Annotated in this window: 50 protein-coding genes, 1 tRNA gene, 1 other RNA gene and 1 pseudogene (1 of these 53 only partly in view); 24 read left to right on the top strand and 29 right to left on the bottom strand. The window is 66.5% G+C overall.

All coding sequences use genetic code 11. The features are described 5' to 3' along the window. Positions 1–479 carry the 5' portion of a hypothetical protein gene (locus AC1DZT_RS16135; protein WP_478007665.1) on the bottom strand. The gene continues 292 nt to the left of window position 1, outside the view, so only the first 479 of its 771 coding nucleotides appear in the window; the start codon lies at positions 477–479; the stop codon falls past the left edge of the window. Then, on the bottom strand, positions 476–1,429 hold the full coding sequence (locus AC1DZT_RS16130; protein ID WP_478007664.1) for a ligase-associated DNA damage response exonuclease: 954 nt from the start codon (positions 1,427–1,429) through the stop codon (positions 476–478). The genes AC1DZT_RS16135 and AC1DZT_RS16130 overlap by 4 nt, the downstream gene beginning before the upstream one ends. Positions 1,430–1,635: 206 nt before the next feature. On the opposite strand from AC1DZT_RS16130, the gene AC1DZT_RS16125 reads away from it, so the two are divergent. From AC1DZT_RS16125 to AC1DZT_RS16110, 4 genes are read left to right on the top strand one after another with little or no spacing between them, the layout of a single operon-like run. Further along, positions 1,636–3,048: a circularly permuted type 2 ATP-grasp protein gene (locus tag AC1DZT_RS16125; protein WP_478007663.1), complete on the top strand. Its 1,413-nt coding sequence runs from the start codon at positions 1,636–1,638 to the stop codon at positions 3,046–3,048. Between the two features lie 3 nt (positions 3,049–3,051). Beyond that, positions 3,052–3,999: an alpha-E domain-containing protein gene (locus AC1DZT_RS16120; protein WP_478007662.1), complete on the top strand. Its 948-nt coding sequence runs from the start codon at positions 3,052–3,054 to the stop codon at positions 3,997–3,999. Then, positions 3,999–4,808, top strand: coding sequence for a transglutaminase family protein (locus AC1DZT_RS16115; RefSeq protein WP_478007661.1), 810 nt, complete (start codon positions 3,999–4,001; stop codon positions 4,806–4,808). The genes AC1DZT_RS16120 and AC1DZT_RS16115 overlap by 1 nt, the downstream gene beginning before the upstream one ends. A 29-nt stretch (positions 4,809–4,837) precedes the next feature. Next, positions 4,838–5,563: a proteasome-type protease gene (locus AC1DZT_RS16110; RefSeq protein ID WP_478007660.1), complete on the top strand. Its 726-nt coding sequence runs from the start codon at positions 4,838–4,840 to the stop codon at positions 5,561–5,563. A 5-nt stretch (positions 5,564–5,568) separates the two neighbouring features. Here AC1DZT_RS16110 and AC1DZT_RS16105 read toward each other — a convergent pair whose 3' ends face one another. After that, entirely contained in the window at positions 5,569–6,498 is a 930-nt protein-coding gene (locus AC1DZT_RS16105) for an alpha/beta fold hydrolase (RefSeq protein WP_478007659.1), read from the bottom strand. Continuing rightward, a complete protein-coding gene (locus AC1DZT_RS16100; protein WP_478007658.1) occupies positions 6,495–6,791 on the bottom strand; it encodes an SCP2 sterol-binding domain-containing protein in 297 nt (98 codons plus the stop codon). Before AC1DZT_RS16100 ends, AC1DZT_RS16105 begins: the two co-directional genes overlap by 4 nt. Before the next feature lie 128 nt (positions 6,792–6,919). Here AC1DZT_RS16100 and AC1DZT_RS16095 point away from each other — a divergent pair, with 128 nt between their 5' ends. From AC1DZT_RS16095 to cobT, 6 genes are all read left to right on the top strand, one after another. After that, on the top strand, positions 6,920–7,414 hold the full coding sequence (locus tag AC1DZT_RS16095) for a tetratricopeptide repeat protein (RefSeq protein ID WP_478007657.1): 495 nt from the start codon (positions 6,920–6,922) through the stop codon (positions 7,412–7,414). Continuing rightward, the gene (locus AC1DZT_RS16090; RefSeq protein ID WP_478007656.1) at positions 7,415–10,450 is read left to right on the top strand and encodes a helicase-related protein; all 3,036 of its coding nucleotides are present in this window, start codon (positions 7,415–7,417) and stop codon (positions 10,448–10,450) included. Positions 10,451–10,495: 45 nt separating this feature from the next. Further along, a complete protein-coding gene (locus tag AC1DZT_RS16085; protein WP_478007855.1) occupies positions 10,496–10,780 on the top strand; it encodes an RNA-binding S4 domain-containing protein in 285 nt (94 codons plus the stop codon). Between the two features lie 52 nt (positions 10,781–10,832). Next, positions 10,833–11,171, top strand: a complete 339-nt coding sequence (fdxA, locus tag AC1DZT_RS16080; protein ID WP_478000076.1) for a ferredoxin FdxA — start codon at positions 10,833–10,835, stop codon at positions 11,169–11,171. Positions 11,172–11,481: 310 nt separating this feature from the next. Next, entirely contained in the window at positions 11,482–11,991 is a 510-nt protein-coding gene (locus AC1DZT_RS16075; RefSeq protein WP_478000075.1) for a CarD family transcriptional regulator, read from the top strand. Between the two features lie 135 nt (positions 11,992–12,126). After that, positions 12,127–13,149, top strand: a complete 1,023-nt coding sequence (gene cobT, locus AC1DZT_RS16070; protein ID WP_478007854.1) for a nicotinate-nucleotide--dimethylbenzimidazole phosphoribosyltransferase — start codon at positions 12,127–12,129, stop codon at positions 13,147–13,149. Positions 13,150–13,161: 12 nt separating this feature from the next. Here the strand turns inward: cobT and AC1DZT_RS16065 are convergent, their stop codons facing one another. Together AC1DZT_RS16065 and AC1DZT_RS16060 are read right to left on the bottom strand one after the other, a co-directional pair. Further along, positions 13,162–15,066: a cation:proton antiporter domain-containing protein gene (locus AC1DZT_RS16065; RefSeq protein WP_478007655.1), complete on the bottom strand. Its 1,905-nt coding sequence runs from the start codon at positions 15,064–15,066 to the stop codon at positions 13,162–13,164. A gap of 183 nt (positions 15,067–15,249) precedes the next feature. After that, on the bottom strand, positions 15,250–18,531 hold the full coding sequence (locus AC1DZT_RS16060; RefSeq protein WP_478007654.1) for a hypothetical protein: 3,282 nt from the start codon (positions 18,529–18,531) through the stop codon (positions 15,250–15,252). 166 nt (positions 18,532–18,697) lie between these two features. Here AC1DZT_RS16060 and AC1DZT_RS16055 point away from each other — a divergent pair, with 166 nt between their 5' ends. Continuing rightward, a complete protein-coding gene (locus tag AC1DZT_RS16055) occupies positions 18,698–19,387 on the top strand; it encodes an SIMPL domain-containing protein (RefSeq protein ID WP_478007653.1) in 690 nt (229 codons plus the stop codon). Positions 19,388–19,424: 37 nt separating this feature from the next. On the opposite strand, the gene AC1DZT_RS16050 is transcribed toward AC1DZT_RS16055, so the two are convergent. From AC1DZT_RS16050 to AC1DZT_RS16040, 3 genes are all read right to left on the bottom strand, one after another. Next, positions 19,425–20,708, bottom strand: coding sequence for an O-acetylhomoserine aminocarboxypropyltransferase/cysteine synthase family protein (locus tag AC1DZT_RS16050; RefSeq protein WP_478007652.1), 1,284 nt, complete (start codon positions 20,706–20,708; stop codon positions 19,425–19,427). A gap of 185 nt (positions 20,709–20,893) precedes the next feature. Next, the gene (locus AC1DZT_RS16045) at positions 20,894–22,303 is read right to left on the bottom strand and encodes a DUF5939 domain-containing protein (RefSeq protein ID WP_478007651.1); all 1,410 of its coding nucleotides are present in this window, start codon (positions 22,301–22,303) and stop codon (positions 20,894–20,896) included. A gap of 109 nt (positions 22,304–22,412) precedes the next feature. Continuing rightward, positions 22,413–22,856 carry an Lrp/AsnC family transcriptional regulator gene (locus AC1DZT_RS16040; RefSeq protein ID WP_478007650.1) on the bottom strand — a complete coding sequence of 148 codons (444 nt, stop codon included), beginning with the start codon at positions 22,854–22,856 and terminating at the stop codon, positions 22,413–22,415. 81 nt (positions 22,857–22,937) lie between these two features. Here AC1DZT_RS16040 and AC1DZT_RS16035 point away from each other — a divergent pair, with 81 nt between their 5' ends. Continuing rightward, entirely contained in the window at positions 22,938–23,531 is a 594-nt protein-coding gene (locus AC1DZT_RS16035) for a LysE family translocator (protein ID WP_478007649.1), read from the top strand. Here the strand turns inward: AC1DZT_RS16035 and AC1DZT_RS16030 are convergent. The 4 genes from AC1DZT_RS16030 to AC1DZT_RS16015 all read right to left on the bottom strand — a co-directional run bounded on the left by AC1DZT_RS16030 (position 23,528) and on the right by AC1DZT_RS16015 (position 26,824). Next, the gene (locus AC1DZT_RS16030; protein ID WP_478007648.1) at positions 23,528–24,742 is read right to left on the bottom strand and encodes an alpha-D-ribose 1-methylphosphonate 5-triphosphate diphosphatase; all 1,215 of its coding nucleotides are present in this window, start codon (positions 24,740–24,742) and stop codon (positions 23,528–23,530) included. The genes AC1DZT_RS16035 and AC1DZT_RS16030 overlap by 4 nt on opposite strands. 63 nt (positions 24,743–24,805) lie before the next feature. After that, positions 24,806–25,801, bottom strand: coding sequence for a hypothetical protein (locus AC1DZT_RS16025; protein ID WP_478007647.1), 996 nt, complete (start codon positions 25,799–25,801; stop codon positions 24,806–24,808). A 72-nt stretch (positions 25,802–25,873) separates the two neighbouring features. Beyond that, positions 25,874–26,671 carry a dimethylarginine dimethylaminohydrolase family protein gene (locus tag AC1DZT_RS16020; RefSeq protein ID WP_478007646.1) on the bottom strand — a complete coding sequence of 266 codons (798 nt, stop codon included), beginning with the start codon at positions 26,669–26,671 and terminating at the stop codon, positions 25,874–25,876. A gap of 69 nt (positions 26,672–26,740) precedes the next feature. Continuing rightward, a tRNA-Tyr gene (locus tag AC1DZT_RS16015) sits at positions 26,741–26,824 on the bottom strand. A 115-nt stretch (positions 26,825–26,939) separates the two neighbouring features. On the opposite strand from AC1DZT_RS16015, the gene rlmB reads away from it, so the two are divergent. From rlmB to AC1DZT_RS15990, 5 genes and pseudogenes are all read left to right on the top strand, one after another. Beyond that, entirely contained in the window at positions 26,940–27,734 is a 795-nt protein-coding gene (rlmB, locus tag AC1DZT_RS16010) for a 23S rRNA (guanosine(2251)-2'-O)-methyltransferase RlmB (RefSeq protein ID WP_478007645.1), read from the top strand. Between the two features lie 223 nt (positions 27,735–27,957). Next, positions 27,958–28,164: pseudogene (locus AC1DZT_RS16005) on the top strand (CoA-binding protein); the annotation flags it as partial. Between the two features lie 322 nt (positions 28,165–28,486). After that, the gene (gene purQ, locus AC1DZT_RS16000; RefSeq protein ID WP_478007644.1) at positions 28,487–29,155 is read left to right on the top strand and encodes a phosphoribosylformylglycinamidine synthase subunit PurQ; all 669 of its coding nucleotides are present in this window, start codon (positions 28,487–28,489) and stop codon (positions 29,153–29,155) included. A gap of 56 nt (positions 29,156–29,211) precedes the next feature. Next, on the top strand, positions 29,212–31,026 hold the full coding sequence (locus AC1DZT_RS15995; RefSeq protein ID WP_478007643.1) for a sensor histidine kinase: 1,815 nt from the start codon (positions 29,212–29,214) through the stop codon (positions 31,024–31,026). Between the two features lie 7 nt (positions 31,027–31,033). Continuing rightward, complete coding sequence (locus tag AC1DZT_RS15990) at positions 31,034–32,362, top strand: sigma-54-dependent transcriptional regulator (RefSeq protein ID WP_478000060.1); 1,329 nt, start codon at positions 31,034–31,036, stop codon at positions 32,360–32,362. Positions 32,363–32,397: 35 nt separating this feature from the next. Here AC1DZT_RS15990 and AC1DZT_RS15985 read toward each other — a convergent pair whose 3' ends face one another. The 3 genes from AC1DZT_RS15985 to AC1DZT_RS15975 are packed head-to-tail and all read right to left on the bottom strand — an operon-like array spanning position 32,398 to position 35,747. Continuing rightward, positions 32,398–33,741: a cytochrome P450 gene (locus AC1DZT_RS15985; protein ID WP_478007642.1), complete on the bottom strand. Its 1,344-nt coding sequence runs from the start codon at positions 33,739–33,741 to the stop codon at positions 32,398–32,400. After that, positions 33,738–34,958 (bottom strand): hypothetical protein, encoded by a 1,221-nt coding sequence (locus AC1DZT_RS15980; RefSeq protein ID WP_478007641.1) that lies wholly within the window; start codon positions 34,956–34,958, stop codon positions 33,738–33,740. The genes AC1DZT_RS15985 and AC1DZT_RS15980 overlap by 4 nt, the downstream gene beginning before the upstream one ends. Before the next feature lie 48 nt (positions 34,959–35,006). After that, a complete protein-coding gene (locus tag AC1DZT_RS15975) occupies positions 35,007–35,747 on the bottom strand; it encodes a cytochrome c biogenesis CcdA family protein (protein WP_478007640.1) in 741 nt (246 codons plus the stop codon). A 110-nt stretch (positions 35,748–35,857) separates the two neighbouring features. Between AC1DZT_RS15975 and AC1DZT_RS15970 the strand changes: the two genes are divergently transcribed. Beyond that, entirely contained in the window at positions 35,858–36,085 is a 228-nt protein-coding gene (locus AC1DZT_RS15970; protein ID WP_478007639.1) for a sulfurtransferase TusA family protein, read from the top strand. A 51-nt stretch (positions 36,086–36,136) separates the two neighbouring features. Here AC1DZT_RS15970 and AC1DZT_RS15965 read toward each other — a convergent pair whose 3' ends face one another. The 10 genes from AC1DZT_RS15965 to ssrA all read right to left on the bottom strand — a co-directional run bounded on the left by AC1DZT_RS15965 (position 36,137) and on the right by ssrA (position 45,530). Further along, a complete protein-coding gene (locus AC1DZT_RS15965; protein ID WP_478007638.1) occupies positions 36,137–39,076 on the bottom strand; it encodes an Rne/Rng family ribonuclease in 2,940 nt (979 codons plus the stop codon). Between the two features lie 430 nt (positions 39,077–39,506). Further along, a complete protein-coding gene (locus AC1DZT_RS15960; RefSeq protein WP_478007637.1) occupies positions 39,507–39,743 on the bottom strand; it encodes a ribbon-helix-helix domain-containing protein in 237 nt (78 codons plus the stop codon). Positions 39,744–39,842: 99 nt separating this feature from the next. Then, the gene (locus AC1DZT_RS15955) at positions 39,843–40,106 is read right to left on the bottom strand and encodes an N-(5'-phosphoribosyl)anthranilate isomerase (protein ID WP_478007636.1); all 264 of its coding nucleotides are present in this window, start codon (positions 40,104–40,106) and stop codon (positions 39,843–39,845) included. 35 nt (positions 40,107–40,141) lie between these two features. Further along, positions 40,142–40,330, bottom strand: coding sequence for a DUF4169 family protein (locus AC1DZT_RS15950; protein ID WP_478007635.1), 189 nt, complete (start codon positions 40,328–40,330; stop codon positions 40,142–40,144). Position 40,331: 1 nt separating this feature from the next. Then, entirely contained in the window at positions 40,332–41,726 is a 1,395-nt protein-coding gene (fumC, locus tag AC1DZT_RS15945) for a class II fumarate hydratase (protein WP_478007634.1), read from the bottom strand. Positions 41,727–41,810: 84 nt separating this feature from the next. Beyond that, positions 41,811–42,365: a class I SAM-dependent methyltransferase gene (locus tag AC1DZT_RS15940; RefSeq protein WP_478007633.1), complete on the bottom strand. Its 555-nt coding sequence runs from the start codon at positions 42,363–42,365 to the stop codon at positions 41,811–41,813. A gap of 3 nt (positions 42,366–42,368) precedes the next feature. Further along, positions 42,369–42,821 (bottom strand): SspB family protein, encoded by a 453-nt coding sequence (locus AC1DZT_RS15935; protein ID WP_478007632.1) that lies wholly within the window; start codon positions 42,819–42,821, stop codon positions 42,369–42,371. A 63-nt stretch (positions 42,822–42,884) separates the two neighbouring features. Further along, complete coding sequence (chrA, locus tag AC1DZT_RS15930) at positions 42,885–44,141, bottom strand: chromate efflux transporter (RefSeq protein WP_478007631.1); 1,257 nt, start codon at positions 44,139–44,141, stop codon at positions 42,885–42,887. Then, positions 44,138–44,938 carry a chromate resistance protein ChrB domain-containing protein gene (locus AC1DZT_RS15925; RefSeq protein WP_478007630.1) on the bottom strand — a complete coding sequence of 267 codons (801 nt, stop codon included), beginning with the start codon at positions 44,936–44,938 and terminating at the stop codon, positions 44,138–44,140. The genes chrA and AC1DZT_RS15925 overlap by 4 nt, the downstream gene beginning before the upstream one ends. 235 nt (positions 44,939–45,173) lie before the next feature. Continuing rightward, positions 45,174–45,530: a transfer-messenger RNA gene (ssrA, locus tag AC1DZT_RS15920) on the bottom strand. A 69-nt stretch (positions 45,531–45,599) separates the two neighbouring features. Here ssrA and AC1DZT_RS15915 point away from each other — a divergent pair. Beyond that, on the top strand, positions 45,600–46,160 hold the full coding sequence (locus tag AC1DZT_RS15915) for an NAD(P)H oxidoreductase (protein WP_478007629.1): 561 nt from the start codon (positions 45,600–45,602) through the stop codon (positions 46,158–46,160). A gap of 90 nt (positions 46,161–46,250) precedes the next feature. On the opposite strand, the gene AC1DZT_RS15910 is transcribed toward AC1DZT_RS15915, so the two are convergent. Then, positions 46,251–47,312, bottom strand: a complete 1,062-nt coding sequence (locus AC1DZT_RS15910) for an ABC transporter substrate-binding protein (RefSeq protein WP_478007628.1) — start codon at positions 47,310–47,312, stop codon at positions 46,251–46,253. Positions 47,313–47,694: 382 nt separating this feature from the next. On the opposite strand from AC1DZT_RS15910, the gene AC1DZT_RS15905 reads away from it, so the two are divergent. The 5 genes from AC1DZT_RS15905 to AC1DZT_RS15885 all read left to right on the top strand — a co-directional run bounded on the left by AC1DZT_RS15905 (position 47,695) and on the right by AC1DZT_RS15885 (position 53,334). Then, entirely contained in the window at positions 47,695–48,927 is a 1,233-nt protein-coding gene (locus tag AC1DZT_RS15905; RefSeq protein ID WP_478007627.1) for an aminotransferase class V-fold PLP-dependent enzyme, read from the top strand. A 63-nt stretch (positions 48,928–48,990) separates the two neighbouring features. Further along, positions 48,991–50,403: a cryptochrome/photolyase family protein gene (locus tag AC1DZT_RS15900; RefSeq protein WP_478007626.1), complete on the top strand. Its 1,413-nt coding sequence runs from the start codon at positions 48,991–48,993 to the stop codon at positions 50,401–50,403. Positions 50,404–50,456: 53 nt separating this feature from the next. Further along, complete coding sequence (locus AC1DZT_RS15895) at positions 50,457–51,668, top strand: class I SAM-dependent methyltransferase (RefSeq protein WP_478007625.1); 1,212 nt, start codon at positions 50,457–50,459, stop codon at positions 51,666–51,668. A gap of 68 nt (positions 51,669–51,736) precedes the next feature. Beyond that, positions 51,737–52,180, top strand: a complete 444-nt coding sequence (locus AC1DZT_RS15890) for a TrgA family protein (RefSeq protein ID WP_478007624.1) — start codon at positions 51,737–51,739, stop codon at positions 52,178–52,180. Between the two features lie 2 nt (positions 52,181–52,182). After that, complete coding sequence (locus AC1DZT_RS15885; protein ID WP_478007623.1) at positions 52,183–53,334, top strand: NUDIX domain-containing protein; 1,152 nt, start codon at positions 52,183–52,185, stop codon at positions 53,332–53,334. 62 nt (positions 53,335–53,396) lie between these two features. Here the strand turns inward: AC1DZT_RS15885 and AC1DZT_RS15880 are convergent, their stop codons facing one another. Together AC1DZT_RS15880 and AC1DZT_RS15875 are read right to left on the bottom strand one after the other, a co-directional pair. Beyond that, entirely contained in the window at positions 53,397–54,581 is a 1,185-nt protein-coding gene (locus AC1DZT_RS15880) for a Gfo/Idh/MocA family protein (RefSeq protein WP_478007622.1), read from the bottom strand. 3 nt (positions 54,582–54,584) lie between these two features. Next, the gene (locus AC1DZT_RS15875) at positions 54,585–55,640 is read right to left on the bottom strand and encodes a sugar phosphate isomerase/epimerase family protein (RefSeq protein WP_478007621.1); all 1,056 of its coding nucleotides are present in this window, start codon (positions 55,638–55,640) and stop codon (positions 54,585–54,587) included. Between the last annotated feature and the right edge of the window lie 361 nt (positions 55,641–56,001).

Genomic DNA, 56,001 nt, shown 5'->3' with positions numbered 1-56,001 from the left:
ACGGGGGCGGCGGGGTCGATCATTGTCAGGATGGCGAGGCAGGTGCCGGGGGATTGCGGTTCATTCTGCGCCGGGGTGAGTTTGCTGCGGAAGGTGCCGGTGGCGAGGCGGTTGAGGATCAGCCGCGCCGGTGGCGGCAGGCTGCGGGCGAGGGAAAGGTAGGGGCCGGGGCCGGTAAGCTGCGCCAGCGCCTCGGCCATGCTGGGCGGCGTGCCGGTGGCGGGCGGCAGGAGGAGGGCTGCGAGTTCGGAAAGGTCGGGGCAGGCGTTCAGGCAATGCTCCACCAGGAAGGGCGGGGTATTGGTCGCCTCGGCCACCCAGGCGAGGAGCGTGGCGGGTGAGGCGATGCGTTTGGGGCGTGTACCGGAGAGGAGGGCGCGGGCGGTTTGCGCCTCGCCCTCGCCGACCTCGGCGGCGTAGGCGGCAAAGCGCGCTTCCGTCGGGGCGCCTTGGGCGAGGAGGGTTGCGAAGCGGATCATGCGATCGGGCGGGAGAGGAGGCCGCGGGCGGCGAGGTGCTGGCTGAAGGCCGCGGTATAGCCGTGCATTGTCAGGACCTGCGCGGCGCCGGTGGCCGCCACAGCCGCATTGAGGCCGGGCCAGTCAGCGTGATCGGAGAGGGTGAAGGCGGCGGCGCTTCCCTTGCGGCGGGCTGCAAGGGTCATCCAGCCCGAGGCGGCGGCGGTCTCATGCGGGCCGAGGCCGAGCGCCCAGTCGCTGGCCATGGCGTTCGGCGTGGCGATGACCAGGGCGCCGGGCGGGGGCTTTTGATCGGTCAGGGGCAGGGTCGGCGGCAGGGGATAGCCCTGGGCGCGCAGGATTTCGGTCACGGATTCGACCACCGGATGGGTGCAGATCGGGCCAAGCCCGGAAAGCCCCGCCATCAGCCGCTGAGCCTTGCCGAAGGAATAGGCGAGGAGGACGGAAGCCCGGCCCTCGGACGCATTCCTTTGCCACCATTGGGTTATTTCGGCCAGAACCTCCCCCTCGGGGCGCCATTGGAAGATCGGCAGGCCGAAGGTGCATTCGCTGAGGAAAGTGTCGCAACGCAGAGGCTCGAAAGGTTCGCAGAGCGCATCGGCCTCGGTCTTGTAATCGCCGGAGACGACCCAGACCTCGCCTGCGTGCGCGACGCGGATCTGGGCAGAGCCGGGGACATGGCCGGCGGGATGGAAGCTGACCGTCACCTCGCCGATCTGGCGGCGCGCGCCGTAGGCCAGACCCTCGGCGTTGATCTTGCCGAGACGATGGCGAATCACGGGAAGGGCGCGATCGGTGCAGAGATAGGCGCCCATGCCGCGGGCCGCATGGTCGGAATGGCCATGGGTGACAAGGGCGCGCGGCACCCGTCCCATCGGGTCGATGTGGAAATCCCCGGCCGGGCAGTAAAGCCCCTGTCGGGTCGGAATGATCAGCGGGCTGGGCGACATTGCGGCAGTATAGATCGCATTTGTCCGGCATTTCACCCGCTTTCGCGCGGCCTTTGCGGCGGGGCCGCGCCGGGGCGGAAAGATTTCAGGTGCCAAGTGCATATCTTTTGGGCAGTGTTGAAAGAAAACGCTGTTTTACCGCGCCTTCCCCTTCCCGCTGGCGCAACGGGTGGGTTTACTGGCCTCACACAGGAAAGGTCGCCAACATGACCAAAAGCTTCAACGAGATGTATCTCGAAAACGCCGTGCGCCCGCCTTATGCCCAGCTTGAGGCCTGGATGCGCACCATGCCCGCCGAATTGCGCATCCAGAAACAGGCCGAGGCCGAGGCGCTGTTCCGCCGGATCGGCATCACCTTCGCCGTCTATGGCGAGGGCGGTGACCCGGACCGGCTGATCCCCTTCGACATGTTCCCGCGCGTCTTCACCCATAACGAATGGGCGCGGCTGGAGCGGGGCATCAAGCAGCGGGCCAGGGCGCTCAACGCCTTTCTGGTCGATGTCTATGGCCGGGGCGAGATCATCCGCGCCGGGCGGATTCCGGGCAATCTGGTCTATCAGAACGCGGCTTACGAACGCGCCGTCGTCGGCTTCGTGCCGCCCAAGGGGGTCTATTCCCATATCGTCGGCATCGACATCGTCCGCACCGGGCCGAATGATTTCTTCGTGCTGGAGGACAATTGCCGCACGCCTTCCGGTGTCAGCTACATGCTGGAAAGCCGCGAGATGATGATGCGGATGTTCCCCGACCTCTTCCGCGAAAACCGGATCGAGCCGGTGGACCGCTATCACGAGCTTCTCCGCCGCACCCTGACCTCGGTCGCGCCGATGAAATGCCAGGGCGATCCGACCGTGGTGATCCTGACGCCGGGCCATTACAACAGCGCCTATTACGAACACAGCTTCCTCGCCGATCTGATGGGGGTCGAACTGGTCGAGGGGCAGGATCTTTTCGTCGAGGGCGAGTTCGTCTACATGCGCACGACCGAAGGGCCGAAACGCGTCGATGTGATCTATCGCAGGCTGGACGATGCCTTCATCGACCCTCTGTGCTTCCGCCCGGATTCGATGCTGGGGGTCGCGGGGCTGATGGATGTCTACCGCTCGGGCGGGGTCAGCATCTGTTCGGCGCCGGGGGCCGGGGTGGCCGATGACAAGGCGGTCTATACCTATGTGCCGGAAATGGTGCGCTTCTATCTCGGCGAAGAGCCGATCCTGAACAACGTGCCGACCTGGCAATGCGCCAAATCCGACGATTGCAAATATGTGCTGGAACACCTGCCGGAGCTGGTGGTGAAAGAGGTCCATGGCTCGGGCGGCTACGGGATGCTGGTCGGGCCGAAGTCGACCAAGGCCGAGGTCGAGATGTTCCGCGCCAAGATCGAGAAGGACCCGTCCAACTATATCGCCCAGCCGACGCTGGCGCTTTCGGCCACGCCGACCTTTGTCGAAGAGGGTGTGGCGCCGCGCCATGTAGACCTGCGGCCCTATTGTCTGGTAGGCGAGAGGATAGAGCTGGTGCCGGGCGGCCTCACGCGGGTGGCCCTGACGGAAGGGTCGCTGGTGGTGAACTCCTCGCAAGGCGGCGGCGTCAAGGATACCTGGGTTTTGGCGGAGTAAGTCATGCTATCAAGAACCGCCGACAACCTTTACTGGATCGCCCGCTACATGGAACGCGCCGAAACGGCGGCGCGGCTGCTGGAGGTGGGGGCGCGGATCTCGCTTCTGCCCTCGGCGCAGGGCTATCGCAACGAATGGGATTCGATCCTGCAATCGACCAGCACGCAGGACGCCTTCGCCCGCAAATATGACGAGGCGGTGCAGCGCAACATCGAAAGCTTTCTGTTCTTCGACCGCGACAACCCCTCTTCGGTGGCAGCCTGCATCACCCAGGCGCGCGAGAATGGAAGGATCGTGCGCACCGCGCTGACCGGCCAGGTCTGGGATGCGCTCAACACCGCCTTTCAGGAACTCCGCCAGATCGAGCGCACCCCGCGCAGCCAGCTGGAACTGTCGCGCCTGACCGACTGGACGATGAAACATGCCGCCATGGTGCGGGGCGCCATCGATGCGACGCTGCTGCGCAACGATGGTTATGATTTCCTGACGCTCGGCTATGCGCTGGAGCGGGGCGATGCCACGGCGCGGCTGATGGATGTGAAATACTACGTCCTTCTGCCGCGGATGGGTGTCGGCTCGGGTGTCGACAATGACCAATGGTCGATGATGCTGCGCGCCCTGTCGCTGAACCGGGCCTTCCACTGGGCTTACGGCGGCGAGGTCACGGCGCAGAAGATCGCGCATTTCCTGATCCTGAACCCGCATTGCCCGCGCGCTTTGATCACCTGCGTGACGGATGTGAACCAGCATCTCGGCCGGATCGCCAAGATCTATGGCAAATCGACCGAGGTGCAGGACAAGGCCTCGGCCCTGCAGGCCGAACTGGACAATCTGACCCCCGAGGCGATCTTCGAGGAAGGCCTGCACGAATTTCTCGGCCGGTTCATCATCAACACCGCCGAGATCGCCGGGATGGTCCACAACACCTATCTTTCGGGAGACATGCGCTGATGCTGCTGCTCATCGACCATGTGACGCTTTACCGCTACGACAGCCCGGTGCGCGGCGTGGTGCAAAGCCACCGTCTGTTGCCGAGCGCGCACGAGGGCCTGCAGGTGCTGGACTGGGAGGTCACCGTTTCGGGCGGGGTCAAGGGCGGCGGCTTTCGCGACGGCGCCGGCGACTGGGTCCAGGGCTGGAGCGTCAAGGGCCCGGTCAGCGAGATCGAGGTGCGGGTGCGGGGCAGGGTCGCGACCTCGGACACCGCGGGCGTGCTGCGCGGCCTGCGCGAGCTGACCGCCCCCGAATGCTATCTGGGCGAGACGACCGCCACCGAACTGACCGGCGGGCTGATCACGCTGGCCACCGTGGCCGAGGGGATCGACAACCGGCTGGCCATGGCGCATGCCCTGTCGCGCGCCGTGTCCGAGGCGATCACCTATCGCCCCGGCGCCACCGATGCCCGCACCACCGCCGCCGAGGCGCTGGAAAAGGGCGAGGGCGTCTGCCAGGACCATACCCATGCGCTGTGCACCATCGCCCGGGCCAACGGGATTCCGGCGCGCTATGTCTCGGGCTATCTGCTGGCCGACGCAGAGGGCGAGCCGCACGAGGCCGCACACGCCTGGGCTGAACTGCATGTGCCGGGGCTGGGCTGGGTGGGATTCGACCCGTCCAACGAGTGTTGCCCCGATGACCGCTACGTCCGGTTGGGTTCGGGCCTCGACGCCCGCGAAGCCGCCCCAATTCGCGGCTCTGCCCGCTCCAGCGGGGCAGAAAGCCTTGATGTGACGGTTGCGGTTCTGGCAACGCAGCAATAGGGTCTTCCCATCGAACCGGGGAAGTAAGAATGACCTATTGCGTGGGGCTGCTGCTGAACGAAGGCATCGTGATGCTGTCCGATACCCGCACCAATGCGGGGCTCGACAATATCTCGACCTATCGCAAGATGTTCTTCTTCGAGGAGCCGGGCGAGCGGATCATCTGCATCATGACGGCGGGGTCGCTCTCGGTCACCCAGACCACGATCGCCCGGCTGCAGGACGCGGTCGAAGACCCGGATTCGACGGAAGAAACCTCGATCCTCAAGGCGCCGACCATGCTGAAGGCCGCCACGATCATCGGCAACATGCTGGCCGAGGTGCGTGGCGAGATCGACGAGAAGCTGAACGCGATGAAGCAGGGCGCCAGTGCCAGCATGATCGTGGCTGGGCAAAGGAAGGATGGCCCGATGCGGCTGTTCCTGATCTATCCCGAGGGCAATTTCATTCAGGCGACCGAGGACACGCCCTTCCTGCAGATCGGCGAGCATAAATACGGCAAGCCGATCCTCGACCGGGTGGTCAAGATGACGACCTCGCTGGCCGATGCGCAGAAGGCGGTGCTGTTGTCGATGGATTCCACCCTGCGCTCCAACCTTTCGGTCGGGATGCCGCTGGATCTGTGCGTGATCCGGAAAGATGCGCTCACTGTCACAAGCCGCCGCCGGATCGAGGCGGGCGACGAGGCGTTTCGCGAGATGAGCGAGGCCTGGAGCCGCGCCCTGCGCGACGGCTTCACCCAGATCAACATCTGAAGGCTTCAGTTAGCGGCGAAAAGCGCCACGGCTTCGGCAAGGAAGCCGTCGCGCAGGGCGGGCCGCTCCATCAGAACTTCGTGTTCGGCGCCCTGCACCAGCATGAGCCGCCCCTTCGGCCAGCTTTGCATCCTGCGGTGGATCGGCCCGGGGTCGACCACACGCTCCTGACTGCCGAGGGCGCAGAGGCAGCCCAGATCCGGCGCCGGCAGAAGGCCGAGCGTGTGGCATTCGACCAGGGCCGCGCGCAGCCAGCCAAGGCTTGGCCCGCCCAGCGACAGTTCGGGATGGGCCAGGGCCTGCTGCTTCATGTAATCCCACATCACCGCATCGGTGGTCAGCGTGTTGCCGGTGAAGGGCACATCGGTGACATAGGTCTTGCGCCCGGTGCCGGGGGTGTAGAGGTGGTCAAAGCGCAGGTGCCGCGACAGGGCCGACAGGACCTCGGCCAGGGGTTTCTGCCAGGCGGGGATCAGGATGCCCCACATCGGCGCGGTGAAGGCCGCGGCACGGAAGGGCAGGTTGCGCATCAGCCCGCGCAAGCCGATGCAGCCGCCCATCGAATGGGCAAGCATATGCCAGGGCTCGGGCAGGCCGCGCCTGCGGGCAAAGGCCAGAAGCGCGTCGAGATCGCGCTGATATTCAGCGAAATCAGCGACATGGCCGACCATCCTGTCCGGCAGGGGCCGGTCCGCCATGCCCTGGCCACGCCAGTCGATCGACAGGGTGGCATAGCCCGCCCTTGCCAGAACCTCGGCCGTGCGCCCGTATTTCTCGACATATTCGGTCCGACCGGGCAAGAGAAAGACCGTGCCCTTGCTGGCGCTCGCCTGCCAGAGCCCGGCGCGCAGACGGGTGCCGTCGGCGGCGGTCAGCCAATGGGCCTCGGCCTCCTGCGGCCCTTCGGCGAGGGCGTTGTACAGTGGCGCGCTCAACTCAGGACCTGACCCAGCTTCATCGCCAGACCCATCGCGCCGTCCACGCTCAGCTTGCCCGACATGAAGGCGCTGGTGGCCGAAAGATCGCCGGCGATCAGGGCCTGGAAGACTTCGGTCGTGGCGGTCAGGGTGACATCGGCCGGTTCATCCCCCGCCCGCGCGCCGTTCTGGTCGAACATGATCGACCCTTCGCCGATCAGCACGAATTTCGCCACACCATCGAAGCCCGCGGCCTTTTCCGCCGCCTTGGCCGAAAGCATTTCCACCGCCGCGTCGATCACTTTGCTCATTCCTGTCTCCTTCGTGAGGTGGGGGCTCTGGCATTTCCGGCGCCATGCGTTACCTTGGGGTTATGAAAGCCCTGCGACGCCTTGCCAATGGTCTCTGCGCGACGGTCCTGCTGATTGTAGCAGGGCTGATGCCGGCTGTTGCCGATTCCAAGCGGCTGGACGACCTCTTTGCCCAGTTGCAGACGGCGACTGATGAAGAAGCAGGCCAGATCACCCAGGAGATCTGGCTGGAATGGTCGAAATCCGGCTCGGCCTCGATGGACCTTCTGTTGCGCCGGGGCGAGGGGGCGATGGCCGATGGCGATGCCAAGACCGCGATCGACCATCTGACCGCTCTGATCGACCACGCGCCCGATTTTGCCGAGGCCTACAACCAGCGCGCCATCGCCTATTACCAGATCGGCCAGTTCGGCCTTGCCGTTTCGGACATCGCCAAGACCCTGTCGCTGAACCCGCGGCATTTTGGTGCGCTGGCCGGGCTCGGGATGATCTTTGAACAGTTGAACGAGCCTGACAAGGCATTGGAAGTCTACCGCGAGGCCCTGAAACTGAACCCCCACATGATCGATGTGGAGAAATCGGTGAAACGGCTGGACGCCAAGCTCGGTGGTCAGGAGCTGTAAGTGCAAGAGCCTTCACGGGTGACGGCGGTCCTTGGGCCGACCAACACCGGCAAGACCCATTATGCCATCGAAAAGATGCTGTCGCACCGCACCGGGGTGATCGGCCTGCCGCTGCGTCTTCTGGCGCGCGAGGTCTATGACCGCGTGGTGGCGCTGCGCGGCCCTTCGGTGGTGGCGCTGATCACCGGCGAAGAGCGGATCATCCCCGACCGCCCGCATTACTGGGTGGCCACGACCGAGGCGATGCCCTTGGAGATCGGCGCCGATATCGTCGTGGTCGACGAGATCCAGCTTTGCGCCGACCCCGAGCGCGGCCATGTCTTCACCAACCGGCTGCTCCATGCCCGCGGGCTGATCGAGACGCTGTTTCTCGGCTCGGACACGATGCGCCCGGCGATTGCCGGCCTGATCCCCGGCGTGCAGTTTGAAAAGAAGCAGCGGTTTTCGACGCTGACCTTCGCAGGTTCGAAAAAGATAAGCCGGATGCCGGAAAGGTCGGCCATCGTCGGCTTTTCTGTTGAAAATGTCTATGCCATTGCAGAGCTGATCCGCCGCACCAAGGGCGGGTGTGCGGTGGTGATGGGGGCTTTGTCCCCGCGCACCCGCAATGCGCAGGTGGCGATGTACCAGAATGGCGATGTCGATTATCTGGTGGCGACCGATGCCATCGGCATGGGGCTGAACCTTGACATCAAGCATGTGGCCTTTGCCTCGACCTCGAAATTCGACGGGCGGCGGATGCGGATGCTCAACACGCAAGAGATCGGCCAGATCGCCGGCCGCGCCGGGCGCCATACCGAAAACGGCACCTTCGGCGTGACCGGCGAGGCGCGGCCCTTCGACGAGGAAGAGATCGAGGCGATCGAGGCGCACAAGTTCGATCCGGTCCGCAAGCTGATGTGGCGCAATGCCGACCTCGACTTCGGCTCGGCCGAAAGGCTGATCCGGTCGCTGGAACAGCCCACCTTCAACCCCTGGCTTTCCCGCGCGCGGGATGCCGATGACGTGCTGGCGCTCAAATACCTTTCGGGCCTGCCCGAGGTGGTGGCAAAGCTGACCAGCCCGCAAAGGGTGCGGCTTTTGTGGGATGTCTGCCGGGTGCCCGATTTCCGCAACGCCTCGGACAACGAACATCTGACTCTGCTCGCCCGAATCTTCGACTTTCTGACCGGGCGGGGCCTCAGCCAGACGCGCATCCCCGCCGATTGGCTGAAGAAGGCCATCGAACGAATCGACAAACCGGGCGGCGATATTGATACAATCTCCAAACGCTTGGCCTATATCCGCACCTGGACCTATGTTGCGCAGCGCAAAGGCTGGGTTGAAGACGAAAGCCATTGGCGAGACGAGACGCGTGCAGTAGAAGACCGCCTGTCGGATGCCCTGCATCTGGCTTTGACGCAAAGATTTGTTGACCGGCGCACGTCCGTGCTGTTGCGGCGGTTGAAGCAGAAGGAGACCCTCGTGGCCGAGGTGAATGACAAGGGTGAAGTCACGGTGAGTGGCGAATTCGTGGGCAAGCTGGACGGGTTCCGGTTCCGGCAAGACGCGACCAAGTCACCGGAAGAGGCGCAGACCCTGCGCACGGCAGCCCTTGCGGCATTGAAGCCCGAATTCCATCTGCGTGCAGACCGCTTCTACAACGCCCCCGATACCGAGATGGATTACACCACTCAGGGCGGGCTGATGTGGGGCAATTCTGCCGTGGGCAAGCTGGTCAAGGGCGCCGAGGCGCTCCGCCCGCAGGTCGAGGTTTTCGTGGACGAGGAAGCCGGCCCCGATGTGGCCGACAAGGTGCGCCGCCGCGCCCAGCATTTCATCGACCGCAAGATTGCCGCCCTCTTCGAACCCCTCGCGGCGATGAGCCGGGACGAGGCGCTGACCGGGCTCGCCCGCGGCTTCGCCTTCCGTCTGGTCGAGGCGATGGGCGTGATCCCGCGCGAAGAAGTGGCCAATGACGTCAAGGCGCTGGATCAGGACGCCCGTGCCGCCCTGCGCAAGCATGGCGTGCGCTTCGGTCAGTTCACCATTTTCCTGCCGCTTCTGCTGAAGCCCGCCGCCACGCGCCTGCGTCTGGTGCTGTGGAGCCTGTGGAGCGGTTTGCAGGACTTCCCCGAAAGCCCGCCTCCGGGGCTGGTGACCATCCCCAACCTGGCCGAAGTGCCGCGCAGCCATTACACGCTGTCGGGCTATCACCCCTCGGGCGTCCGCGCGATCCGCATCGACATGCTGGAACGTCTGGCCGACATCCTGCGCACCAAGGACAGCCGCGTCGGCTTCGAGGCGACGCCGGACATGCTGTCGATCACCGGCATGACGCTGGAACAGTTCGTCGATCTGATGGGCGGTCTGGGCTACAAGGGTGAGAAGGGCGAACGCGTCAAGGTCAAGGCCGCCGCCCCGGTGGTCGAGGTCAAGGCGGAAGAGCCGGTCTCGCTGAACCCGGTGCCCGAAGAGGTCTCGCTGATCAACCCGGTGCCGGAAGAGCCCGTGGTGGCGGCCGAAGCGGCCGAGGGCGAGGCTGCGGCCGAACCCGTGGCCGAGGCGGCGCCCGAGATGGAAAGCTTCGTCACCTTCACCTGGGCCCCGAAACCGCGCCCGCGCCCGGAACGTGCCGAGCGTCCGTCGCGCCCGGCCCGCCCCGAGCAAGCGGGCGAGCCGCGTGGCGAGCGCGCCCCGCGCTCGGGCGGCCCGCGCAACGACCGCAATCAGGAGCGTGGCCCGCGCCGCGATGCCGCCCCCGCCGCACCTGCGGCCGAGGGTGAGGCTCCCGCAGCCCCCACCGAAGCCAAGCCGCGCCGCGAAGGTGGCGACCGCGGTGGCTACAAGGGCAAGCCGCGTGAAGGGCAGGGCGAGCGTGGGCAGGGGGATCGTCCTCAGGGCGACCGCAAGCCGCGTCCGAAGGATGGCAAGTTCGATGCCAAATCCGATGCCAAGCCGCAGCGCAGCTTCGAAGCCCGGCCGCCGCGTGCCGAAAAGCCGGTGGACCCCGACAATCCCTTCGCTGTTCTGGCAGCGCTCAAGCTGAACAAGTGATTGGCGGGGCCCGGGGCAAAATCTCGGAACTTTGACAGCCCGAAACTGCGGCTGGACAAATATCTGTGGCAGGCGCGCTTCTTCAAGGGGCGCGACCTTGCCGCCGAGGTGGTGACCAGCGGCCATCTGCGCCTGAACGGGCAAAGATGCCTCAAACCGGGCCATGCGGTCGGCCCGGGCGATGTGCTGACCTTTCCGCAGGGCAACCGGATCCGGGTGATCCGCATCCTCGCCTTGGGCGAAAGGCGGGGGCCGGCGCCCGAAGCGCAGGCACTCTATGCCGACCTTGACGCGCAACTGCCGCCGGACGAAGCTTCGTCTCTTGAATGATCCGCAAGGCTCGTCTAGGCATGCGACGCGGAATTCGAAGGATGGAACGGCCATGACCTATGTGGTGATCGACAACTGCATTGCCTGCAAATACACCGACTGCGTCGAAGTCTGTCCGGTGGACTGCTTCTACGAAGGCGAGAACATGCTGGTCATTCATCCCGATGAATGCATCGATTGCGGCGTCTGCGAGCCGGAATGCCCCGCCGATGCGATCCGCCCGGATACCGAACCGGACCTTGACCATTGGGTCACCTTCAACCGCAAATATGCCGAGATGTGGCCGGTGATCGTGACCAAGAAGGACCCGCTGCCCGAATCCGCCGAACGCGATGGCGAGAAGGACAAGCTGAAGAAGTACTTCTCCGAACTCGCCGGCCCCGGCGGCTGAACGGCTTCGGCGGGTTTACGCCCTTTGGCGTAGCCGATTCGCTCACATTGCTGTGGGTGTTGAAACTTGGTGTGAAAGAATCCTTGGGGAACAAGCCCCAAGCCTGTGTTAGCGCATGATGCGGTTCTTGGAATTTCGCATTTTTTGTGTTATACAGGCGTCACAATCAATGAAGGATGCCTGATCTGTCTCAGAGCTGCTCGCCTGGGACCTGATTTTCCGACGACTGTGAGCCCTGAAAACGGCGTGGCAAAGGCCCCGCACGGTGAATTTTCGTCTGTCCGGGCCATGCCCCATAGGAAGTGACTGAATGACCAAGATGAAGAAGCCTGACTTTCACCCGAATGATTTCGTGGTGTACCCGGCGCATGGCGTCGGCAAGATCATGTCCATCGAAGAGCAGGAGATCGCCGGTCTCCGCCTGGAGCTTTTCGTCATCTCCTTTGAAAAGGACAAGATGACCCTGCGGGTTCCGACCCATAAGGCGACCGAGATCGGCATGCGTTCGCTCTCCACCCCCGATGTGGTGACCAAGGCTTTGGACACCCTCAAGGGCAAGGCCCGCGTCAAGCGCGCGATGTGGTCGCGCCGGGCGCAGGAATATGAACAGAAGATCAACTCGGGCGATCTGATGGCGATTGCCGAGGTCGTGCGCGACCTCCACCGCTCGGACGATCAGCGCGAGCAGTCCTATTCCGAACGCCAGCTTTACGAAGCGGCGCTGGAGCGTCTGACCCGCGAAGTCGCCGCCGTGGCCGGCGTCGATGAAGCCGGCGCGCAAAAGAAAGTCGGCGAAGTGCTGGTTGGTCGCGCCGCCTGATACGGCGCCGACACTGGCCAAGGCATGAAGGGCGGTCCTGCGGGGCCGCCCTTTTCGCATGTCGGGAACGGGCGGCAAAGGGTCCGCTGTGTCTGGCCATTTGCCCACCATCGGATTACCCCTTTGCCACCTGTCATGGAGGCTCAAGTGACCGATACGCCCGCCACACTCGCTGATTTCCGCCAGATCCTCGCCACGCTGCCCGCCGCCGATGCGGATGCCACCGCCGCCGCCGCGGCGCGCAATGGCCAGCTGACCAAGCCGCCCGGATCGCTGGGCCGGTTGGAGGAGGTCGCTGTCTGGCTCGCCGGCTGGCAGGGCACCGATCGCCCGCGTGTCGCCAGCCCGCAGGTTGCGATCTTTGCCGGCAATCACGGCGTCGTGGCGCAGGGGGTTTCGGCCTTTCCGCCCGAGGTGACGGTGCAGATGGTGGCGAATTTCACCCATGGCGGGGCAGCGATCAACCAGCTGTCGCGCACCTTCGGGGCCGAACTGACCGTGACCGCGCTGGAGCTTGACCGCCCGACCGCCGATTTCACCCAAGGCGATGCGATGAGCGAGGCCGATCTGGTCGCAGCCCTTCTGGCCGGCTGGAACGCAGTCAACCCCAAGGCCGACCTTCTGGCCCCGGGTGAGATGGGGATCGGCAACACGACCTCAGCCGCAGCCATCGCCTGCGCCCTCTTCGGCGGCGCGGCGGAGGATTGGGTCGGGCGCGGCACCGGCGTCGATGATGCGGGCCTCGCGCGCAAGGCTTCGGCCGTCAGGGCAGGGGTGGCGCGCCTGACCTCGCGCGAGCCGCTGGCGGTGCTGGCGGCACTGGGTGGGCGCGAGGTGGCGGCGATGACGGGGGCCATGCTGCGGGCCCGTGTGCTGCGCGTGCCGGTCATTCTTGACGGCTTCATCGCCTGCGCGGCGGCATCGGTGCTGCACAAGGCGGTGCCGGGCGCGCTCGACCATTGCATCGCGGGCCATGCCAGCGCCGAAGCGGCCCATAGCCGCCTGTTGGAGGCCCTGGGCAAGGCGCCCCTCCTGTCGCTGGGCCTGCGTCTGGGCGAGGGCTCTGGCGCGGCGCTGGCCATCGGGATCGTGCAGGCTGCGGCCAATTGCCATTCCGGCATGGCGACCTTTGCCGAGGCGGGCGTGGCCGGGGGCTGACCCCCCCGGTCTTCAGTCGCTCACATCCATCGGGCGCAGATCGTAGATCTCCTGGATCAGCGCGGTTTCGAGATCCCGGTCCAGCTTCTTGGCGCGTTCGATATAGGCCGGGTTCTGGTCCACCGGCTGCCCCGGCACCCAAAGCTGGGCCAGATCGCGCATCGCAGCGCGGTCGAGCCGGAAATAGGCCTTGGACAGGTTCGAGGCCTCGTATTCCGAAAACCCCATGTTTTCCAGCACATAGCGACCAGCCCTGAGAGAGCTGTCGAAGGTCTCGCGCACGATGTCCGAGGCGCCGGCCTTGAAGAGCTCGTAGACATGGATCCGGTCATAGGCACGCACCACGATATGGATATCGGGCCGGCGCGAGCGGGCATAGCGGACGATCTGCGTGGCGCGGGCCGGTTCGTCCACCGCCACGACCAGAACCTGCGCCGTGGCCAGACCCGCCGCCTCCAAGAGTTCGGGGCGCGAAGGGTCGCCGAAATAGCCCTTGATGCCAAAGCGGCGCATCGTCTCGATCAAGGAGAGGTTGTCGTCCAGCACCACGGTCGGCAGGCCGGAATGGCGCACCAGCCGGTTGACCACCTGACCGAAGCGGCCGATGCCGCAGATGATGACGGCGCCCTTCTCCTCGATCGTGTCGGCGGGGCGCTCGGTCTGCTGGCGGCCGCTGAAGCGGCGCGACAGGGCCTCGTAGACCAGGAACAGCACCGGCGTCAGCAGCATCGACAGCGAGATCACCAGCTGCGCCATCTGGCCCGCCACCACCGGCATCGCCCCTTCGGAGCGCGCGATCGAGATGATGAGGAAGCCGAACTCGCCCCCCTGCGCGAGGCCGAGGGTGAAGAGGGCCCGGTCGCGCAGACGCAGGCGGAAGAACGTGCCGATGACAAACAGCACCACCGCCTTGATCAGGATCAGCCCCACGACGAGGCAGATCACCTTCACCGGCTCGCGCAGGATCAAGGCAAAGTTGATGCCGACGCCGACCGTCATGAAGAAAATCCCCATCAGCAGGCCCTTGAAGGGCTGCAGATCGGCCTCGAGCTGGTGGCGGAACTCCGAGTTGGCCAGAACCACCCCGGCGACGAAGGTGCCAAGCGCCGGCGACAGGCCGACCAGCATCATCAGGAAGGCGATGCCGAGGACGAGGAGGAGGGAGATGAAGGTCGACATCTCGGGCAGGCGGGCGGCGTGGACGAAGCGGAAGATCGGCCGGGTCAGGTAATGCCCGGTCAGAATGATCGCCGCGACGATGGCCAGGGTCAGCAGGGTGGTCTGCCAGGCGGGCAGGGTCTGGATCAGGTTGAGCAGGGGCTCGGCCACATCGGTGCCGTGGCTCTCCTCCACGACGACCGGATTGGTCACGCCGAAGGTCTGCGCGGTGATGCCCTGCACCGCCTCCATCGCCAGAAGCGGCATGACCGACAGGATCGGCACCACGGCGAGGTCCTGGGTCAGAAGCACGGCAAAGCTCGCCCGTCCGCCGCCGGTCCGCATCAGGTTCTTTTCCGCCAGCGTCTGCAGCACGATCGCGGTCGAGGACATGGCCCCGATCATCCCCATGATCAGCGCGACCTGGGTCTGCGTGCCCGAAGCGTAAAGCGCTCCCGCCACCGCCGCCATGGTCAGGGTGACCTGCAGGCCGCCCATGCCCAGAAGCTTCATCCGCATGTCCCAAAGCGCCTTCGGCTCCAGCTCCAGCCCGATCAGGAACAGCATCAGGACGACGCCGAATTCGGCGAAATGCTGCAGGTCGGTGGTGCCCGCCCCGGCCAGTCCCATCACCGGCCCCATCAGGATGCCGGCGGCCAGATAGCCCAGCACCGAACCGAGGCCCAATCGCACGGAGAGCGGCACCACCAGAACGGCGGCGCCAAGGTAAATCGAGGCTTGCAGCAGAAAGCTTTCCATCCGGGTCCTTCGTCAGGCAATCAGGGTCTTACAGTCCGTCACGGCATCAAAAATCCGGTGCGGCCCGGAAAAGGGGCCGACCGGATCACGCTTTGCTTAAGCAGGTGCGCCGCAGGATAGAAAGTCCTGATGACAGTTGAAACTGTCCCGTCACAGAAATTTGTGGTTTTTCGCGAGAGACGCTCAGCCCGAAGGCAGAGAGAGCGTCACCATCCGCCCACCACGCTGATATTGCACGCTGCTGTCGGTGATGGCCGCGATCCGCCCGCCGTCGAGATTGTCACCGACCTTGACGCGTTTGACCGCGCCATTGGCCTGACGGACCATCGCGAAACGGGTCGAGGGCGTGCCGAAGACCGCAAGCAGCGCAATCTGCGAGGTGTTGAGCCCGCGTTTCACGGTGGCCTGCTTGGCGACCGAGGCATTGGTCGGCAGGCTCGGCGCCGGGGATTCCAGATCGGGCTCATCCAGCGGCTCTGCCGTGGTGTTGGAGGCGATCTGGACATTGGCGGCGGGCTGCTGCTTGGACGAAGGTTGCTGCTTGGAGCTGACCTGCGGCTGCGCGGCCTGGTTCAGCGCGGCCTGCACCGCGTCATCGACCACCGATTGCTGCATCCCCGAGGGGCGGGCCTGCGGCTTGGGCGAGGTCAGGAGCGTGGCGCCATTGGCAGCCAGCGAGGCCGAGGCCGCCGTGGCATCGGCGCCGGTGTCGGGCGCCAGGACGGCGGGCTTGGCGCTGGCCAGACCGGCGGGACGGGCCTGCGGACGGAAGCCCGCGAGGCGGCTGTCGACGACCGGCGCATCGGGGGTGACCTGGCTCAGCGCGCCTTGCTGGTCGCTCGGCACCGAAAGGGCGGCGGGGCGCTCCTTCGGGTGCTTGCCGGCGAGCGTCGGGTCCTGCGCCAGGGCTTCGGGCGCGGCAGCAGCCGGGGCCACGAGGGCGGGGGTGACGGGGGCGGGCAAGGTCGGCGCAGGCACGGCGGCAGTCGAAGCGCTGGCCACGGCGCCTGTGGGCGCAGGCGAGGCGCTGGCCGTGGAAGCCGTCGCCGGGTCTGCCGCGGCATCGGTCGCGGCAGTCGGTGTGGTCAGGACAGAGAGGGCTGCCGGGCGGTCGGGCGGCAATTGCTTGGGCTTGCCCGCAACAAGCAGAACGCCCTCAGGCGTCATGATGCCTTCGGGCGTTGGGACGATGCGACCCTCGGCATCGAACTTGTAAACCGTGCCGAAGGGCGGCGGCGGTGGTTCGGCGGCGGGGCTTGCATCGGCACCCGCCGCAGGGCTGGGCGGCGCCAGGGCCCCGCTGACCCGCGGCGGCGCGTCGATGCCGGCGAGGATGATCCCGTCTTTCCCGGCCTGATCCGCCGCAGAAGGCTGCGCTGCGCCGGCAGCCGAACCGGCAACCGCGCCACTCTCGGGCGCAGAGGCGGCAGAGGCCAGACCCTCGGGCGGTGCCACCGGCGCATTCATCGCCGAAGCCTCGGTCGAAACCGCCGCGTCAGGCGTTGCCTGAGCCGCTGGCGCTGGGGCCTCAGCCGCTGGCGCCGGGCTGGAAGGTTGCGAGGGGGTCACCCCGGGCAGCAGGGCCGCCGTCTCTTCGGGCTGGGCGGCGGGTTGCGCGGCGCTGTCGCTGGACGCGGTCGCAGCCTCGGGCGCCGGGGCGGTGGTCTCGGTCGAAGCGGTGGCGGTGGGGTCCGTCGCGGCAGTTTCGGTCGCGGCGGGCGCGGTGAGGGCGGCGGCGTCGGTGCTTGCCGTTTCGGTCGGCGCGGCTTGCGTTGTGTTCGCGGCGTCCGGCGTGGCGAGGCTGGAGGATTGCTCGCTGCCCGTCGTGGGCGTCAGACCGCCGGTCGCATCATTGGTGCCGATGAAGAAGCTCGACCAGGCGGCGACCGCGGCGAGAAGCAGCAGCAAGAGGCCAGTGAGGATCAGTCCCAGGTAACGCGGCTTGCCCTTGGTCGCGACCGGGCGGCTGCCCAGACCGGTTTGCGGCTTGGCGGCGGCGCGGCGGGCTGCGATCTCCGGCGTCTCGGCCGTGGTCACCGGAACGGCGGCGCGTTCGCGCTTGGCGCCCAGGATACCCGGCGCCGTGACCGAAGCCCCGGCGACATTGGCGCCCGCCTTGGTGGTCTTGCCCACGGCGGGGCGGATCGTGCCGGCGCTGGCCTTGGAGACCACCGGCGGAACCGGCGCAGTGGCCGGCCGGGCGAGGTTCGGGCGCGGCACGGCGGCGCGCGGGTTGGGTGCTGCGCCGAGCGGTGGCGGCTTGGAGGCGGCCAGTTTGGCCAGCCCACCCCCCGAGGCCGCGATGGCGGCGGTGCGGCGGCTGGCAAAGGCCGCGACGATCTCGGCCGCGGGGGCCGGGGGCAGGTCATCCTCCTCGGGCAGGATCGCCTCGGGGGCGACATCCATCGCCATCGGCGCCTCGGGCACGGGGGCAGCTGGGGCGGCCTTGAACTCCTGGCCCGGGGCGGGGCGCGGGGTCGGCGGCGGCGAGGCGGGCATCGGCGGCGTGGGCTTGGCGGCAAATTCGGCCACCGGCGGGCGCGGCGGAGCGGAGGGCTCTTCCCTGGCCGATTCGGCGGCGGGGGAGGCTGCCGGCGCGGGCGTGGGTTCGGGCGCAGCGGGGGCTGCGACCGGAGGCGCATCTTCCTTGCTGGCGGCAGGCTTGGCCACCTCGGCCGGTTTCGCCGCGGGCTGCGCCGGGATCGGCTTGTCCGGGGAATAGGCCGAGGGCTTGAAATATTCCTCCACCGCGGCGGGCTCTGGCGCGGCGGCTGCCACAGGGGCAGCCTCGACCGGGGCGGCTTCGGCCACGGGAGCCATCTCGACCGCCGACGCTGCGACCTCGGGGGCCTCGGCGGCAGGAGCCTCGATTACCGGCGCTTCGGCGGCGGGGGCAGCAGCCTCGCCGCGCGGGAAATCGCGGGCGATGATCGCCACGGCCAGCTGGTCACGCTCGACCTTTTCGCCCTGCGCCAGAAGGGTCTCGGACAGGGTGGTCTGGCCGAAGAATGCTTCTGCGGGATAGGTTTCGCCCTCGGGGACCGCGACGAAGGACACCGGGTTGAAGCGGTGTTCGGTGGCAAAGGCCTCGGCCTCGGTCAGGGTCTCGCGCGCCACGACGGCGACATGGACCTCGGGACCGGCGCCGGTCCAGTCATAGACCAGATCCTCGACGCCGTAGGGGGTGCGCCCCTCCAGCCCGGCCTTGATCTGACGGCGGCGCTTGGCCAGTTCGGGGCCGGGCGCATGGACCTGCGTGTAGAGGATCTGATCATTCGGGATGATCAGCTTGGTCGTGATCCCCCGCGGCGACAGGCCAAGCGCGGTGGAGCGCAGATAGCCCAGGGCCTCGGTGAAGTCGGGGGAATCGAAGGCTGCCGACCCCACCTGGCTCCAGCCACGCGAGGTTCGATGAAGCAGGGTGACGATGCCGTCACGGAAGTCGAGCGCAAAGGATGGTTTCATGAGGAGCGTCTAGCACAGCCATCAGATCGCCGGGAACGACCCCCCGGTTTCGCGGCCTTCCTACAGCAGGAAATTGCCGAATGAAAGCAAAAGCCAGAGCCGCGCCGAGGATCAGCTTGCGACCGCCGCCTGCGCAGGCAATGACGGGGCCATCATGGAGGTTCAAATGCGTATTCTGACGGTTCTCGCTCTTTCCACGGCCTGCCTTATGCCGATTCCCGTTCTGGCCGATGCGGCCGCAGGCACGATCACCGTGACCGGCAGCGCCACGGTCAACGTGGTGCCGGACATGGCGACCATCACCCTGGGCGTCACCACCAATGGCGACACTGCCGCCGCCGCCATGGCGGCCAACAACGAGGCGGTTTCGGCCGTCATCGCCCGCCTGATCGCGGCCAAGGTCGCCGACCGCGACATGCAGACCTCGAGCCTGTCGGTCAATCCGAACTGGGTGACCAATGCCGCGGGCACTGGCCAGGAGGTCAAGGGCTATGTCGCCTCCAACATGCTGACCGTGCAGATCCGCGCGCTGGACACGACCGGGGCGGTTCTGGATGCGGCGATCACCGACGGGGCCAATACGCTCAACGGGCTGACCTTCGGCGTCGCCGAAGAGCGCCCGGTCGAGGATGAGGCCCGCAAGCGCGCCGTGGCCGATGCCGTCGCCCGCGCCAAGCTTCTGGCCGAGGCTGCGGGCGAGAAGCTCGGCTCCATCGTCTCGATCACCGAGGGTGGCAATGCCCAGCCCTTCCCGGGCGTGATGTTCAAGGCCGCCGATTCCGCCCGTGTGCCGGTGGCGGCGGGCGAGGTCGGGATCTCTTCGACCGTGACCATCGTCTGGCAGTTGACGAACTGAAAACGGGGGGCCGCCGCAAGGGCGGCCCCTTTGCCCCTCAGGCGGTGGCCTTGGTTAGCGCCTGATCCAGATCGGCGATGATGTCGCGCAGATCCTCGATCCCGATCGACAGCCGCACCACATTGGGCGCCGCCCCCGCCGCCACCCGCTGTTCGTCCGACAGCTGGCGGTGCGTGGTCGAGGCGGGATGGATGACCAGGCTGCGCGTGTCGCCGAGGTTGGCGACATGGCTGAAGAGCTTGAGGTTATCCACCAGCTTGACGCAGGCGTCGTAGCCGCCCTTGATCGCGAAGGTGAAGAGGGCCCCGGCGCCGCCCGGGGTGATCATCTTGGCAAGGTTGTGGTAGGGCGAGGATTTGAGGCCGGGATAGGTCACCGCCTCGATCCGCGGGTCGCTTTCCAGCCATTCGGCCACGGCTTGCGCGTTCTGGACATGGCGCTCCATCCGGAGCGGCAGGGTCTCGATCCCCATCAGGGTGTAATGCGCGCCTTGCGGGTTCATCGTCATGCCAAGGTCGCGCAGGCCCACGGCGATGGAGTGGAAGGTGAAGGCCATGCCGCCCAGGGCCGCGTGGAAGTTCAGCCCGTGATAGGCGGGTTCGGGGGCGGCGAGCGAGGGGAACTTGCCCGAGGCCGACCAGTCGAACTTGCCCGAATCCACCACGACGCCGCCGGTCACCGTGCCGTTGCCCGTCAGGTACTTGGTCGCGGAATGGACGACGAGGGTGGCACCATGCTCGATGGGGCGGCAGAGATAGGGGGTGGCCGTGGTGTTGTCCACGATCAGCGGCAGGCCGGCATGGCCCGCCACCCGGGCGATGGCGTCAAGGTCGGAGATCGCGCCGCCGGGGTTGCAGATCGTCTCGCAGAAGAGGGCGCGGGTGTTCTCGTCGATCGCCGCCTCGATCGCTTTCAGGTCATCGAAATCGACCAGCTTGGCCGACCAGCCGAACTTGCGGATCGTGTTGGTGAACTGCTGGATCGTGCCGCCGTAGAGCTTGGTCGAGGCCACGACATTGCAGCCGGGCTGCATCAGGGGAAAGAGCGCCATGATCTGCGCCGCATGGCCGGAGGAGCAGCAGACCGCGCCGGCCCCGCCCTCCAGCGCCGCGACCCGGTTGGCCAGCGCCGAGACGGTCGGGTTGGTCAGGCGCGAGTAGATATAGCCGACCTCCTGCAGGTTGAAGAGTTTGGCCGCATGTTCGGCGTCGCGGAAGACAAAGGCGGTGCTTTGGTAAATCGGCACCTGACGCGCCCCGGTGGCGGGGTCGGGGGCGGTGCCGGCATGGATGGCAAGGGTGTTGAAGGCGTAATCGGACATGGAATCCTCCCTGGACAGGAGGGCAGGCTAGGCGCTCGCGCCCTTGGCATCAATCCGGAACATTGGGGGATTGCACGCGTGCAATCAGGTGCAAGGCCTTGATATGAAAGGAAAGAGAAAAATCTGTTAACCTTTCGTCAGGATTTGGAACCCGGTTTCCCGGGTCCCGGGGCGGGGCCTGCGCCTCAGCTGACCGCGTAAACCGGGATGTCGCGGGCGATGCCGCGCAGGTTCACTTCCTTCAGGACGGGGGTCAGGTGCTTTTCGGCGAAGAGCCTTGCGGCGTCGCTGTCCTCGACGATGGATTTGGTGGCGAAGATCGCCTGGGCATCGGCCAGACCCTGCACCCGCGAGGCGATGTTGACGGTCTGGCCGAAATAATCCTGCCGCTCGTTCAGCGACACCGCGATACAGGGTCCGGCATGCAGCCCGATCTTCAGCAGAAGGTCGTCCCTTCCGCTTTGCGCGTTCAGATCGTTCATCGCCTGCCGCATCCGCAGGGCGGCGGCGGCGGCGCGGCCCGGCATGGCGAAAGTTGCCATCACGGCATCGCCGATGGTCTTGACCACCGCCCCGGCCTCGGCGGCGACGATGTCCTGCAACACCTTGAAATGGGCCTGCACCAGATCGAAGGCGGCCAGATCGCCGACCCGCTCGTAAAGCTCGGTCGAGCCGCGCAGATCGGTGAAGAGGAAGGTGAGGCTGGTGATCTTCAACCGCTGGTCGATGGTCAGCGTATTGGTGCGGTAGAGGTCGCGGAAGGTCTGGTTGGACAGAAGGCGCTTGGCGGTCAGATAGGGCCGTCGCGCCGCAAGGAAGGCGTGCAGCACATCGCCGGCCAGCATCACGGCGGGCAGGGCGCGGGTCTCGGTCCGGTTTTCCAGCGTCAGCCGCAGCGGGCCGGGGCGCAGGGGAATCTCGCGGCTGTGCTGGTGGTCGCGGTCGTAAAGAATGCTCAGCGATTGCCGCTCGCGCACCGGCTCGCCCGTCACCGGCACGAATTGCACGGCATGGGTGACCGGATCGAAGACGATGACATAGCCCTCGGGCAGGGTCAGCGACATGACGGCACGTTCGCCCGGTGCGAGTTCCAGCGTATCGAGCACGGCTTCGTCAAGCAGGGCCTGCATCCGCTCATCCGTGACATCGACCCAGGAGCCGAGATACATGCTGCGCATGAATTCGGCGAAGGGCAGTTCCTCTGGCCGATGCGCGGCGATGCGGCGGATGCGCGGGCTGACAGTGAAGGTCACCTCGATCAGGTCGTCGAGCGTGGGGGCGTAGTCGGAGGAGCAGAGCGCGCAGTTGTATTCGGGTTTGACCAGGGTCTTCAGCGAGGCATTGGTGTCCAAGACCCCGCCGCAGCCCGGGCAGAGGACGTTCCACGACATCTCGAAGAGGCCAAGTGCCGTGGCGTGAAGAAAGCCGTTGATCGCCTGCTCTTCCTCCAGCCCGGCCTTGCTGGCAAAGGCGGGCACGTTCACCCGGTTCAGCTCGCGGTCGGCGCCGTCGCGAATCAGCGCCTCGATCGCGGTGGCAACGCCGGGTTCCGCGGCCTGCCGCAACAGCCCGAAGAGGGCGTCGGTATCTTCCATCCTGTCATCCTCCACGTCGGCCCGGGCGGCGTCGCCACCCTTCCAGTCATGGCCGCCCGATGATGCGCCCTTGGCCGCCGAAAAGCAATTCCGCTGCCATGCAGGCGGCTTAGGCCCGGTCGTCCTTGGGACTGTCCATCACGACGAAGGTGGTGATGGCATGGACCTGTGGCAAGGTGCCGAGGATCTCTGTGTGCCAATGTTTGTAATGCGCCAGATCGCGCGCCTCGACCCGCAGGAGATATTCGACGGTGCCGGTGACATTGTGACACTCGCGCACCTCGGCCACGCGGGAGACGGCGCGCTCGAAAGCCTCCTGCGCGGCCTTGGTGTGGCTGTTGAGACCCACCGTGACATAGGCAAGAAAGCCGAGGCCCAGCTTGTCGGGGTCTATCACGGCGCGGTAGCCCTTGATGACGCCCTCGCGTTCGAGGTCCTGCACCCGGCGCAGGCAGGCCGAGGGCGAGAGGCCGACACGCTCTGCCAGGTCCAGGTTGGAGATGCGGCCGTCCTGCGACAGGACACGCAATATCCGGTGGTTGATTTCGTCCATCTTCGCCATTTGTTGCGAAATATGCGGGATATGGCGTCAAATTGCAACCAAATGCGGCGGGAAATGCCGAATGATTGCGCGATGACACATGACCTGATGCTTGCCCTGATCTCTTTCGCCTTCGTCTCTTCGGTGACGCCGGGGCCGAACAACCTGATGCTGATGGCCTCGGGCGCCAATTTCGGCTTTGGCCGTACGGTGCCGCATATGCTGGGGATCAGCTTTGGTGCGGCGGTGATGGTGTTTCTGTTCGGCATGGGGGTGGCGGGGCTGTTCCTGGCGCTGCCCTCGGCCAAGCTGGGGCTGAAGCTGGTCTCGGTCGGTTACATGCTGTGGCTGGCCTGGAAGATCGCCACCTCGGCGGCGCCGCAGGCGGGGCAGGCCAAGGCGCGGCCGATGAGCTTCCTGCAGGCGGCGGCGTTTCAATGGGTCAATCCCAAGGCCTGGTTCATGGCGCTGGGGATCGTCACGGTCTATGCCAAGGACAGTTCGCTGCCGGCGATCCTGCTGGTCTGCGCGGTGCTGGCCTGCGTGAACCTGCCCGCGATCTCGGTCTGGGCCTTGGCGGGCGAGAGGTTGCGGCACTGGCTCGGCAACCCGCGGCGGTTGTGGGCGTTCAACTGGACGATGGCGGGGCTGCTGGTCCTGTCGCTCTGGCCGGTGCTGACGGTCTAGGCGAGGGGTTGGGCGGCATAGGCGCTGCGGCCCGCGACGAGGGTCTGGCGCGGCGCCGGGGTGCCGCCTTCGGGCCAGTCGAGCAGCACGAGGTCGGCACGCTGGCCCGGCGCGATCTCGCCCCGGTCGCTGAGACCCGAGGCACGGGCCGGATTGGTCGAAACCAGCTTCCAGAGGTCGGGCAGGCTGGTCTTGCCCTCGGCCTTGAGCCTCGCCACGGCGGTCAGCATGGCGGGGTAGAAATAGTCCGAGGCGAGGATGTCGCAAAGCCCGGCCGCCAGCATCTCGGCCGCGCCGGGGGAGCCGAGGTGGCTGCCGCCCCGCGCCGCATTGGGGGCGCCGAAGATGATCCAGTCGCCGCCAGCGCGGGCGGCTTCGGCGGCGGCAAGGTTCATCGGAAACTCGCAAAGACGCGAGCCAAGCCCTTGATAATAGGCGCGGGTTTCAACCTGCGTGTCGTCGTGGCTGAGCATCGGGACACCTGCCGCCCGGCCCTTGGCGGCCACATCGGCGATGTTGCCGGGCACCTCGGGGCGGCGGGCCCAGACCTGGGTGATGAGGGCGACATAATCGGGTTGGCTCAGGCCAGACCGCTTGGCGCGGTCGGCCATCTTGGTCGCGAAGGCTGCGCTGGACATGTCGGTGACCGGAAAGCCGGGGTCATGGTCGAAAGGGCGCTGTTGCAGCGGCGTGGCAGGGTCGAGCACGGCCATAGAGGTGTGGTCGTTGAAGGCGATGGCGGGGGCGAGGGCACCGGCAAGGGCCTGTTCGATCAGCGGCAGCGCCTCGAAACAGAAGGTCTCCCACCGCAGCTGCACGCGGTTTTCCACCGTCAGGCGCGGGGCGAGGCGCTCCAGCCCCTCCACCACGGCGCGGGCGGTGGCGAGCGAGCGCAGGCCGGGCTCCCAGCTCAGCGTCAGGGCGTGGTAGGCGGTGGCGATGCCATTGGCGGCCAACTGGCGGTCGGTTTCCAGAAGCGCCGCCTCCAGCGGGAAGTCGACACCGGGGCGCGGCATCAGCTGGCGTTCGAAGGCGTCGCCGTGGATATCGACCATCGCGGGGGCGAGGATCAGGCCCTTGGCGTCGATCACCCGCGCGCCATCGCGCGGGGCATCGAGCCCGGTGATCACCCCATCCGCCACGCGGACCGAAACTTGCGCGATGCGGTCGGACAGGACCACGCTTGCGCCTTCATAAACCACGGCTTCCATATTCTTCCCCGATTCCAAGGCTGTCCTTGTGCGGCAAGGAGATGACAGGCGGGTGACAAAGGCCTAACGCAGCCAGAGCCCCTCGCGTTTCAAGGTGTTGCGGATCGCCTGTTCGCGGTGGGGCAGGTTGGCGCGGTCAAACAGCGCCCGCGCCTTGGCGCCCTTGCCCTGATAGAGCATGCGGCGGAAGGGCTCATATTCCCGGATCACCTTCTTGACGGCATTGCGCCCGGCGACCTCCTCCAGCACCTCGACCGCCAGATCGCTTTCGCGGGCGTAAAGCAGGGGCAGGGTGCGGTAATGGCAGGTCACGTCGCCGTCCATCCCGGCCAGTTCCGGCCCCGGACGCCCGCCGCCGAAGGAATGGATGACAAGGGGCAAAGCGACCTGGTCAAGCCAGGGGTTCATCTCCTGGCAGACCAGCGTCTCGGGCGGGGCATGGGCGATCTCGGCGGCATAGGACTGGAACCTTGCGCCAAATTCCTGTGCGTTTTCATGGAAGAACCAGCCGGCGTTGAAGTAGAGGTAACGCTGCCAGTATTCATCCGGCTGGCCGAGGTCGAGCGAGGTCGCATAGTCCAGCCCGAAGCGGTCGTAGAGCGATTTCCAGATCTCGCCGTAGCCGGGGCCGTAAAGCTCGATCTGCGGCCAGGTCCCCTCGCGCCGCATCGAGGCGGAGGGGCGGGTGAAGTCGAAGGTCACCCGGTCGAAGGGGTTCAGGATCAGCGTGTCGCTGTCGAGAAACAGGAAGGGGGCGGCGGGCATTTCGCGCAGCGCCTCGATCTTGTTGCCATAGGGATAGGCGGTGCCGAAAAGCCGGCTCTCGAAGGGCAGGAAGGTGGCGCCGAGGTCGGTGAGAAGGCCGCGCAGGGCAGGGTCGGTCAGGCGCGGGTCGCCCGACCAGCGCGGGCCGGGCTGCGGTTCGGCGAGGAAGACTGCGCCGGGGAAATCGGGGTCGCGGGCGCGCAGCGAGGCGAGCATCAGTGCCGCCTCATAGGCCAGCCGCCCGGACTGGGCGATGGCCAGGATGTTGAATTTCTGCCGCGCCGTTTGGGTCATCACTGCGCCTCCGCTTCGGCCCAATCACCCTTGCAGAGCGGGGGGAAAGTCAAGGGCCGGTCAGGGTTTGCCTCAGGGCTTGGGCGTGAAACGCAGGGACAGGCAAGACATGCCGCCGTCGAGTTTGGCACATTCGGAATTGCCGATCTCGCGCACCGTATAGCCCGCCGCCACCAGCGAATCGCGGGTGCGCGGGAAGCCTTGCGGCATCACCACCAGATCGTTGAAGCGGATCGCATTGGCGCAGGCCTCTTCCCCCGGCGCGGTATGGATCACCCTGTAGCGGTCGAAACAGCCCGAAGCGGCAAGGCGTTCGGTGGACAGCACCGTCTCGGCATCGAGAAGCGAGCAATCGGTCTTGAAGTGCAGAACGCCGGGCGGGGTGAAGACCTCGCGCACCTTGTGGCCCCAATCGGCGACCTTGGCGGTCAGTTCGGCAATGCCTGCGCCATTGGTGCGGGCCGAGCGGCCGACGAGGATCTCGGCCTCGGTCACCAGGATATCGCCGCCTTCGATGAAGCTTTCGGCTCCCTCGATCCGGCGGATGTCGCCGTAAAGCTTGGCCAGATGCGGCGCCATCTCAGCCGCCTCGCCCAGACGGGTCGGCGCACCGGGGCGCATCACCACGGCGCCTTCGGGCAGGCAAAGTGCTGTATCCTCGACGAAGACCGAATCCGGGAAAGCCTCCAAAGCCTCGAGCTCGATCACCGTGGCCCCGGTCGACCGCAGGGCGGCGCTGTAATCGGCGTGGTGCTGCAGCATCAGCGCCAGCGAGGGCGCACCGGTATCGACCGCGCGCAGACCTTCTATGATCGAGGCGGCGGGTTTGCGGGTGATGGCATGGGTGAAGCGGAAGGACCGGTCGGACATTGCAAAGGCCTCATGAAGGGTCAGGGCTACTGCCCTGCCTCATGTTGCCTCGGCAATAAACCGGTAGAATGGTGGGCGACCCTGGAATCGAACCAGGCGTGAGTCGCCTCGGGGGAGTTACAGTCCCCTGCCACACCTTGTAGCATGTCGCCCACTGAGCGGGGGGAATAAACAAGGGGCGCGGGGGCGTCAAGAGGGGCAATTGCGAAGGTTTCAGCTTGCGTGAAATCCTTTGGGGGGCCAAATGGATGCCAAATGCGAGGGCGATATGAGCGGTTATACTGGCAATACCAAACCCAGCTGGGTTGTAGACAAGGAACGCAACAAGCGGGCCGAGGCGAAGGAAACCCTGTGGCTCTTCGGGATCCATGCGGTGCGCGACGCGCTGTTGAACCCCAACCGCGAGAAGTTGCGGCTGGTCCTGACCAAGAACGCCGCCGACCGTCTGGCCGATGCGCTGCCCGGCGCGGGGATCGAGCCGGAAATCGTCGACCCGCGCAAATTCTCGGTGCCGATCGCCGAGGATTCGGTGCACCAGGGCGCGGCGATGGAGGTCAAGCCGCTGAACTGGGGCAAGCTTGAGGACATCTGCATCTCGGGCAAGGGCAATGCGCTGGTGGTCTGTCTGGACCGGGTGACCGATCCGCATAACGCCGGCGCCGTCCTGCGCTCGGCCGAGGTGTTCGGTGCAAGGGCGGTGATCGCCCCGCGCCACCATTCGGCACCGGAAACCGGGGCCCTGGCCAAGACCGCCTCGGGCGCGCTGGAACGCCAGCCCTATCTGCGGGTGACCAACCTCGCCGATTCGATGCAGAGCCTGCGCGAGATGGGCTATGTGCTGATCGGGCTGGACGGCGAGGGCACCGTGACCCTGGCCGAGGCGATGGCCGATGCCGGCAGCCGCGCCGTGGCGCTGGTGATGGGGGCCGAGGGGCCGGGCCTGCGCGAGAAGACCCGCGAGACCTGCGATGTCATCGCGCGGATCCCCTTCGCGGATGCTTTCGGCTCGCTCAACGTCTCCAACGCGGCGGCAATCGCGCTTTACGCGGCCTCGGTCCGCTAGACGGGCTGTTAGACGGGCTGTGCGCCAAAAGGCGCAGCGGCGAAAAAGCTGCGCGGCGCACGGGTTCGTGATGTTTTTTAACAATCCTTCCCCTTTAAAGCCGCCCGCGCAACTTTATATCAGGGATGAAGGCCGGCCCGGAACGCCCCCTTCGTTCACTGTCCCTCGTTCCACACTGGCGCCCGGCCCCAAGCTCGGGCGCCTTTTTCTTGGGAATGGCCCGATGCCAGACGATGCGACCTTACGTAAAATCCTGACCGAAACCAAGGTGATAGCCCTGGTTGGCTGGTCGCCCAACCCGGCGCGGCCCAGCCATGGCGTGGCAGCCTTCCTCGCCCGGCGCGGCTATCGGGTGATCCCGGTCAACCCCGGGCAGGCGGGCCAGGTCACCGCCTGGGGCGAAACCGTCCGCGCCCGCCTCTCCGACATCACCCCCCCCCCCCCCCCCCCCCCCCCCCCCCCCCCCCCCCCCCCCCCCCCCCCCCCCCCCCCCCCCCCCCCCCCCCCCCCCCCCCCCCCCCCCCCCCCCCCCCCCCCCCCCCCCCCCCCCCCCCCCCCCCCCCCCCCCCCCCCCCCCCCCCCCCCCCCCCCCCCCCCCCCCCCCCCCCCCCCCCCCCCCCCCCCCCCCCCCCCCCCCCCCCCCCCCTTCCGCCGGCAGGGACGCCGATAGCATGGCCGCCCTGCACCTTCCCCCTCTGGCATGGCCCGGCGCTTTGCGTTAAGGGGACCTCATCCCAAAATGGAGCGCCCGGATGAAAGCCGCCGTCATCACCTTCCCCGGTTCCAACTGCGACCGCGATCTTGCGGTGGCCTTCGAAAAGGCCGGCTTCAAGGTCGCGCGTGTCTGGCACAAGGACACCGATCTGCCGGCCGGCACCGATGTGGTGGGTCTGCCGGGTGGCTTCTCCTTCGGCGATTACCTGCGCTGCGGCGCCATCGCGGCGCAATCGCCGGTGGCGCTGGCGGTCAAGGCCCATGCCGAGCGGGGCGGCTTCGTCCTTGGCGTCTGCAACGGCTTTCAGGTCCTGACCGAGATGCACCTTCTTCCCGGCGCTTTGATGCGCAATGCCGGGCTGAAATTCGTCTGCCGCACGGTGGATCTGCGGGTCGCCACCACCCATTCCGCCTTCACCTGCGGCTATGGGCGGGGCCAGGAAATCAAGGTGCCGATCGCCCATCACGACGGCAATTACACGATCGACGCCGAGGGTCTGAAAGCCCTGCAGGATCAGGACCGCATCGCCTTCACCTATGTGCAGAACCCCAATGGCGCCACGGCGGATATCGCCGGGGTCCTCTCCTCCAACCGCCGGGTTCTGGGCCTGATGCCCCACCCCGAACGCGTGGTCGAGGCGGCGCAGGGCGGCACCGATGGCGCCACGGTCTTCGCCAGCCTGATGGGCGGGATGGCGCTGGCCTGAGCCGCTTTCCCGGCCCCCGGCTTGAGGTGGCCCGGGCAGGGGCCTAGATTTCGGCCATGAGAAAGACCACCTCCCGCCCGTCGCGCCCTGACTCGTTCAGAGGCGAGCGCAACCAGCGCAGCGCCTTCTGGGGCAAGCTGGCGGTCGTGGTCGTGGTCCTTGTCGCCATCGGCGTCGTGCTGATCACCAACCGCTGGCTCTCGGAACGTTTCACCGAAACCACCCGCAACAAGGCCGAACTGCGGCTGGCGCTTTACTCCGGCAACGTCGTCTCGGAACTGCAGCGCACCTCGGTGGTGCCCTTGCTCCTCTCGCGCGACCCGGCGATTTCCGAGGCGCTGATGAAGGGCGACTTCTCGCGCACCACGCAGCGCCTGGTCCAGGTCCAGGCCGATATCGGCGTCGCCTCGATCCTGCTTCTGGACAGTTCCGGGCGCACCGTGGGGGCGACCAACCGCAACCTTCTGGGCAGCAATTACCGCAACGCCGATTTCTACGTCGCCGCCGCACGCTCGGTCGATACGGTGTTTTCGGCGGTGGAGCGTGACGGCGGCGGCTATGACTTCACCTATTCCCGCGTCGTCGTGGTGGATGGCAAGACCAAGGGCGTCATCGTGGTGGCGGTCGATCTGATGAAGTTCGAACGCGCCTGGGCGGCTTTGCAGGACGTGGTCCTCGTCACCGATTCGGAAGGCCGGGTGATCCTGTCGACCGAGCCGCGCTGGCGCGGGCAGATGGTGGAAACCGCGATTGCGGCGCATGACCGGCCCTCGGCCTTCGACCTTGCGCTGAACCGGGCGCTGTCGGTGACCTCGGATCTGACGCAGAACCGGCCCGACACCTATCTGCGCGGCGTGGCGGTTTTGCGCACCGACAACCGGATGACCTTCCGCGGCTGGCGGATGGCCAGCTTCACCGCCTATGATTCGGTGCGCGAGAAGGTGAACGGGATTCTCGCGCTGGAGATCATGGGTTTTGCGATCCTCGCCGCCCTGACCTTCTACCTTCTGTCGCGCCGGGCTTGGTCGCAGACCCTGTCCTTCCGGCGCGAATCGCTGGAACTGCGCCAGCTGAACGCCCGCCTGCAGCGCGAGATTGCCGAGCGCGAGAAGGTCCAGAAGGACCTTGCCGTGGCCGAACAGACCCTGGCGCAATCCTCCAAGCTTGCGGCCCTGGGCGAGATGTCGGCCGCGGTCAGCCACGAGCTGAACCAGCCGCTCGCCGCGATGAAGACCTATCTCGCCGGCGCCAGATTGTTGTTGCAGCGCAAGCGGATGGAGGAGGCGCTCTCCTCCTTCCAGCGGATCGATGACCTGATCGACCGGATGGGCGCGATCACAAGGCAGCTGAAGAGCTATGCCCGCAAGGGCGGCGAGGCCTTCGAGCCGGTGGACCTGCGGCTCTGCCTGTCTTCGGCGCTGGCGATGATGGAACCGCAACTGAAGTTGCGCGTTGTGAAGATCACACGGTCGATCCCGCGGCAGGCGGTCATGGTGATGGCGGACCGGCTTCGTCTCGAACAGGTGATCATCAACCTGTTGCGCAACGCGCTGGATGCGATCAAAGACACGAGGGAACCCCAGATCGATCTGGTGCTTGCGGCTGGAGAGGCCGCCACGCTCAGCGTGCGCGACAACGGCCACGGCATCGCCGATCTGGTGAACCTGTTTGAACCTTTCTACACGACCAAGAAGGCGGGCGAGGGCATTGGTCTGGGGCTGGCGATCAGCTCTGGCATCGTCACCGATCTTGGCGGCCGTTTGACCGCGCGCAATGCCGAAACCGGTGGCGCGGTCTTTGAAATGCAACTCCCGATCCTGATGCCCGATGTGGGCGAGGACCGCGGGTCAGACGTAAAAGCAGCGGAATGAGGAATTGATGGCGCGGGCAATGAAAGTGGCAATCGTCGACGACGAGGCCGATATGCGGCAATCCATCAGCCAATGGCTGGCCTTGTCAGGCTTTGACACCGAAACCTTCCCCTCGGCGGAGGAGGCCCTGAAATCGATCGGGCCAGAGTTTCCTGGGGTGATCGTGTCCGACATCAAGATGCCGGGCATGGATGGCATGGCCTTCCTGAAACGGCTGATGGGGATGGATTCGGGTCTGCCGGTCATCCTGATCACCGGCCACGGCGATGTGCCGATGGCGGTGGAGGCGATGCGGGTGGGGGCCTATGACTTCCTCGAGAAGCCCTTCAACCCGGACCGGATGACCGAGCTGGCCAAGAAGGCCACCCAGGCGCGGCGGATGACCCTGGACAACCGCGCTTTGCGCAAGGAATTGTCCGACGGCTCGGTCCTGATGAAGAAGCTGATCGGCACCAGCCCGGTGATGGAGCGGTTGCGCGAGGATATCCTCGATATCGGCCAGGCCGATGCGCATGTGCTGATCGACGGCGAAACCGGCACCGGCAAGACCCTGGTGGCGCATGCGCTGCATGCCGTGGGGCCGCGGGCGGGCAAGAAGTTCGTCACCATCTCCTGCGCCGCCTGGTCGGAGGATCAGCTGGCGACGCGTCTTTTCGGGCCGGCCGAGGATGGGACGATCCCGATGGTGGAAGAGGCCCGCGGCGGCACGATCTGCCTTGAGGATATCGAGGCCCTGTCCGGGGCGATGCAGGCGCGTCTGCTGACGCTGATCAACGAACAGGGCACGCCGCCCGAGACAAGGATCATCGCGATCTGCAACCATCACGCGCCCGACAAGACGCTGGAGGACACGCTGCGCCCGGATCTGTTCTACCGTCTGGGTGCCATGACCATCGTCCTGCCGCCCTTGCGGTCGCGGGGCGAGGATATCCTGACCCTCTTCAACCGCCTGACCGAGCAATTCTCGGAAGAATACGGCTGCGAGGCGCCGCAGGTGACGGCACAGGAAGCGGCGCAGCTGCTGCAGGCGCCCTGGCCGGGCAATGTGCGGCAGCTGGTCAATATCGCCGAGCGGGCGGTGTTGCAGAACCGGCGCGGCTCGGGCTCGATCGCCTCGCTTCTGATGGCCGACAACGAGGCTGCCGGCCCCGCGCTGACGACCGAGGGCAAGCCCTTGAAGGATTATGTGGAAGCCTTCGAACGCATGCTGATCGACAACACGATGCGGCGCCACAAGGGCTCCATCGTCGCGGTGATGGAAGAGCTGTGCCTGCCGCGCCGGACCCTCAACGAGAAAATGGCCAAATACGGCCTGCAACGCCAGGACTACGTCTAAGTCAACGGGGGCGCGGGGGTGGTAAACCCCCGCCCTTACCTTCTGCTGATCCGCAACCAGATCCCATCCCTGGCCCGCACCGTCAGATGCGCCACCGGCACCGGGATATTCTCGGCGATCGCCTCAAAGCGGAAGCGTCTGACCAGCAACGCCAGCAACAGCGTCCCCTCCACCATCGCAAATCCCGCGCCCGGACAGACCCTCGGGCCTGCAGAGAAGGGCATGTAGGCCTCTCGTGCGGAGGTGCGGTTGCCTTCGGTCGTCCAGCGGTCGGGGTCGAAGCTGTCGGGTTCGGGCCAGAAGCGGTCGTGGCGGTGCAGGTGCCAGGGCGAGAGGACGACTTGTGCGCCGGGGGCGACGTGGCGGCCTCGGAAGTCCTCGGGTTTCGTGGTTTCGCGCACCATCATCGGGACGGAGGGGTAAAGGCGCAAAGCCTCGCGGAAGGTGTCGCGGGTGAATTTGAGGTGGGCGAGGGCGGCGAAATCGGCGGTTTCGGGCAGGGTGGCGGCTTCTGTCGCGACGCGGGCCTGCGCCTCGGGATGGGTGGCGAGGAGGTAAAGCGTCCAGGCGAGGGCGGAGGCAGAGGTTTCGTGACCGGCAAGGAAGAAGATCGCGACCTGATCGACCATCTCGCTGGTCTCAAAGCATTTTCCCGTCAAAGGGTCGGGCGTGGTCATGATCTTGGTGGCCAGATCATCCGGGGCCTCGCCTGCCGTGATGGCCTTGGCGCGGGCCTCGGTCAGGCAGGTGATGAGACCGCGGATGATCCGGGCCGAGCGTTTGGTGGCCTTGCGGTGAAAACGCGGGAACCAGCGGGGCAGGGGCAGGAAGGCCGCGAGGTTCAGGATTGGCTGGCTGCGCTGATAGGCCTTGAACTCGGTGAAGGTGGCGGCGGCGATCTCGTGTTCGATCGGGATGGAAAAGAGGGTGCGGAAGATCACGTCGGCGGCGGCGTGGCTGGTGTGTTCCTCGATCTCGACGCGGCCCTCGGGGAGACGGGCCACGGCGGCCTCGCCCGCGGCCCAGATCGCGGGAAGGGCGTCGCGGATGCGGCCGCCTTCGAAGGCGGGGTCGATGATCCGGCGCTGGCGTTTCCACACCTCGCCATTGGTCACAAAGACCGACTGGCCGAGGAGGGGGCGCAACCCCTCGGCCACGCGCATCGACTTCGGGAAGTCGTCGGGCCGCTCGCTGAGGACGCGGGCGATCAGGGCCGGGTCGTTGATCAGGTAGCTGCGGAAGAAGGGGGTGCGAAACTCCGCCATCCAGGCGTGGTAGAGGCGCGCCGGCTGGGCCGAGAGGATATCGGCGCGGAACAGCTTCAAGTAGCGCCAGAGCGAGACCTTGTCGGGCCGGGCTTGCGGCTTGGGCGGGGTCACATCGACCGCCAGGGCGAGAGGGGCGTCTCGATCCGCGATTTCGACGGGGCGCGGTCGCGGTAGCGGTCGGCGAGGGTCAGGGGGCCAGCGGTGATCTGGAAATAATCATAATCGCCGGGCCGGTCAAAGGCGCAAAGATATTGAAAATGCAGGCGAAAAAACCGCCAGCGCAGCGCGGCCCAGCGTTCGGGCGACAGCGTCTGCGTGAAGGCGGCAGAGATGACGAGGGGCCAGATCTTGCCCTCGGGTGCCACGCCGGTCACCGCAACCGGATCACAGAGCGCAAAGGCGCAGCCGTCGCCGGGGGCGGTGACATCGACCCAGGTGATCTCGGGCCGGGCGGAAAGATAGGCCAGATCGGCGCGCAACCGCCGCGCCTTTGGCAGGAAAGAGACCATCGGCACCACCTGGCCGAGGCTCAGAAACCCCAGAGCGGGGCGCGGCTCTGGCAGGCCCGCGCGCAGGATGTCGGAGAGGATCGACACCGCCAGATGCGCGCCGGAGGAATGGCCGACCACCAGAACCTCGTCACAATCCTGCAGGGCGGCGCGGATGCGGGTGGCAAATTCGGCCATCCGTGCCTCGAGCTCGGGGGGATTGGCGCCGCCGGATTGGGCGGAATAGGCGTAGTCGTGCATCAGGTAATAGGCGAAAAGCCGGTTGTCGTGGCGCCGGAAGCTGCGCAGGATCAGCGCGGGCAAGGGCAGGCCCGCCATCAGGCCCAGAAGCGGATGCACCGTGGCCCCGATCCGGTAAAGCCCGTAGCCAAGGCCCAAAGCCACGGCCAGTTGCAACAGCAGCATCCCGATCGGGTAAAGCGCCGCAATCATCGGCCCCTTGCGCAGCCGCATCAAGCGGAAGAGGGCGCCCGAACCGATATAGGCCCAGGCGGTGCGCAGAAGCTGGACATAGGTCGCGAGAATTCCCTGCTCCATCGAGCCGCGGACGATGTCGGACCAGACCAGAACCTCGAACTCCACCTCGGTCGGGCGGCCCATCGCGCCCTCGACCCGCCAGCCATAGGGGCCACCGCCTTTGCGCGGCAGAAGCTTCAGCCCATAGCCCGAGATTTCGGCCTGGGCGGCACCCTCTTTCCGGTAAAGCTCGCGGTAACGGCGGGGATGGATCGGGTCATAGCCGGGAATATAGAACACCTTGCGGCGGAAAGCGGGCTCCGCCGGTTGGGTCGTCCTTGTCTCTGAAATCACTGGTTCCATCGCGGCCTCCGCGCCACTCTGCGCAGAAAATGCGGCGGAGGGAAGGCCTTAGCCGAGCTTCGACAAGGCGGGCACATGCTCCAGCAGCCAGTAGGAGAACTGCGAGAAGCCGCCGGTCAGCATCAAAAGCCCGATGGTCCAGAGCATCAGGCCCATGAGCCGCTCGATCCGTTCCATGTGCGCCTTCATGAAGGCGAGGACCGGGGCGAGGCGGGCAAAGAAGGTGGCGACCAGAAGGAAGGGCAGGCCAAGGCCGAGGGCATAGACGCCCAAAAGCACGGTGCCGCGCCCGACCGAGCCTTCCTGCGCGGCAAGCGTCAGGATCGCCCCCAGTTGCGGGCCGATGCAGGGGGTCCAGCCGAAGGCGAAGGCGAGGCCGAGGACATAGGCGCCAAGCGCCGAGCCGCCCCGGTCGCCGGCATCGACCCGCAGGTCCTGATCGAGGAATTTCAGCCGGAAGATCCCGATGAAATGCGCGCCGAAGATCATCACCACGATGGCGGAGAGCGTCGCGAAGGTCTGCGACCGGGCGAGGAAGAAGGCGCCGAAGGCCGAGGAAGCCGCCCCCATCAGAAGGAAGACGGTGGAGAGGCCCAGCACGAAGAAACAGGCGGCCAGCAGGGCGCGGCGGCCGGATTTCATCTCGCCCACGCTGATGCCGGACATATAGGCGAGGTAGGGCGGCACGATCGGCAGGACGCAGGGCGACAGGAAGGAGAGAATCCCCGCCGCCAGCGCCACGAGCGCTGCGGGAAGAAGGCTTGCGTCTAGGAGGTCTATGCCGAACATTCCTCGTGCTTAGCGGGTTTGGCGGGGCAGGTCACGCAAGGAAAGGTCAACTCGCCGTGTGGTGTTTTGGCGCGGCGGCGGCTAAGGCGCGCTGCAACGGGGAGAGCGGCATGTGGGACGTGGAACTGGATTGCGAGGGGCTGCTGTGCCCGCTGCCGGTGTTGAAGGCGCGCAAGCGGCTGATGGCGATGGCGCCGGGTCAGGTCCTGTGCCTGCGCGCCACCGATGCGATGGCGCGGATCGACCTGCCGCATTTCTGCGGCCAGAGCGGGCATGACTATCTGGAAGCGCGCGAGGAAGGCGCGGTCACCCTGCATCTGATCCGGGTGAAGGGGTAAAGGAAAACGCCCGGCCTTGCGGGGCCGGGCGTTCTGGTCTTCGGGTTTCGATCAGCGGCCGAGGGCCCACCAGCCCCTGCGCTTGGGCTTGTTCGGGTCTTCGGCGGCGGCGTCTGCCGGATCGGGCTGAAGCGCCGCTTCTGACGCTGCGGCGGGTGCGGCTTCGGTCAGGCCGGGATCGGCTGCGAAGACCGGGGCCGCGACCTCGGGGGCTGCGACCTCAGGGGCCGCTTCCGGGGTCGCCTCGGGCAGGGGGGCCGGTTCGGCAGCTGCTTCAGCGGCCGCTTTGGCTGCGGCAGTCCGGGTCCGGCTGGCCGAGGTGCGGGTCCGCGTCGCCGCGGGCTTCTTGGCCGGGGCTTCGGCAGCGGCCTCGGCGGTCGCATCTTCTGCCGGGGCTTCGGCCGCGGCCTTGCTGCGGGCGGTCGTGGCCTTCTTCGGCGCGGCAGACTTGGGCGCCGCGGCCTTGCTGGCGGTGGTCTTGGGTGCAGCCGGTTTGGCCTCGCCCGAGGCCGCCTCGCCTGCCGCCTCGGCAGCCTTGGCCGCCGCGGTCCGCGCACTGGTCGACCGCGAGCGCGTTGCGGGCTTCTTCACCGGCGCGACAGGGGCTTCGACCGGGGCCTCGATCGGGGCTTCAACCGGCGTCACCGCTTCCGGTGCCGCTTCGGCGGCCACGGATTGCGCAAGCACCGCTTCGACCTCTGCGGTGACAGCCGTCACCTCGGCGCTTTCGACGACCGCAACCGCGTCGTCAGCGGTGGTCTCGTCCTCGTCGTCGCCGGCCTCGTCGTCCTGACCGTCATCCGCGCCTTCGTCGGAGGCCTCATCGCCGCCTGCGGCCGCAGTTCCCTGCGCCCCGCTGCCCGGCTTCTTCTTGCGCCGACGCCGACGCTTCTTCTTGCCGGGCGCCGTGGTGCCGGCTGCCGCAACCGGTGCGGCCTCGGGCGCATCGCCGGCCTCGGCCTCATCCTCGGCGACATCCGCCTCGATCTCGTCCTCGATCTCCTCGTCGAGGATATCGTCTTCGACCTCATCCACCGCAGCGCCCATCAGGCTGGCATTGCCAGAGATGACCGAGGGGGTTTCCGGCACGACACGCGTCGCGGTCTTGAACTTTTCGATCAGGAAATCCGGGCTGATCATCTGGGGATCGGCCTCGATCCGCACCGACATGCCGTAGCGCGCCTCGATCAGGCCCAGATGCTCGCGCTTCTGGTTGAAGAGGAAGTTGACGATGCCGACCGGCGCCTTGAGCAGAACCTCTTTCGAGCGTTTGCGCGTGCCCTCTTCCTCCAAAGCGCGCAGCACTTGCAGGCCCAGGCTGTCGTCGGAACGGATCAGACCCGTGCCATGGCAATGGGCGCAGGGCTGGGTGGTGCTTTCCAGCATGCCCGGGCGCAGGCGCTGGCGCGACATTTCCAGAAGGCCGAAACCGCTGATCCGGCCGACCTGAATGCGGGCGCGGTCGGTTTTCAGCTTGTCCTTGATGCGCTTTTCAACGGCGAGGTTGTTGCGCCGCTCTTCCATGTCGATGAAGTCGATGACGATGAGCCCGGCGAGGTCGCGCAGGCGCAGCTGGCGGGCGATCTCTTCGGCAGCTTCAAGGTTGGTCTTGAGAGCGGTGTCCTCGATCGAGCCTTCCTTGGTCGCTCGGCCCGAGTTCACGTCGATGGCGACGAGGGCCTCGGTCACGCCGATCACGATGTAACCACCGGATTTCAGCTGCACGGTCGGGTTGAACATGCCGCCGAGATAGCTTTCGACCTGGAAGCGGGCGAACAGCGGCATCTGTTCGGCATAGCGCTGCACGACGCGGGCCTGGGACGGCATGATCATCTTCATGAAATCCTTGGCGGTGCGATACCCCGCCTCGCCCTCGACCAGAATCTCGTCGATTTCGCGGGAGTAAAGGTCGCGGATCGAGCGTTTGATCAGATCGCCTTCCTCGTAAATCGCGGCAGGGGCGATGGATTTCAGCGTCAGCTCGCGGATCTGCTCCCAAAGCCGCATCAGGTATTCGTAATCGCGGTTGATCTCCGGCTTGGTGCGCTTGGCACCGGCGGTGCGGATGATCAGGCCAGCGCCTTCCGGCACCTCCAGCTCGGCGGCGATTTCTTTCAGCTTCTTGCGGTCGGCCGCCACGGTGATCTTGCGAGAGATCCCGCCGCCGCGCGCCGTGTTGGGCATCAGCACGCAGTAACGACCGGCCAGCGACAGATAGGTGGTCAGGGCCGCACCCTTGTTGCCGCGCTCTTCCTTGACGACCTGGACCAGCATGATCTGCCGGACCTTGACGACTTCCTGGATCTTGTAGCGGCGGGCGCGGGGTTTGCGCGGCGCGCTGATCTCTTCCTGGACGTCTTCTTCGGCGATGGATTCGATCTCGTCATCCGAATCGGAGGCGTGGTCGATGGCGCGGAAGGGGGCGTCGGGGTCCTCGCTGTCATGGACATGGGCATTGTCATGCGCATGGTCATGCGGGGCGTGGTCATGGGCGGCATGGGCCTGGGGCTGCTCGCCATGATCGTTCGGCGGGGTCAGCGGCTCGGCCGCGGAATCTTCTGCCAGATCAATGACATCCATCGAGCCGATTTCGCTCGGCCCGTCCTGGACGGCGTCCTGCACCTCGACCTTGGCGGGCTGGGGGCGCGGGCGCGGCGCCGGGCGCTGGGCGCGGCGGTTGTCCTCGTCATCCTCGGCCCGGGCAAAAGCCCGCTCTTCCTCCAGCAGGGCTTTGCGGTCGGCCACAGGGATCTGGTAGTAATCCGGGTGGATTTCGGCAAAGGCGAGGAAGCCGTGACGGTTGCCACCGTAATCGACAAAGGCCGCCTGGAGCGAAGGCTCCACGCGGGTCACTTTGGCGAGGTAGATATTTCCCGCAAGCTGGCGCTTGTTCAGGGTTTCAAAGTCAAATTCTTCGACCTTGTTGCCGTCCACCACGACAACGCGAGTTTCCTCTGCGTGGGTGGCGTCGATGAGCATTTTCTTGGACATAGTGTTCCATAGCGCCCGGTTTCCGTGGAGCCACGTGGCGGCGAAGCGCTGTGTGGGGTGGCGGTCAGGGGGCGTCTTGTTCGGGCGATGGGGCGCATAGGCAAAGAAGCGGCGTTGCCCGATGGGCCGCCCTCTTCTTGCACCGATGTCAACGCGCGCGTCATCGCGGTTCTCTTTCGGGCCCGCAAGGACCCCAATTAAGGCCCGGAAAATCAACGACTTGCCGGGCAACTCTCCGGTCTTGCGACCGATCCGACTGCCTGACGTTTCGGCGCCTGTAAGAGGCGCCAGAGCGGGCGGGCAGAGAATTCTTCCGCGAAAGCTTCGCGTGGTTTGACCCTAAGGGCAAAGGGATGCCAATGACAATGGGTGATTTGCGACATGATTTGCCCCATTGCGCTGCGGGGCGTGCCGGGGTGCCGTCGCCGGGTCAGGGGGCGGTGCTGCGCCAGGCGTTGAGGATATGGACGCGGATCGCCGAGGCGAGGCCGATATCATCGCGCGCCGCGTCGATCTTGGCGGCAAGTTCGTTCAGCGACAGGCCCTCTGCGGCGGCAAGGCGCTGAAACTCCTCCCAGAAGGCGGATTCGAGCGAGACCGAGGTTCGGTGGCCGCGCAGGGTCAGGCTGTGCTTGACCGGACGGGCCGAGTGGGGCAGCGCAGACATGCTGGGGCCTTTCGATCGGGCAGGCGGCCGCATCGGGCGGACCCAGGCTTTATGTCATGCGGTAAAGGGCAGGGCCAGAGGCGCGTTGCGCGCCAACGGTCAGATCATCACGCGCAGCGGTTCGCGGTGGTAGGTCAGCTGGAACGTCCCGGCGGATTCCTTGACGCGGTAGCCGCGCAGCTTGACCTCTGCCAGAAACCGCTTGCGGCCGATCTTGGCTTCGACCTCGGCCACGTCACAGCGCAGCGGGCAGCCTTCGGCCACGGCGAGGGGGGAGAAGAGTTGGAACAGCCATTGATCGGGCGAGAAGGCCGGGATCGGGGTGGCGGGGATCGGGGCGGGGGCGCTTTGTGTTTGCATCATGGCATCACCCTGCCAGAGGCGCAGTTAAGGCGAGGTTAAGTCCCGCCCTCCTCGTCGCGCTTTTTTCCGTCCAATTCGGCCTTTGCCTTGGCGATTTCGGCCGCCTCCCGGGCTTTTTGCCCCTTGGTGCGGCCGAATTTCATTGCATTTTCATCACTTTCTGCGCGGGCGGCCTTGCGGGCCGCCTCTTTCCGTTTCGCGCGCAGGTTGATGATTTCCGCCATCTTAACCCTTGGGTCCGACCATGTCCTCGGGGCGGACGATTCGGTCGAAGGTCTCGCCATCGACAAAGCCAAGCGCGATCGCCTCTTCGCGCAGGGTCGTGCCGTTCTTGTGCGCGGTCTTGGCGACCTTGGTGGCATTGTCATAGCCGATGGTGGGGGCCAGCGCCGTCACCAGCATCAGGCTTTCCTTCATCAGCTTTTCGATCCGCGGCAGGTTGGCCTTGGTGCCTGTGACCATGTTGTCGGTGAAGGAGCCGGCCGCATCGCCCAGAAGCTGCATGGATTGCAACACGTTATAGGACATCATCGGGTTGTAGACGTTCAGCTCGAAGTGGCCCTGGCTACCGGCAAATCCGATGGCGGCGTCATTGCCCATGACATGGGCGCAGACCATGGTCAGCGCCTCGGCCTGGGTCGGGTTGACCTTGCCAGGCATGATCGACGAACCCGGCTCGTTCTCCGGCAGGATCAGCTCGCCCAGACCCGAGCGCGGGCCGGAGCCCAGAAGCCGCAGGTCGTTGGCGATCTTGAAGAGGCTCGCCGCGACGGTCTTCAAGGCGCCCGAGAACATGACCATCGCGTCATGCGCGGCCAGGGCCTCGAACTTGTTCGGCGCGGTGACGAAGGGCAGGCCGGTGATCTCGGCGATCTGGGCGGCGACGCGGGCGTCAAAACCGACCTTGGTGTTCAGACCGGTGCCGACGGCAGTGCCGCCCTGCGCCAGTTCGTAGATGTCGGGCAGGCACATCTTGACGCGGGCGATGCCCTTTTCGACCTGCTTGGCATAGCCGGAGAATTCCTGGCCCAGCGTCAGCGGCGTCGCATCTTGGGTATGGGTGCGGCCGATCTTGATGATGTCCTTGAATTCCAGGGCCTTGGCGTGCAAGGCGCCGTGCAGCTTTTCCAGACCCGGCAGCAGCACATCGCGCGCCATCATGCCGATGGCCACATGCATCGCGGTCGGGAACGTGTCGTTCGACGACTGGCCCATGTTGACATGATCGTTCGGGTGGACCGGCTTTTTCGAGCCCATCACCCCGCCCATCATCTCGATCGCGCGGTTCGAGATCACTTCGTTGGCGTTCATGTTCGACTGGGTGCCCGACCCGGTCTGCCAGACCACCAGCGGGAAGTTGTCGTCGAACTTGCCCTCGATCACCTCTTGCGCGGCGGCGGCGATCACCTTGCCAAGCTCGGCCGAAATATCGCCCTGCGCGATATTGACCAAAGCGCAGGCCTTCTTGATCACGCCCAAGGCGCGGATGATGGCGACGGGCTGACGTTCCCAGCCGATCGGGAAGTTGATGATGGAGCGCTGCGTCTGCGCACCCCAGTATTTGTCGGACGGAACCTCCAGCGGGCCAAAGCTGTCGGTCTCGGTGCGGAATGCGGTCATGTCGCAAGCTCCCTTGATTGCGCCGACCTTCTAGCGCCGCAGCGCGGAAAATTCAATCGGTATACTGTAGTATACCAGCCGCAATCAGGCCTTGCGCCGGAAGGTATGCACCCGGGCGGGCGGCAGGTTGAGGAAGACATGCGCCGACTCGCGCCATTCCAAGCCCAGTCCGGCGATCTGCGCATCGTCCAGTGCCGGGCGCGGCCCATAGGTGAACTGCACATAGATGCCGTCGGGGGCCAGAACCTCGAAAGCGGCCGAGACGATGGCAAGGCGCTGCGCCATCGGCATCGCCAGAAGCGGCAGGCCCGAGATCACGGCGCCAACGCCCTTGTCCATCACCGAGGGCGCGGTCTGCGCGCCCGCCAGATGCACGGTGACCCCGGGAAAGCTGTCGCGCAGGTGGCCGACAAATTCGGGGTTCATCTCGAAGAGGGTCAGGTTTTCCGGAGCGACCCCGGCCTTGAGGATGCCGCGGGTCAGGCGCCCGGTGCCCGGCCCGAATTCGACGACACGGCCGGTCTCTGGCCCGATCTCCTGCGCCATGGCCTTGGCCAGAAACCGCGAGGAGGGGGCGATGGCCGAAATCTGCGTGGGCTTGCTGATCAGCTGGCGCAGGAACAGAAGGGTGTCGGTCATCCCTCAGGATTTCCGGAACTGGTCAAGCCGGACGATCTGGGCGTCCTGCGGCGGGGTCGGATCGTCGTCGGGGCCATCGTCGTCCTCGTCCTCCTCCTCCTCGTCGTGGGTTTCGAACCTCAGGCCGAATTCGACCGAAGGGTCGACGAAGGTGCGCAGGGCGTCGAAGGGGATCGTCATGCGCTCGGGGTTGTTGCCGAAGTTGAGCGTGATGGCAAAGCCGTCGTCGGTCACCTTGAGGTCATCGAACCAGTGCTGCAGCACCACCGTCATCTCGCCCGGATAGCGGGCGCGCAGCCAGTCGGCCATCTCGACCCCCTCGACCGTGGTGTCGAAGGTGATGAAGAAATGATGCGCGCCGGGCAGCCCGTTGGCGGCCACGTCGTTCAGGACGGTCTGGATCAGACCGCGCATGGCTTTGTGCATCAGGTTACCGTAGTCGATTGACCGTGCCATGCGTACTCCCGTCTTCTGATGGGCCCAACATAAGGGATTTGAGGGCGAAGGGAAGAGCGGGTGTCAGAGGAAGCTCCGCCCCATCGCCACGAATGCTGCAAGTGCGAGGACGAGGGGCAGCGACCAGTGCCGCCGCAGCAGAAGATAGGCGGCGGCAAGCGCCAGAAGCGCGGGCAGCAGGCGCAGCGAGGTGACCTCGGGCCAGATCGTGTGCAGGGGGCCGGCCTCGATTCGGTCGATGGTGGCGAAGAAGACATGGGCCGCGAACCAGAGCGACAGGTTGGCGATGACGCCGACCACCGCGGCGGTGATGAAGCGCAGCGCCCCGGCAAGGCGCGGCGCATGGGTGAGGCGGGAAATCCACGGGCTTCCGGCGAAAATCCACAGGAAACAGGGGGTAAAGGTCATCCAGAGCGTGATGGCCGCGGCAAGGACCCCGCCCGGCCAGCCATCGCGCTGCCAGGCTGCGACATAGCCCACGAACTCGGTCACCAGGATCAGGGGGCCGGGCGTGGTCTCGGCCAGGCCGAGCCCGTCCATCATCTGCGGCAGGGTCAGCCAGTGGTGATCGTCGACCACCGCCTGGGTCATCCAGGCCAGCACCGCATAGGCGCCGCCGAAGGTCACCACGGCGAGTTTGGAAAAGAACACCGCGATATCGGCATAGATCCCCGGCAGGAACACCACCAGCGCCGCCAGCGGGACGAGCCAGAGCGCCCCCCAGATCAGGACGGCGCGCAGCGTCTGGCCCCAGGGCTGCGGGCCTTGCGGGGCAGAGGCTTGTCCCGGGCTCGCCAGATAGCCGTAAAGCCCGGCCGCGATGATCACCACCGGGAAGGGCAGGCCGAACAGGAACAGCGCCGCAAAGGCCAGGCCCGCCGTCACCCAATGCGCCCTGGCCTTCAGCGCGCGTTTCGATACGCGCAGCAGCGCCTCGACCACCACGGCGACCACGGCGGCCTGCACCCCGGTGAACAAGGCCGCGACCAGCGGCACCTGGCCCAAAGCGGCATAAAGCGCCGACAGCCCCAACACGACCAGGGCGCCGGGCAGCACGAACAAGAGCCCGGCGAGGATGCCCCCTGGCACGCCCTTCAGCCGCCAGCCGATCCAGGTGGCCAGCTGCATCGCCTCCGGCCCCGGCAGCAGCATGCAGAAGGAGAGGGCAGAGAGATATTCCGCCTCGCTGATCCACTTGCGCTCCTCGACCAGTTCGCGGTGCATCAGGGCGATCTGGGCAGCGGGCCCGCCGAAGGACAAAAGCCCGATCCTGCCGAAGGCCTTGAACAGTGTCGGCCAATCGTTCTGCGGCGCGCTCATGCGCTCCTCCCCGCCGGCCAGTCGTGGCCCTCGTCAAAGCCATCGCGCGCCCAGCGGTAGAGCGCGTCATAGATCACCATGCCGGCCTCCAGTTGGGCCAGATCGTCGCGGTACTGACGCGACAGCCCGACCGAAAGCGCGAGCAGGCCCGCCGCCTGGGGCGACAGATCGTGCCGGTCGGTATCTGCCGCCCGCACCACGAGGGCGAGGCGGGTGAGGGCTTCGCTCGCCAGACCGAAGACCTCGATCATCGTGTCGAAACTGCAGGTCTCGCCGCGGTGCGAGAAGGCGACGCCTTCGATGTCGAAAGGGGTGGCGCCAAACCTTTCGGCCACCGCGGCGACCTCGGCCGGCGCGACATAAAGAAACCGCGCCGCGGGATCGACAAAGCGGCGGATCAGCCAGGGGCAGGCGATGCGGTCGATCTTGGGCCGGTGCCGGGTGACCCAAAGTGCGGTTTGGGGCAGGGCAGCGATCGGCACCATCGGCAATCCGGCGGCGGCCCAGGCGACCGAGCCGCCCTCCAGCACCTCGGCCTGGGCGCCCTGGGCGCGCAGCAGGGCCGCGACCCCCTCGGACAATTTGCGCCCCCGGGCACAGACGACCACGACACGGCCGCGGCGCAGGGCCTCGGGCGCGGGGTCGAAGCCGACATGCGGGATCACAAGGCTGGTCGGGATGAGGCGCGGCTCCAGCGCGAGGTCTTCGGCAAGCCGCACATCGACGATGGCGGGCGCCTCGGGCGTGCCGATGAGGCGCATCAATTGGGCAGGGGTGATCTGATTGGGCTGCGGCATCGCGGGCCTCCTTCAAAGGGGGACGGGATGCGACACTTGAGCCAAAGCCTCACGGGGCGGACGCGAACCCCATGCCCCCTTGGTAGGCGGCGCCGGACCACAGGTCAAGCAAGGCGCCATTCCAAAATCAAAAACTCCGCGCCCCCCTTCATTGGTCCATAAATATCCCACGGGGGTGCGGGGGTGTGAAACCCCCGCTTCTGTCAGCGGGGCAGGACGGACCATGTCTGGGAAAGGCGCAGGTTTCTGTTGCCAGGTACCTGCAAACCCCGCCTTACAGTGCTACCTGCAAGGACTTAGTTTGGCTTTCTCGAACTGCTCACGCAGCCAGAGCATAAGCCGGAGCACGGTTGTCATTGGCAACTGTGATCTTGGACCGATAACGGTGGTACCTCACCGAGCGAAAGCTGGCCCCTTTGAACGTCCGTCGATCCTGTTTCGGCCCCAGATCCTGCAATGAACAGGAGTTTTGGTGGAGCCGCCGGGTACCGCCCCCGGGTCCGATCCGTCTATTATGGGTGCGTTTATCGCCATAGTCCGGATTGCTCCGGACAGGGGGAACATAGGGCCGGGGGCGCGGGGTTGCAAGTGGGGGATGCAAGTGGACGCGGGCGGCCACAGCAGGCAGACTGGGTCAGGTCGTCAGCTAGGAGGTGTCCCCATGCGCGTTCTGCTCGTTCTGGCTCATCCAAGGCCCACATCGCTCTGTCATGCCACCGCCCGCGCCTTTGCGGAGGCGGCAGAGGCTGCGGGTCACGAGGTCGAGTGGGCCGACCTCGCGGCCGAAGGCTTCGACCCGGTCCTGCGCCAGGAGGACGAGCCCGACTGGGACAATCCCGCCAAGGTCTATTCGCCCGAAGTTCGGGCCGAGATGGCGCGGATCGAACGCAATCAGGCCACGGTCATGGTCTTTCCGGTCTGGTGGTGGTCGATGCCCGCGCTGATGAAGGGCTGGGTGGACCGGGTCTGGAACAACGGCTGGGCCTATGGCGGGGCAACTTACCCGCATGCCAAGGTCAGCATGCTCGCCGTGGCGGGCGGCAGTGCCGGCTCTTTTGCCAAGCGCGGCTATGATCAGGCGATGCAGGTGCAGCTTGAAACCGGCATCCTGCGTTATTGCGGCGTGGCGGAGCCTGCGCTCCACATGCTTTACGACAGTTTCGAACCCGAAGGGCAGGCGAAGCTTCTGACCCGCGCGGCGGAAATCGGTGCTCAGTTCTGAAGGGTGGTCTGCGGGGCGTTCCGCGGACAAGCTTCCCAAACGGCAGCGCCCGGGACAGGCCCGGGCGCTGGAATTCTTCAGCGCAGGGGCTCAGAAGCCCGATTTGATCTTTTCGAACTCGTTGACCATCTTGTCGCGCACCGCCGGGTCGATCGGGGTCTGGGCGAGGAGGGTGGTGTCGATCGGGTCGACATCCGCCGCCTTCAGCGCCGCCGGGTCGATCGTCGACATGCCGACGGTGTTGGTCACCGCATAGCCCACATTGTCCAAAAGCACCTTGGCGGCACCATGGTCCAGCCAGGAGTTGATGAAGTCATAGGCCTTGTCTTCCTTGCCCGGCCCGTTCTTGAGGTTCACCCAGCCGCAGAACCAGCTCGAGGCGCCTTCCTTGGACTGGCGCTGGAAGCCCACCGGGAAATTCTCGGCGCGCAGAAGGGCGATGGTGTCGTTCCACGACCAGGCCACCTGCACCTCGCCCGAGGCCATCAGCTGGCTCAGCTGCGACGGGTCGGCCCAATAGGCCACCACATTCGGATGCACCTTGCGCAGCCAGTCCGCCGCCGCCTTGAACTGGTCGTCCGAGACATTGGTCCAGTCCTTCACACCGGTGGCGAGCAGGGCCAGCGCCCATACGTCATCGGCATTGTCGGGCAGCGAGATCCGCCCGGCATATTTCGGGTTGGTGAAGACGTCGAGCGAGGCCACATCCTCGGCCGGGACATCCTTGGTGTTATAGGCGATGGCGGTATAGGCGTAGTCGGTCGGGATGTACCAGACGCCCTTGTCATCCATGAAAATCTTCGAATTCAGGAAACGCGGGTCGATTTCCTTGAAATTCGGGATCTTGGAGGTGTCCCAGGGCTCGATCAGGTCGGCATCGCGGTATTTCTGGATCATCTGGCTGCAGGGATGCGCCACATCGGCCTTGAAGCCGGAGGAGAGCTTCTGGAAGGCCTCGTCGTCATCGGCGAAGATCGAGAAGGTCGGCATGGCGCCGTTCTTGGCGACATAGGGCGCGAACAGATCGGGCAGCTGGAAACCCGACCAGTCGAAGGCGGTCAGTTCGGGATCGTCGGCGCGGGCGAGCGTGCCGCCCAGACCCAGCGACAGCGCCAGAGCGGTGCCGGTGATGAATTTCGAAATGCGAGACATGAGTTCTCCTTGTTGGATCGAGCCTGTTGGATCAGGCCGGTTTTTGCCTCTGCCAGAATTTGATCAAACACCGGCAAAGTGCAACCGTTCCGCGACATCGAGGTCCCTCATTTTGCGCCAAAGCGCCGATGCCGCAAGTCACCTTTTCGCGCAGAGGGTGACTTTGCCGGAAAAAGCAGCAAATCGGGCCGGATACTGCCGTGAACGTGGGCTTTGCGCGGGGCGCTTGCCTGCGCGAAAGCGGCTTGCTAGGTCTTGGGGCGGCGCAGCCTGCGGCGCCTTCGCCCGCAGCCTGCACCTGCCGCCCCCCTGCGGCTCGGCTGGAAGACCTGCCACAAACCCGACCCCAAGCGGGGTTCTCAGCCCGAGGAAGCGGCACCCTATGACCAGACTCGACCTTGATTTCGTCCGCAGCCAGTTTCCGGCCTTTCAAAGCCCGATTCTGTCCGGCCATGCCTTCTTTGAAAACGCAGGCGGGTCCTTCCCCTGCAAACAGGTGGTGGACCGGCTCCACCGCTTTTACACCGACCGCAAGGTGCAGCCCTATGCGCCCTATCCCGGGTCCGAGGATGGCGGCGCCGAGATGGACGAGGCCCGCGTCCGTCTTGCAGCCCTGATGGGTTGTGCGAAGGAAGAGCTGTCCTTCGGCCCCTCCACCTCGGCCAATACTTTCGTTCTGGCCAATGCGGTGCGGCTCTGGCTGCGCGGCAAGGATGCGGCGATCGTGGTGACCAATCAGGACCACGAGGCCAATTCCGGCGTCTGGCGCAGGCTGGCAGACGAGGGGATCGAGGTGCGCGAATGGCAGATCGACCCGGCGACCGGGCATCTGGATATCGCGACCCTCAAGCCCTTGCTGGCCGATGGCAAGGTGAAGATGATGGCCTTCCCGCATTGTTCCAACGTGGTGGCCGAACTGAACCCGGTGGCCGAGATATGCGCCCTGGCGCGGTCCAAGGGCGTGCGCACGGTGGTCGACGGCGTCAGCTACGCGCCGCATGGTCTGCCCGACTTTCCGGCGCTTGGCGCGGATGTCTATCTCTTTTCGGCCTACAAGACCTATGGCCCGCATCAGGGCATCATGCTGATCGGGGCGGAGTTTGGGGCCGAACTGCCGGCGCAGGGCCATTGGTTCAACGCAGGCTCGCTCTACAAGCGCTTCACCCCGGCGGGCCCCGACCATGCCCAGATCGCGGCCAGCGCCGGGATGGCCGATTACATCGACGCGCTTTATGCCCATCACGGCGGCACCGCGGCCACCCCGGTGGAGCGCAACCGGATGGTCCATGACCTGATGCGCGCCCAAGAAGTCGCGGTGATCCAGCCGCTTCTGGACTATCTCGCCGGGCGCAACGACCTGCGGCTGATCGGGCCGCGCGATGGCGCCCTGCGGGCGCCGACGGTGGCGGTGGCGCTTGACCGCGAGGCGGAGACGGTCTCGCAAGCCTTGGTGGCCGAGGGGATCGCCTGCTGGGCCGGCGATTTCTACGCCGTCCGCCCGATCGAGGCGATGGGTCTGGACCGCGCGCGCGGGGTTCTGCGGATGTCGGCGGTCCATTACACCTCGGAGGCCGATGTGGCGCGGCTGATCGCGGGCCTCGACCGGGTGCTTTAGGCGGGGGCCAAGTGATCCATCCGGTCCTCTCGGGCGTAAACCCTTGAAAGACATGGAGCGCAGATGACCAAAGCCCCGATTATCCTGTGGTTCCGCCGTGATCTGCGGCTGGCGGACCACCAGGGCCTCAGCGCCGCGCTGGCGCTGGGCCATCCGATCCTTCCGGTTTTCGTGCTGGACGACCATACCCTGTCGATGGGGGCTGCGGCGCGCTGGCGGCTGGGGCTGGCGCTGGACAGCTTTGCGCAGCGGCTGGAGGCGCTGGGCAGCCGCCTGATCCTGCGCCGTGGCCCCGCAGGCCCGGTCCTGGAGGCGCTGGCGGCGGAAACCGGGGCCGCGGGCCTGATCTGGAGCCGCAGCTACGACCCCGAAACCCAGGATCGCGACGCCGCCATCAAGGCCGGGTTTCGCGCGTGCGGGCTTCTGGCGCAGTCGCATCAGGGTTTTCTCCTGCACGAACCCTGGACGGTGAGCACCGGGGCGGGCGGCTTTTACCGGGTCTATACGCCCTTCTGGAACGCCGTGCGCGACAGGGTGATCGCGGCACCTCTGGCCGCGCCAAGGACGCTTCCGGCGCCTGACCAATGGCCTGCAGGCGACCGTCTGGAAGACTGGGCGCTGGGCGCTGCGATGAACCGGGGCGCCGCGGTGGTGGCCAAGCACCAGCATGTCGGCGAGGCTGCGGCCGAGGCGCGGCTTTCCGTTTTCATCGACGGCAAGATCGCCACCTACAAGGCGCGCCGCGATTTCCTCGCCGAGGATGCCACCTCGGGCCTGTCGGAGAACCTCACCTATGGCGAGATCAGCCCGCGCCAGATCTGGCACGCGGGTCATCGCGCGCGGGCCGAGGGCGCGGCAGGGGCGGAGCATTTCCTGAAGGAACTGGTCTGGCGCGAGTTTGCCTGGACCCTGCTCTTCCACACGCCGCATATCACCCAGCAATCCTGGCGCCCCGAATGGGAAAGCTTCCCCTGGCGTGGCGACAATGCCGATGCCGAGGCCTGGCGGCGGGGCATGACCGGCGAACCGGTGGTCGATGCCGCGATGCGCCAGCTTTACACCACGGGCACGATGCACAATCGGGCACGGATGATCGTGGCCTCCTACCTCACCAAGCACCTTTTGACCCATTGGAAAGTCGGGCTCGACTGGTTCGCCGATTGTCTGACCGACTGGGACCCGGCCTCCAATGCGATGGGCTGGCAATGGGTTGCGGGGTCCGGCCCCGATGCCGCGCCCTATTTCCGCATCTTCAACCCGGCGACCCAAGCCCAGACCTATGACCCCGATTCCCGCTATCGCCGCCGCTATCTGGCCGAGGCCTCGGCCCGGCCGGGGGCCGAGGCGCTGGATTATTTCGCCGCCGTCCCGCGGGCCTGGGCGCTTGACCCCAAAACCCGCTATCCTGACCCGCTGATCGCCCTCGACGCAGGCAGGGCCCGGGCGCTTGACGCCCTGGCTCAGCAAAGGGCTTGAGTGTGCCCGAATGTTCTGGAAACATGTTGTTAACACTTAAGTCCGAGGGCGATATGACAATCCTCACCTCCACCAAGGGCGAGAAGGGCCTGCCGCGCTATTTCGGCCCGGCCTTCACGGCCATCAAGGGTCTTCAGCGCGGGCGGCTGGACTTCCGTCTGCCCGATGGCCGCACCTTCCGCGCCGAGGGAAAACAGCCCGGCCCCGCCGCCCTGATCGAGGTCCACAACCCCGATATCTTTGCCCGCCTGATCCGCGAAGGCGACCTCGGCTTCTGCGAGGCCTATCTCGAGGGCTGGTGGACGACGCCGGATCTTCTGGGCTTCATGGACCTGATCCAGCAGGGCAACGACCAGGTCTATGACGCCTTTCCCGGCATGGGTCTGGTGCGGGCCTATGAACGGCTGCGCTTCTGGCTGCAATCCAACTCCAAGAAGCAGGCGCGCAAGAACATCAGCTACCACTACGACCTCGGCAATGATTTCTACAGCCTCTGGCTGGACGAGAGCATGACCTATTCCTCGGCCCTGTTCAAAACCGGGCAGGAGAGCCTCGAGAAGGCGCAGGAGCAGAAATACGCCTCGATGGTGGACCTGATGCGCGTCAAGCCGGGCGACCATGTGCTGGAAATCGGCTGCGGCTGGGGCGGGTTCGCCGAATATGCCGCGGCCAAGCGCGGATTGAAGGTGACGTGCCTGACGATCAGCGCCGAGCAGTTCAAATATGCCGTGGACCGGATGGCGCGGCTGGGCCTGTCCGACCAGGTCGAGATCAAGCTGCAGGATTACCGCGACGAGACCGGGGTCTATGACGGCATCGCCTCGATCGAGATGTTCGAGGCGGTGGGCGAGAAATACTGGCCGACCTATTTCGACACCGTGCTGAAACGGCTGCGCCCGGGCTGCCACGCCACCTTGCAGATCATCACCATCGCCGAGCATCGCTTTGAAACCTATCGCAAATCGGTGGATTTCATCCAGAAGTACATCTTCCCCGGCGGCATGCTGCCCTCGCCCTCGGTGCTGCGGCGCGAGGTGGAAAAGGCGGGGCTCAAGGTTCTGGGCTCCATCGAGTTCGGCAAGAGCTACAGCCAGACCCTGCGGCGCTGGCACGATGTCTTCAACGCGCGCTGGGCCGAAGTGGCGAGCCAGGGCTTCGATGACCGTTTTCGCCGGATGTGGAATTTCTACCTCACCTCTTGCGCCGGCGCCTTCGAGGGCGGTAACTGCGACGTGACGCAGATCACCATCTCCCGGCCGGCGTGACGGGGCGATTGTGATCGGGCCGGTGTGACAGGACCAGTGGACAGGACCAGAACAGGAAGCGCGTGCCGATGCCGACAGCCACCAAACTGGTCTCTGCGCTGATCTTTGCCTTCGTCGGGCTTTGGGCGGCGCTGGCCTATGTGCCGCAGCTGCCCGAGGGCATGTATGTCGGCCTTTTCCCGCAGATCATGATGGTCCTGGGCTTTCTGGTCGGCTGGCGCGGCCTGGGGCGCGCGGCGGGGCGCGGCTATGGGGAATCGGTGGGGCATGGCTTGCGCACCTCGTTCCTTCTGGTGTTCTGGGCGCTCTTCGGGTTCAGCACCTATACGATGCTGCTGCGCTCGACCAAGCAGATCTACCGCGCCGATCCGGGGCGGGCGCTGCTCGATATTCCCAAGATCATGATGGAATATGGCCGTCTGCTGGCCGCGCCCGAGGTTCTGACGGCGCTGATCGTCGGCGGGATCGTGGGCGGGCTTGCGGCCGAAGTGGCCGCGCGGCGGTGGAGCTAGACATGGGCAGGCAGGTGTTTCTGGCCGGACTGGCTGCCGAGGCCTGGCTATTGCGCCTTGTGATCGGGGATCTGCCCGCGGCGGTCGGCTATGCCTCGGGGTTGCGGCTGGTCCGGGCGGCGGTGGGGCCCTGGGCGGTGCCGGTGCCGGACCGGATGCAGACCGGCCGGCAGCTGGCCGGGGCGATCCTGGATCTGGAGGCCGAGAGCTTTGCTCGGCTCGATTTCGTGCTGCGCAGCCTTGGAATGCGCGCCGATCCGGTCCTGGGGGCGGAGCCGGAGCTTCTGCTCTACATGGGTGAGGGTGTGCCAGACCCGGATGCCGTGGCAGAGCCGGGCCTGAGCGACGGGGACCGCGATGTCGTGCGCGCGGTCGTGGGCGATATTCTGGCGCTGCGCGGGCTGCAACCGGCGGAAAAGATCGCCGGGCGGCTGTTCCTGATGTTGGTGCGCGCCGCCTCGCGGCTGCGCGCCCGCGCGGCGCCGCCCGCGACCTTGCGCCATGCGACCGGGCCGGGGGATGTCCGTGTCGCGGCCTTCCGCCAGCCCTATGCGCATTTCTTTGCGGTCGAGGAATATGACGTCAGCTGGCGCCGCTTCGACGGCAGGTTCAGCGAGACGGTGACCCGGGCGGCCTTCATGTCGGGCGATGCGGTGACGGTGCTGCCCTATGATCCGGTGCGCGACCGGGTGCTGGTCATCGAACAGTTCCGCGCCGGCCCGCTGGCGCGCGGCGACCGCGAGCTTTGGCAGATCGAAGCCATCGCCGGACGCGTCGACCCTTTCGAGACGCCGGAGATCGCCGCAAGGCGCGAGGCGATCGAGGAGGCGGGCCTGGAACTCGGCGCGCTGCTGCCGGTGTCGCGCTACTACCCCAGCCCCGGCGCGGTGGGGGAGTATATCTACTCCTTCGTCGCGCTGACCGATCTGCCCGATGGCACTGCCGGGGTCTTCGGCGTGGCGGGCGAGACCGAGGATATCCGCGGCCACCTGATCCCCTTCGCGCAGCTGATGGACCTTGTCGCGAGCTCCGAGATCGAGAACGCCCCGCTGATCCTGACCGCGCTCTGGCTGCAACGCGAAAGGGCGCGCCTCCGGCAAGATGGGCAGATTGCCCATCCTACGGGGGACGACGATCCCGCTTGCGATCCTTGATCTGGCCCCGGGGCTTTCCGCCCCGGACCCCGAGGATATTTGGCTCTGGATGAAGCTGGGCGTCAGAGCGCGAGTTTGGTCCAGGCGCCGTTCTTGCGTGAGGAGCGGACGCAGGCGTCCACGAAAGCCACGCCTTGCAGGCCTTCGGTCAGGCCGGGGAAGGTGACGGCAGCGTCGGGTTCGGCTCCGTCCCGCCGGGCGATGATGGCGCGGGCGGCCTCGGCGTAGATATTGGCGAACCCTTCCAGATAGCCTTCCGGGTGACCGGAGGGGACGCGGGTGACGCGGGCGGCGGCCGCGCCGGTGCCGGCGCCGCCGCGGGTCAGCCGGTATTTCGGCTGGCCGAGCGGGCCGACGTAGAGGTAATTCGGGTTCTCCTGTTCCCATTCGATGCCGGCCTTGGTGCCGAAGACGCGCAGGCGCAGGCCGTTCTCCTGGCCCGCCGCGACCTGGCTGCACCAGAGCGTGCCGCGCGCCCCGCCCTGATAGCGCATCAGGACATGGCCGTTGTCATCGAGACGGCGGCCGGGGACGAAGCTTTGCAGGTCGGCGGAAAGCTCGTCCAGCGTCAGGCCGGTCACGAAGCTTGCGAGGTTGAAGGCATGGGTGCCGATGTCGCCCGTGGCCCCGCCCACGCCGGAACGCGCCGGGTCGGTGCGCCAGTCGGCCTGTTTCTGGCCCGTCGCCTCGATCGGTTCGGAGAGCCAGTCCTGGATATATTCGACATTGACGAGGCGGATCTCTCCCAAAGCGCCGGAGGCGATCATCTCGCGCGCCTGGCGGATCATCGGGTAGCCGGTGTAATTATGGGTCAGGGCGAAGATCAGGCCCGAGGCCTCGGCCGCCTTGGCGAGTTTCTTCGCCTCGGGCAGGGTGGCGGTCAGCGGCTTGTCGCAGATCACATGGATGCCGCGCTTCAGGAACTCCATCGCCACCGGGGCGTGGAGGTGATTGGGGGTGACGATCGCCACCGCCTCGATCCCGTCCTTCCGCCGCGCCTCTTTCTGCGCCATTTCGGCATAGGAGCCATAGCTGCGCGCCACGCCCAGATCGGCGGCGGAGGCGGCGCTGCGGGCGGCGTCGGAGGAGAAGGCGCCGGCGACGAGGTCATACTGGTCGTCGATGCGGGCGGCGATGCGGTGGACGGCGCCGATGAAGGCGCCCTGACCGCCGCCGACCATGCCGAGGCGGATGCGCGGGGCGCGGCCGGATTTGGGGGTATTTTCGGGACTTGCGGTGATGGCCATGGTTTACTCCAATCCAATCATGCGGCGGTTGGCAGCGCGGTCGGTGCCCGCATCGGCGAAATCGTCAAAGGCCTTTTCGGTGACCCTTATGATGTGATCCTTCACGAAGGCGGCCCCTTCGCGGGCGCCATCCTCGGGGTGTTTCAGGCAGCATTCCCATTCGACCACCGCCCAGCCGTCAAAGCCGTATTGCGTGAGTTTCGAGAAGATGCCGCCGAAATCGACCTGGCCATCGCCGGGCGAGCGGAAGCGGCCGGCGCGGTTGACCCAGGACTGGAAGCCACCGTAGACGCCTTGCCGCCCGGTCGGGTTGAACTCGGCATCCTTGACGTGGAACATCTTGATCCGGTCGTGGTAGATGTCGATATGGTCAAGGTAATCAAGGCATTGCAGGACGTAGTGGCTGGGATCGTAAAGCATGTTGGCCCTTGTGTGGCCCTCGACGCGGTCGAGGAACATCTCGAAGGTCACGCCGTCATGCAGGTCTTCGCCGGGGTGGATCTCGTAACAGACATCGACGCCGCAATCCTCGGCATGGTCGAGGATCGGCAGCCAGCGGCGGGCGAGCTCGTCGAAGGCCTCTTCCACGAGTCCCGCGGGGCGCTGCGGCCAGGGGTAGAGATAGGGCCAGGCCAGGGCACCCGAGAAGGTGGCATGGGCGGAGAGGCCCAGACGGCGGCTGGCGCTGAGCGCTTGCTTGACCTGATCGACGGCCCAGGCGGCGCGGGCCTTGGGGTCCTTGTGGACGGACGGCGCGGCAAAGCCGTCGAACTGCGTGTCATAGGCGGGATGGACGGCGACGAGCTGGCCCTGCAGGTGGGTCGAAAGCTCGGTGATCTGCACGCCATTGGCGGCGGCGATGCCGGCGACCTCGTCGCAATAGGTCTGCGAGGTGGCGGCCTTGGTCAGATCGAAGAGCCGCGCGTCCCAGGAGGGGATCTGGACCCCCTTGTAGCCGCAAGAGGCGGCCCATTTGGTGATGCTGTCCCATGAGTTGAACGGGGCGGCATCGCCGGCGAATTGCGCCAGAAACAGCGCCGGGCCCTGGATGGTCTTCATGTCAATCTCCTCCTGTCAAACCTCGCGGGCCTGCGGCCCGGTGCCGGGTGCTTGCGCTAACAGTTGCAGCGCCCCGGGACTCTCCCGGGCGGGAGCATGCCTTGAGGAAACGGGTGCAGGCAAGGGCTGGCTTGATGGCGCGGGAATTTTGGCGGGGTATTTGGGCGGGATCGGGCAGGGTGGGGGGGGGGGGGGGGGGGGGGGGGGGGGGGGGGGGGGGGGGGGGGGGGGGGGGGGGGGGGGGGGGGGGGGGGGGGGGGGGGGGGGGGGGGGGGGGGGGGGGGGGGGGGGGGGGGGGGGGGGGGGGGGGGGGGGGGGGGGGGGGGGGGGGGGGGGGGGGGGGGGGGGGGGGGGGGGGGGG

The organism is Rhodobacter sp. P1_C2 (assembly GCF_056406375.1).
Note: the sequence above shows the minus strand (reverse complement) of the source record. Positions and strands in the feature narration are given on the sequence as shown.

Excerpts from the sequence above, each read along its gene's own strand:
- AC1DZT_RS16130 (WP_478007664.1), bottom strand. The coding sequence starts at position 1,429 with ATGTCGCCCAGCCCGCTGATCATTCCGACCCGACAGGGGCTTTACTGC.
- AC1DZT_RS16125 (WP_478007663.1), top strand. The coding sequence starts at position 1,636 with ATGACCAAAAGCTTCAACGAGATGTATCTCGAAAACGCCGTGCGCCCG.
- AC1DZT_RS16120 (WP_478007662.1), top strand. The coding sequence starts at position 3,052 with ATGCTATCAAGAACCGCCGACAACCTTTACTGGATCGCCCGCTACATG.
- AC1DZT_RS16115 (WP_478007661.1), top strand. The coding sequence starts at position 3,999 with ATGCTGCTGCTCATCGACCATGTGACGCTTTACCGCTACGACAGCCCG.
- AC1DZT_RS16110 (WP_478007660.1), top strand. The coding sequence starts at position 4,838 with ATGACCTATTGCGTGGGGCTGCTGCTGAACGAAGGCATCGTGATGCTG.
- AC1DZT_RS16100 (WP_478007658.1), bottom strand. The coding sequence starts at position 6,791 with ATGAGCAAAGTGATCGACGCGGCGGTGGAAATGCTTTCGGCCAAGGCG.
- AC1DZT_RS16095 (WP_478007657.1), top strand. The coding sequence starts at position 6,920 with ATGCCGGCTGTTGCCGATTCCAAGCGGCTGGACGACCTCTTTGCCCAG.
- fdxA (WP_478000076.1), top strand. The coding sequence starts at position 10,833 with ATGACCTATGTGGTGATCGACAACTGCATTGCCTGCAAATACACCGAC.
- AC1DZT_RS16075 (WP_478000075.1), top strand. The coding sequence starts at position 11,482 with ATGACCAAGATGAAGAAGCCTGACTTTCACCCGAATGATTTCGTGGTG.
- cobT (WP_478007854.1), top strand. The coding sequence starts at position 12,127 with ATGGAGGCTCAAGTGACCGATACGCCCGCCACACTCGCTGATTTCCGC.
- AC1DZT_RS16065 (WP_478007655.1), bottom strand. The coding sequence starts at position 15,066 with ATGGAAAGCTTTCTGCTGCAAGCCTCGATTTACCTTGGCGCCGCCGTT.
- AC1DZT_RS16060 (WP_478007654.1), bottom strand. The coding sequence starts at position 18,531 with ATGAAACCATCCTTTGCGCTCGACTTCCGTGACGGCATCGTCACCCTG.
- AC1DZT_RS16055 (WP_478007653.1), top strand. The coding sequence starts at position 18,698 with ATGCGTATTCTGACGGTTCTCGCTCTTTCCACGGCCTGCCTTATGCCG.
- AC1DZT_RS16050 (WP_478007652.1), bottom strand. The coding sequence starts at position 20,708 with ATGTCCGATTACGCCTTCAACACCCTTGCCATCCATGCCGGCACCGCC.
- AC1DZT_RS16045 (WP_478007651.1), bottom strand. The coding sequence starts at position 22,303 with ATGGAAGATACCGACGCCCTCTTCGGGCTGTTGCGGCAGGCCGCGGAA.
- AC1DZT_RS16040 (WP_478007650.1), bottom strand. The coding sequence starts at position 22,856 with ATGGACGAAATCAACCACCGGATATTGCGTGTCCTGTCGCAGGACGGC.
- AC1DZT_RS16035 (WP_478007649.1), top strand. The coding sequence starts at position 22,938 with ATGACACATGACCTGATGCTTGCCCTGATCTCTTTCGCCTTCGTCTCT.
- AC1DZT_RS16030 (WP_478007648.1), bottom strand. The coding sequence starts at position 24,742 with ATGGAAGCCGTGGTTTATGAAGGCGCAAGCGTGGTCCTGTCCGACCGC.
- AC1DZT_RS16025 (WP_478007647.1), bottom strand. The coding sequence starts at position 25,801 with ATGACCCAAACGGCGCGGCAGAAATTCAACATCCTGGCCATCGCCCAG.
- AC1DZT_RS16020 (WP_478007646.1), bottom strand. The coding sequence starts at position 26,671 with ATGTCCGACCGGTCCTTCCGCTTCACCCATGCCATCACCCGCAAACCC.
- rlmB (WP_478007645.1), top strand. The coding sequence starts at position 26,940 with ATGAGCGGTTATACTGGCAATACCAAACCCAGCTGGGTTGTAGACAAG.
- purQ (WP_478007644.1), top strand. The coding sequence starts at position 28,487 with ATGAAAGCCGCCGTCATCACCTTCCCCGGTTCCAACTGCGACCGCGAT.
- AC1DZT_RS15995 (WP_478007643.1), top strand. The coding sequence starts at position 29,212 with ATGAGAAAGACCACCTCCCGCCCGTCGCGCCCTGACTCGTTCAGAGGC.
- AC1DZT_RS15990 (WP_478000060.1), top strand. The coding sequence starts at position 31,034 with ATGGCGCGGGCAATGAAAGTGGCAATCGTCGACGACGAGGCCGATATG.
- AC1DZT_RS15980 (WP_478007641.1), bottom strand. The coding sequence starts at position 34,958 with ATGGAACCAGTGATTTCAGAGACAAGGACGACCCAACCGGCGGAGCCC.
- AC1DZT_RS15975 (WP_478007640.1), bottom strand. The coding sequence starts at position 35,747 with ATGTTCGGCATAGACCTCCTAGACGCAAGCCTTCTTCCCGCAGCGCTC.
- AC1DZT_RS15970 (WP_478007639.1), top strand. The coding sequence starts at position 35,858 with ATGTGGGACGTGGAACTGGATTGCGAGGGGCTGCTGTGCCCGCTGCCG.
- AC1DZT_RS15965 (WP_478007638.1), bottom strand. The coding sequence starts at position 39,076 with ATGTCCAAGAAAATGCTCATCGACGCCACCCACGCAGAGGAAACTCGC.
- AC1DZT_RS15960 (WP_478007637.1), bottom strand. The coding sequence starts at position 39,743 with ATGTCTGCGCTGCCCCACTCGGCCCGTCCGGTCAAGCACAGCCTGACC.
- AC1DZT_RS15955 (WP_478007636.1), bottom strand. The coding sequence starts at position 40,106 with ATGATGCAAACACAAAGCGCCCCCGCCCCGATCCCCGCCACCCCGATC.
- AC1DZT_RS15950 (WP_478007635.1), bottom strand. The coding sequence starts at position 40,330 with ATGGCGGAAATCATCAACCTGCGCGCGAAACGGAAAGAGGCGGCCCGC.
- fumC (WP_478007634.1), bottom strand. The coding sequence starts at position 41,726 with ATGACCGCATTCCGCACCGAGACCGACAGCTTTGGCCCGCTGGAGGTT.
- AC1DZT_RS15940 (WP_478007633.1), bottom strand. The coding sequence starts at position 42,365 with ATGACCGACACCCTTCTGTTCCTGCGCCAGCTGATCAGCAAGCCCACG.
- AC1DZT_RS15935 (WP_478007632.1), bottom strand. The coding sequence starts at position 42,821 with ATGGCACGGTCAATCGACTACGGTAACCTGATGCACAAAGCCATGCGC.
- chrA (WP_478007631.1), bottom strand. The coding sequence starts at position 44,141 with ATGAGCGCGCCGCAGAACGATTGGCCGACACTGTTCAAGGCCTTCGGC.
- AC1DZT_RS15925 (WP_478007630.1), bottom strand. The coding sequence starts at position 44,938 with ATGCCGCAGCCCAATCAGATCACCCCTGCCCAATTGATGCGCCTCATC.
- AC1DZT_RS15915 (WP_478007629.1), top strand. The coding sequence starts at position 45,600 with ATGCGCGTTCTGCTCGTTCTGGCTCATCCAAGGCCCACATCGCTCTGT.
- AC1DZT_RS15910 (WP_478007628.1), bottom strand. The coding sequence starts at position 47,312 with ATGTCTCGCATTTCGAAATTCATCACCGGCACCGCTCTGGCGCTGTCG.
- AC1DZT_RS15905 (WP_478007627.1), top strand. The coding sequence starts at position 47,695 with ATGACCAGACTCGACCTTGATTTCGTCCGCAGCCAGTTTCCGGCCTTT.
- AC1DZT_RS15900 (WP_478007626.1), top strand. The coding sequence starts at position 48,991 with ATGACCAAAGCCCCGATTATCCTGTGGTTCCGCCGTGATCTGCGGCTG.
- AC1DZT_RS15895 (WP_478007625.1), top strand. The coding sequence starts at position 50,457 with ATGACAATCCTCACCTCCACCAAGGGCGAGAAGGGCCTGCCGCGCTAT.
- AC1DZT_RS15890 (WP_478007624.1), top strand. The coding sequence starts at position 51,737 with ATGCCGACAGCCACCAAACTGGTCTCTGCGCTGATCTTTGCCTTCGTC.
- AC1DZT_RS15885 (WP_478007623.1), top strand. The coding sequence starts at position 52,183 with ATGGGCAGGCAGGTGTTTCTGGCCGGACTGGCTGCCGAGGCCTGGCTA.
- AC1DZT_RS15880 (WP_478007622.1), bottom strand. The coding sequence starts at position 54,581 with ATGGCCATCACCGCAAGTCCCGAAAATACCCCCAAATCCGGCCGCGCC.
- AC1DZT_RS15875 (WP_478007621.1), bottom strand. The coding sequence starts at position 55,640 with ATGAAGACCATCCAGGGCCCGGCGCTGTTTCTGGCGCAATTCGCCGGC.